We start from the raw sequence: 56,471 nt of genomic DNA on the forward strand, positions 1-56,471 counted from the left end.
CGTTGGGTTTCGGGAGTGAGTATCGCAGATCGGTAGCAGTGAAATAGTATTTAAATACCCGTGAGCGACGGCGACCTCGCGGGCTCGCTCGCGGCCGCCGGTGGCGGCCGCTCGCAGGCGCGCCACTGCCTGCCATTTATAACCGGTTGTCGCCGTCGCTCACGGTTATTTAAATACTATATCACTGCTACCGATCTGCGATACTCACTCCCGAAACCGATCGAGAAGCAACTCTCATCGACCGGCTGTTTCAGGCAAGAATATGTCTGAAGAATAGAGTTTCAACAGAGCCACGGGAATACATCTAAAGAGAGGGATTCCGACGGAGCCGCCCTACTCGAACGCCTTGACGCCCAGCGTGGAGGCCGACGCGCCGCCGATCACCATCGGGAGCCAGTAGACGGCGCCGCGGAAGACTAAGACCGCGGCGGTGATCGCGGGGGCGGCGACGCCGGTCGTCGGGACGAGCAGGCCGACGAGCGCGGCCTCGATACCGCCGAGTCCGCCGGGCAGCGGCGTCGCGCCCGCGACGTACGACAGCGGGACGACGAAGACGGGGACCAGCGGCGAGATCGGGTGCCCGACCGCGGCGAACGCGACGGTGAGCGCGGCGGCCTGGAAGAGCCAGCCGAGGAGCGAGAGCGCGACGATCCCGAGGAGCCGCGGGCGGTCGGTGCCGACCCGCTCGATGTCGGCGAAGAAGTTCCCCAGTCGGTCGGCGAGACCGGCCTCGACCGCCTCGGCGTCGAACCGGTCGAACCGACCGAGGAACGGGCCGACCGCGCCCGGCACGCGGTCGACGACCGCCACGCGGTAGCGCCAGACGAACGCGATCGCCGAGACGATCGCGGCGATCAGCGCGACCGCGCTCGCGACGGCGAACCCGACGCGGTCACCGACCGCGGTGGTGGCCGCGTACGACCCCACGCCGAGGAACACGAGCGACGCGGAGGGGACGACGTTGAGTACGTCGACGCTCGCGATGCCGACGAGGCCGGTCTCGTATCTGGCTTCGCCGACCTTCGAGATGAGCGCCGCGGCGACGGGCTCGCCGCCCGCCTGCCCGAACGGGGTGACGTTGTTCGCGAAGGCGGCGCCGCTGTAGACCAAAAAGGCGGTCCAGACCGACATCTCGACGTCGAGCGCGCCCAGCACGGCGCGGAGCATGAGGCTCCACGCCGCGAGCCAGCAGAGGCCGAGGCCCGCGGCCGCGGCGACGAGGGCCGGGTCGGCGGCCGCGAGCGCGTCGACCACGCGGTCGACCCCGACGACGACGAACAGCACCGCGAAGAGGAGGACGGCGCCGGCCGACCCGAGGATCAGCGCGCGCCGTTGTGGGCCTTCCATAGAACAGGTGACGCCGTAGCGAACTTGAAACGTCTGCTTCGCGTCCGCCGGGACGACGGGCCTTCCCGCGTCTCGGTTCCGCCGTCGGGACCCTGCTCCCGGGCCGGGAATGAGAATACATACGTACCGGCGGGCCGACGACCCACCCAATGGAAGATCAGCGGTTCCTCGAGTCGGACTGGGACTACTGCCTGGTGCTCGACGCGTGCCGGTACGACGTGTTCGCGGACGTGTACGACGAGTACCTCGACGGCACGCTCGAGAAGCGCCGGAGCATCGGTTCGTCGACGCCGGAGTGGGCCTACCGCACGTTCACCGGCGACCACGACATCGCGTACTTCTCCGGGAACCCGTTCATCAACGACCTGGGGATCCCGCTGAACGAGCTGAAGTGGGGCGCCAGCTGCGACTACGAGTGGACCGCCTCCGAACACATCAGCGACATCCACGACGTGTGGAAGACCGACTGGGACGACGACCTCGGGACCGTCCCGCCGGAGGGGCTCGCGGACGCGTTCCACCGCAATCGGGACGCCGTCGAGCGCGCCGACCGCACCGTCCTCCACTACATGCAGCCGCACGCGCCGTACCTCTCGCGGGGCAAGGGACAGAAGCTCAAACAGATCCAGAAGGGGATCAAACGCCAGGAGGAGGAAGAAGAGAGCGAGGGCAACGACGACGACGGCGGGCTGCTCTCCTCGCTCAGCGACTCCGTCCGCCCGAAGATAGAGAGCCGGCTCGACGACAGCGAGTTCGCACAGAAGGCCGGCCTGTGGCTCGAACTCGACCCGAAGGACCTCGTGACGGACGGCACGCGCGTGACGGCGCTGTCGATGTACGAGGAGAACCTCCGGATCGCCTTAGAGAGCGTCTCGGAGCTCGTCGAGGAGCTCGACGGCGACGTGGTCGTCACCGCCGACCACGGCGAGGCGTTCGGCGAGGAGGGCGTCTGGGAGCACCACATCGAGACGTACATCCCCGCGCTGATGGAGGTCCCGTGGCTGGAAGTCGAGTGACCGGCCGCGACGGGTCCCGAGACGCGAGCGCCGCGCGGCCGCGAGCGCCGCTCCACCGATGAAGGTCAGCCACTACTTCGAGTTCGAGGAGCACGTCACCGGCGGGATGGCGGCGTCCGTCGACCACCAGCGGAAGATGTTCGACCGAACTGGCATCGACTACACCACCGAGCCGACGCTGGACGCCGACGTGCTCCACCTGAACCTGATGGGGCCGCGCTCGGTCTGGTACGCGCGCCGCGCCCGGAAGGCCGGAATTCCCGTCGTCGCGCACACCCACGTCACCGCCGAGGACTTCGGCGACAGCTTCCGGTTCACGAACGCGCTCGCTCGCCCGCTGAAGCCGTACCTCCGGCGCGCGTACGGACTGGCGGACCGGCTCGTCTGCCCCTCCGAGTACAACCGCGACGTGATCCGCGGGTACGCGGACGTGCCGACGACGGTGATCTCGAACGGCGTCGACCGCGAGAAGCTCGACGGGTTCGAGTCGCTGGAGGCCGAGTACCGCGACCGCTACGACCTCGACCCGCCGACGGTGTTCATGGTCGGCCACGTTATCAAGCGGAAGGGGTTGGAGACGTTCGTCGAGACCGCCCACCGCATGCCGGACGTCGACTTCGTCTGGTTCGGCCACGTCGACCGCTCGCTGAAGGGGCGCGAGACGACGCGGCTCATCGACGAGTCGCCGTCGAACTGCACGTTCACGGGATTCGTCGACGATATCCGCGGCGCGTACGCCGCGGGCGACGTCTTCTGTTTCCCGACCCACGAGGAGAACGAGGGGATCGCGTTACTGGAGGCGATGGCGGCCGGGAAGCCCCTCGTCGTGCGCGACATCGAGACGTTCTCGTGGCTCGACGACGGCGAGGACTGCCTGAAGGTGGGCAGCGAGGGCGACGAGGGGAGCGCACCCGGCGGAGACGACGCCTCCCGCGGCGACAACGTCGAGGGGTTCGTCGACGCGATCGACGAGCTCCGCGACCCCGAGCGACGGGCGGAGCTCGGCGCGAACGCCGCCGCGCGCAGCGAGGCGTTCTCGATCGACGCGATCGCCGACCGCTACCGCTCGCTGTACGCGGAACTGGTGTAGCGGTCGCCGAGCGGCCGACTCACGACCGATCGCGGATTTTTGCGAAAACCGCAGTTGGTATGTCCGCCGACCGACTCCGTAGAGGCAAATGACCCGAGTGAGCGTTATCGGCTGCGGCAACATGGGGGGCGCCCTGCTTCGGGGGCTCGCCCGCGCGGAGGGGTACCACCTGACGGCGATCGACCTCGACCCCGAGGCGCTCGCCGCGATCGAAGACGCCGTCGACGAGACGACCGACGACGTGGCGGCGGCGCGCGACGCCGACGTCGTCGTCCTCGCGGTGAAGCCGGACGTGGCGCCGGCGGTCCTCGACGACCTCGACCTCCGCGCGGACCAGCAGATCGTGACGCTGGCCGCGGGGCTCCCCCGAGAGTTCGTCGCCGAGCGCACCGATGCGCCCGTCGTCCGGATCATGCCCAACCTCGCGGCGGAGACGGGCGACATGGCCGCGGCGGCGACGAACGAGGGCCTCACCGACGAGGTCCGCGCCATGCTCGACGCGGTCGGCGAGTTCGTCGAGGTCGACGAGTCGCTGATGCACGTCTCGACCGCGGTCAACGGCAGCGGGCCCGCCTTCGCCTTCTACCTGATCGACGCGATGAAGCAGGGCGGGATCGACGGCGGGCTCGACCCCGAGCAGGCGGAGACGCTGGCCGCCCAGACGTTCAAGGGCGCGGCCGAGACGGTGTTACGCGACGACCGGAGCGTCGACGAGCTGATCGAGGCGGTCTGCTCGCCCAACGGCACGACGATCGAGGGGATGGACGTGTTGTGGGACAGCGACGCCGACGCGGCGGTCGAGGACGCGGTCGCGGCCGCCGAGCGCCGGTCCCGCGAGCTCGCCGCGGAGTTCGACGATGGCTGAGGACTCGGGCGCCGAGCGCGTAGCCGCGGCCGACGCCGACCGCGTGGGCGCGACCGACGGCGAGCGGGTCGCGGCCGCTCGGCAGGAGGCGGCCGCGGCCGACCGCGTGATCGTCAAGGCCGGGACGAACTCGCTGACCGACGACGACTCGCGGCTCGACCGCGTGAAGCTCGACAAGCTCGTCGCGGACGTGATGGACCTCCGCGAGCGCGGCACGGAGGTCGTGCTGGTCTCGTCGGGCGCCGTCGGCGCCGGGACAGGTCGGCTCGACGAGGGGCCGGAATCGCGCGACGGCGTCGACTCGATCGCGGAGAGTCAGGCGCTCTCGACGGTCGGACAGGGACTCCTGATGCGCCACTACACGCAGAGCTTCGAGCGGTTCGACCAGGACGTCGCGCAGATCCTCGTGACGGGGACCGACCTCGACGCGCCCGAACGGTTCGACAACTTCACGAACACCGTCGAGACGCTGCTGTCGTGGGGAGTCGTCCCGGTCGTCAACGAGAACGACGCGGTGGCGACCGACGAGCTGCGGATCGGCGACAACGACATGCTGTCGGCGTCGATCGCGATCGGGCTCGACGCCGACCTCCTCGTGACGCTCACCGACGTCGACGGCGTCTACACCGGGAACCCGAAGCGCGACGACGACGCGGAGCTGATCGAGGCGGTCGACGACGGGTACGAGCGGCTGCGGGAGATCGTCGGCGACGGCACCGAGACCGACTTCGGCGGGATCCGCACGAAGGTGGAGGGGGCCCACGACGTGAGCCGGAACGGGATCCCCGCGATCATCGCGGGCTCCGCCGAGCGCGACGTATTAGCGCGGATCGCAGCGGGTAAGCCGACGGGCACGCTATTCGTGCCGAAGACGGGTGACGATTATGAGTGAGAGCCACACCGAACCGGACACCGACGTCGAGGCCGACACCGACGAACTGGCACGCCGAGCCGAGCGCGCCGCCCTGCGCCTCGCGAATGCGGACCAGGCCACCCGGAACGAGGCGCTCCGGTCGATCGCCGACGCGATCCGCGAGCGGGAGGCGGAGATACTGGCGGCCAACGCGGAGGACGTCGAGGCCGCGGAGGAACTCCTCGCGGACGGCGAGTACACGCAGGCGTTGGTCGACCGGCTGAAGCTCGACGCGACGAAGGTCGAAGAGATCGCGTCGATGGTCGAGTCGGTCGCCGAACAGGACGACCCGCTCGGCGAGACGCTCGCGGCGCGCGAGCTCGACGAGGACTTGGAGCTGTACCGGGTCGCCGTGCCGATCGGCGTCGTCGCGACCGTCTTCGAGTCGCGGCCCGACGCCCTGGTCCAGATCGCGGCGCTCGCGTTGAAGTCCGGCAACGCCGTCGTCCTCAAGGGCGGCAGCGAGGCCAGCGAGTCGAACCGCGTCCTCCACGAGGCGATCGTCGAGGCGACCGCGGACCTCCCCGACGGGTGGGCCGCGCTCATCGAGGCCCACGAGGAGGTCGACCGCCTGCTCGAACTCGACGACCGCGTCGACCTCGTGATGCCGCGCGGCTCCTCCGAGTTCGTCTCCTACATCCAGGAGAACACCCAGATCCCCGTGTTGGGCCACACCGAGGGGATCTGTCACGTGTACGTCGACGCCGACGCCGACCTGGAGATGGCGGCGGACGTGGCATTCGACGCGAAGGTCCAGTACCCGGCGGTGTGTAACGCGGTCGAAACCCTGCTGGTCCACGAGTCGGTCGCGGACGCGTTCCTCCCGGACCTCGTCGCGCGCTACGAGGAAAGCGGCGTCGAACTGCGCGGCGACGAGCGGACCCGCGAGGTCGTCGACGTCGACCCCGCGACCGAGGCGGACTGGGACACGGAGTACGGCGACCTCGAACTGTCGATCAAGGTCGTCGGCGACGCGTACGCCGCGATCGACCACGTCAACGACCACGGCTCGAAACACACCGAGTCGATCCTCACCGAGGACTCCGAGACGGCCGAGACGTTCATGACCGGCGTCGACGCCGCGAGCGTCTTCCACAACGCTTCGACGCGGTTCGCGGACGGCTACCGCTACGGCCTCGGCGCCGAGGTCGGCATCTCGACCGGGAAGATTCACGCCCGCGGCCCGGTCGGGCTGGAGGGGCTCACGACGTACAAGTACTACCTCGAGGGGGACGGCCACCTCGTCGCGAGCTACAGCGGCGAGGACGCGGTCCCGTTCACGCACCGCGAGCTCGACGGCGCCGAGTGGACGCCCGGCGGACGGTAGCCGAGGCGGACCCGTGGGAACGGTCGCCGCTCACCCCTGTAACAGGTTCATGACTTCGTCGGCGACCTCGGGCTCGACGGCGACGACGTAGCGCTCGCCCGGGGTCAGCGACGTGTCTGAGCGGGCGATCCGGTGGCCGTCGGCGTCGGAGACGACCACCGCGCCCGCCGGGAAGCGGACCTCGGTGAGCGACTTCCCGGCCGCCGGCGCCCCCTCCGCGACCCGGACGAGCATGATGTCGAGGTTGCCCGTCACGTCGGCCAGCGTCTGGACGTCGCTGCCGAGGACCTCGTTCGCCGCCACCCGGGCCCCGGCCCGCTCGGGGAACAGCACGGCGTCGACGAACCGCGTGTACGCCTCGCCGGCGGTGCGGTCGATCCGGGCGACCGTCCGGACCCCCGGGGAAAGCTCCGTGGCGGCCAGACAGACGGCGAGGTTCAGCCCAGTCTCGCCGGTGAGCGCGGCGATCGCGTCGGCGTCCTCGATGCCCGCCTGTTCGATGATGTCGGGGTCCGTCGCGTCGCCGCGGATCACCGTCGCGATCCACTCGTCGGCGATCTCGGAGACGACCGCCTCGTCGCGTTCGACGATCGTCACCTCGTGGCCGCGGTCCGCGAGGATCTCAGCCGTCTGGAAGCCGACGCGTCCGCCGCCCGCGATCACGATGTCGAGTGCGCTTGGCATGGGTTCAGTCCTCCGTCTCCGGGGCCATCTCTGCCTCGGCGGCCGCCGGCCCGGAGTCCGGCTCCGCGCGCAGCCTGTTGAGTGTGAGGTACGCGGCCCCGCCGAGCAGGATCCACCCGGCGCTGAGCCCCAGCGCCAGCGGGTCCGTCCGCAGCAGGTACTCCACGAGCACCCCCGTCAGGATCAGGTTGAGCGCGATTCCGATCAGCGGCGGGGCGGGGTAGAACGGCATCTCGTAGGGGCGGTGCATGTTCGGGCGCTCGCGGCGCAGCCTGATCGCGGCGACGTTGACGATGACGAACGACAGCAGGAAAAAGAGGCTCGACATGTTGCCGGCGCTCTGGGTCGGCAGGGCGACCGAGCCGAGCATCACCACCGCGCTGGCGAGGATCGCGACGAACGGCGTCCCGTAGCGGTGGTGGATCTGCCCGAAGGAGGGGAGCAGCTGTCCCTCGCGTCCCATCGAGAACGCGACCCGAGAGGAGGCGATCACGACCGCGTTCAGCGCCGTCAGCGTCGAGAACACCGCGCCGAAGACGACGAGCGCACCGCCGTTTTGAATGATCGGCAGGCCGGTCGGCATGAACGAGGTCGCCGCCTCGGCGATGCCCGCCTCTCCCGCCTCGGCGAGTCCGCTCGCGCCGAGCGTCCCGACGGCGACGGCGACGACCGCCAAGTAGACGACCACGGTGACCGCGAGGCTCGCGAAGATCGCCTTCGGGATGTTCTCGCGAGGGTTCTTCACCTCCTCGGTGACGGTGGTGATGAGGTCGTACCCCTCGAAGGCGATGAAGGTGAGCCCCATCGCCGGCAGCACGGCGGCCGCGCCGCTGCCCTCGGGGAACAGCGGCTGGAACTCGGCGCCGGAGAACATCGGCGACGCCAGTCCGAAGGCGACGAACACCAGCAGGATCGCCACCTTGATGATCGTGAACACTGTCTCGGCGCTTCCGCTGGCGGCGGTCGAGACGGCGTTGAGCGCGACGAGCCCGAACACCGCGGCGAACGCCAGCAGGAACCCCACCGGGACCGCCGCGTCGACGACCGGCAGGGCCAGGGCGCCGACCTCCTCCGGGGGCCGGACGACCCCGTACACGTGGAGCAGTTCGAGGAAGTTCGGGGCGAACCCGAGCGCGTACAACGCCCCCGCGATCATGTAGGCGAACCAGAGCATCCACCCCATGATGAACGACGAGAGGTCGTCGAAGATCTCGCGGACGAACGCGTACCCGCCGCCGCTCTTGGGGATCGAGCTGGCGAGTTCGGCGTACGAGAGCCCGGTGAAGGCGGTGACGACGCCGTTCAACGCGAAGACAGCGATCGCCGCCGGGCCAGCGATCTCGGCGGCCAATCCGGTCAACACGAAGATGCCGGCGCCGATCATCGCTCCCATACCGATCATCGTCGCGTCGAGCAGCCCCAGTTCGGCCTCGGGGGACCGGGTCTGTTCCCCGCTCATCGCTCGGGAACGTTCCGTCCGAATTCGTCCATCGTACGCTCGGATTCGAGCGGTCTCGACCACTTCATATCCGATGAGAGTTTCCCCGACCTGGGAATCGTGTCGTGGGCTGATAACGGTTTATCCGCGGCGCCCGTGCCCGGCGTTCCGAGCGTGTAGGAACGTCGGCCGGATTGAAGACGACGCGGGCCGAGACGCGGCACGATGACCCGAACGAAGCGGTTCGTCATCGCCGGCGGGGGTCGGGTCGGGCTACAGACCGCGAAGAACCTCACGGAACAGGGGCACGAGGTGCTGCTGATCGAGGTCGACGGGGACCGCGTTGAGGAACTGGCCGACGAGTACCTCGGACCGGTGATCCACGGCGACGCCACGGAGCAGTCGATCCTCAGGCAGGCGGACCTCGGCGACGCCGACGCGATCGCCGCGCTCACCGACGAGACGGAGACGAACACGGAGATCTGCCTGACGGCCCACTACCTCGAGCCGTCGATCCGGACGCTCGCCCGGTCGGAGACGGCCACGGAGCCGGACCACGACGAGGTCGTCGACGCGACGCTCCTCCCGCAGTCGCTCGGCGGCGACCACGCGGCCGACATGCTCACGGGCGAGGGGATTCGGACGCTCGTGTACCCCACCGCCGACCTCGACATCATCGAGGTGACGGTCGCCGAGTCGGCCCCAGTCGCCGGACGACGGCTCGACGAGGTCGCCCTCCCGGCGGGCAGCCTTCTCATCTCCACCGCGGACCGGGACGGTCTCGCCGGCCCCGAGACGAAGCTGGAGGCCTCCGAACGGTACATCCTCGCGGTGGAGTCCGACGTCGTCGACGAGGTCGTCAACCTCTTTCGAGGCTGATCTCGTCGTCCCCCACCGGACGCCGTGACCGGGTTTCGCTGGATCGCCGGTGACCGCCCGTCGCCCCAACGCCACACTATTCGATATAGCGAGATACGATTTATTTGTTCGGGTTCGAACTGATTTCCGTCGCTTCGAGAGCAACGAATAGGAGGTCTCGCCGCCGGTCCGGACGCACTTCGGAATAATTACCCCCGCCGCATCCGCATCGACGCCCATGGTCGACTCCGACTGGGGCGACTGGCTGCCGCGCGCGGTCGCGGACGCCGACCCCGACACGGTGGCGCTGTGGTACCTGGGCTGTAACGGCTTCGCGATCAAGGGGAGCGAGGGGACCGTCCTCTGGATCGACCCGTACGTCGGCACGGGCGACCCGCCGCGCACGATACGCATGATACCGATTCCGTTCGATCCCGAGGACGTGGAGGCCGCGGACGCCGTGCTCGCCACCCACGAGCACACGGACCACGTCCACGGCCCCTCGCAGGCGCCGATTCTGGAGAACACCGACGCCGACCTCGTCGCGCCCGACGACTCGCTCGCGGTCGCGCGCGAGGAGGAGGCGTGGACCGAGGAGTACGCGGTCGAGGAGGCCGCCTTCACCGAGGTTCGGGAGGGCGACGAGCTGCGGATCGGCGAGTTCACCGTCCACGTCGTCGAGACGCGCGACGCCGACGCCACCCATCCGGTCGGCTACGTGATCGAACACGACGCCGGCACGGTGTTCCACGCCGGCGACAGCAAGCCCTCGCCGTCCTTTACCGGGCTCGCGGAGCGGTTCGACATCGACATTGGCGTCCTCGCGTTCGGCTCCGAGGGAACGGTCCCCGACAAGGAGACGGGCGAGCCGGTCCGGACGAAGTGGTACAGCGACGAGAACGAGATCGCGACGGCCGCGAACAACCTCGGGCTCGACCGGCTGGTGCCGACCCACTGGGACATGTGGAAGGGACTGACCGCCGACCCGACCGCGCTCCACGACCACGTGCGGAGCTACGAGTCGCCGGAGCGGTTGGAGATAGTCGAGATCGGCGATCGGATCGACCTGTAGACGGCAGTCGAGCGGGCGTTTTCCCGGCGTTTCGGTTATCAACCACGAAACCCGGCCCGTGGAATTTAAGCCCCTGCTCCGGGACGTGCGGATATGAGCGAACGGACGGCGGAGGCGGCCACGACCGTCGACGAGGACGGCATCCGCGTCGAGAAATCCTTCACGGACGACGCGTTCCCCGTGCCCGCGGTGATGTACACCCTCTCTTCGCACCGCGAGGACCCCGTACGGGTGCGTATCGTCGACCGGATCCCGGAGTCGTTCCCGATGGACCGGGTGGGGTTCCACCCGGAGTACGAGAGCGAGAACTGGACGGCGTACAAGGACCACCGGGTGGAGTTCGAACGCGTCATCGACCCCGACGAGAGCGTCGAGACGGTGTTCGGGATCCGCGACGAGGACCCGGATCTCGACGGGTTCCTCGGGACGCCGGTGATCGAACACGTGCCCGTCGGCGAGGAGATAGAGGACGTCCTCGGCGCCGGCGACACGGACGCGGTGCGAGAGGTGCTCTCCGGCGACCGCGCGACCCTCCCCGGAATGGCGGAAGACGACGGGCTGTTGCCGGAGGATCCCGCGGAAGGGTCCGACGAGGCGTCCGAAACCAAGGAGTCCGACGCGGAGTCCGCCGAGGACGAGGCGGGGGAAGACCGTGCGGAACCGGACGCTGACACCGAGGAGCCGGAGTTCGACGCCGAAGCGCCGGAACTCGACGATAAGGAACCGAAACTCGACGACGAGGAACCCGACGCTCCCGAATCTCGCGCGGTCGACGAGGGCACGGCCGCCGTGACCGCACACGAGGGCGACCCGGTCGGTGCCGCGACGGAGACCGAGGTCGAACCCGAACCGGCGGACGACGAGGGTCCCGACAAAACGCCTGAAACCGACGAGACGGGCGCTGAGAAGTCCGATGATGACGAACGGCAGGTCGCCGAAGGCGACGAGACCGAAGCGGACGAACCCGCGAAGCTGCCCGGCGAGGGCGGCCTCGCGGCGGCGCTGGCGGCCGAGATCCGCACCGGGGCGGCCGCCGAGGAGGACATCGCCACGATCGAGGAGGCGTTCGAGGGCGGCGTGCCGCGCAGCGTCGACGTGCGGATCGCCCGCCTCCAGTCGAGCGTGGCCGACATCGAGGCGTACGCGGACGCGCTCGCGGAGTTCATCGACGGCGAGGGGACGGCGCGCGAGATCCTCGACGGGATCGACGAGCGCGTCGACGCCGTCGAGTCCGAGGTCGACGCCCTCGACGACCGCCTCGACGCGGCCGACGACGAGCGCGAGGAGATCGCGTCGGACGTCGACCGCGTCGACTCCGCGGTCGACTCCGCCTCCGAGGCGGTCGACGCGGTCGGCGAGCGGGTGGACACCGTCGAGGACGACGTTGAGGCGGTCGAGGGGGACGTCCGTGGCGTGGAAGCGGACGTGCGGGCGGTCGAAGACGAGGTCGCGTCCGTCGACGAGGCCGTCGAGTCGGTTCAAGACGCCGTCTCGACCGTCGAGAACGACGTCGACGACCTCGTCGCCGACGTCGAGCGGATGGAAGGGCGGGCCGACGCGGTCGAAAGTACCGTCGACGACTTGGGCGACGACGTCGAGACGCTGTACGAGAAGGTCGACAGAGCGGCCGGACGCGCGGAGAACGCCGAGGATCTGGCCGAAGATGCGGATGAGCGCGCCGCGGACGCCGCCGAGCGCGTCGACGACGTGGAGTCCACGCTCGACCGCTTCGACGAGGAGTTCGACGACCTGTGGAACGACCTCGCGGAGGTCGACGCCCGGCTGACCGAGGTCGAGGACCGGCTCGGCGAGGACCTCGACGACGTGTCGGCCGAGCTGGACGAGATCAACGACCACCTCGAAGAACTCGACGAGTTCCGTAGCCGGCTCAACGAGGCTTTCGGCCCCTAAACCGACTATTCCTGACGCTGCGGCGCCGCCGTGGAACGGCGCAATCGCGTCCCGCCGCACCGGTTCAAAAACGCAACCCGTTTTACGCGCCCGGCCGCAGATCGATCAATGACAGATCCGGTTCCGGTCGCCGTCCCCCGTAAGGGACGCCCGCTCGAAGCGGTGTTAGAGCGGATCGCGGCCGTCGCGGACGACGACCGCCTCGACCGGCTCGCGGACGGCGTGAGCAACACGCTCCGGTACGAGAAGGCCGTCACGAAGGGGTCGGTCGACGCCGACGCTGGCCCGTACGAGCGGCTCGCCGAGTACTCGGACCCGGAGACACCCGCCGAGCCGGAGTTCACGCTGCTGCGCGACGATCGGAACGGGAAGCCGCGTCGGATCGTCTTCGACGCCGCGACGGTCGATCTGGGCGACGTGACGGTCAAGCTCGTCGGTCGCGAGGAGCCGTTCCGCGCGCTTCGAACCCACGAGTTCGCGCTCGGATTCGACTCCGCGGACCTCGTCTTAGAGGAGGTGGTCGGGATTCGAGACGCCGGGCTCGGCAACATCTCCGACATCAACGACCGCATCGACCCGGTCGACACCGACGTGCGCGTCGTGACCGGGCTCGGCGACACGGTGTACCACACTCTGATGGGACGCGAGGACCGACGTGCCCCGAACACGACCTTCGACCGCGGGTACCTCGCCGACTACGACGGCCCGCTGTGTATCTCGCCGCGGTACGAGCGCCTCGTCACCGCCGTGTTGGGCACCGACGCGCTCGACGGCATCGAGTTCGTCTATCCCGACGCGGACGAGGAGGAAGAGGCCGCGATCGCCCGGGTCGGCCTCGGCGTGTACCTCACCGTCACCGGCTCCACGGCGCGCGAACACGGGCTCTCCGTGGGCGAACACCTCTTCCCGAGCGAGACGGTTCTGATGCGTAACGCGGCCGAGACAGGCGGTTCCGTCTCCAGCGTCCTCCGGGCGCTCGAACACGAGGCGGCCGACTCCGAGATCCGCGTCTGAGTCCACGTATCGTATAGCGGCATGGAATATACGTGTGCGGACTCAGATGGGCTTCGGCCCGACGCGCGCGATCGACTCGTCGCGAGTACCGCGGAGTAGCCAAACGATCTGCGATCCACGCGACCGTTTCGAACTACTGCCGACGACGCACCGTGGGCCGTGCCCGGATACTCGGGACCGTTGGCCGAGCCGGTTGGTAGGGATCCGAGGGCGGTGGACTTCGGGAGGCGTTTGGGTGAGTTTTGCGACTCCAAGAGATATTCGAATATCTGGACCCTGAAGTCCCGATTGAGGGTGCTAGAATTCGAGATATTACTTTCGCGGCGGCGGAGACAGAGTACCACTTGCCGAGATAAGGTCACTTATCCAGAAATCTGGGATAGATTGAAGGCGCGGCCGTGAGAACCGTCGTCCGAGAACGATGGGAGGCGATCGACAGTCGGTGAAGACGTACGTGCCGACGGAACAGAAGGAGGTGTGGCGCGACCACGCCGACGAGCTTGACATGTCGCTGAGCGAGTTCGTCAGGACGATGGTACAGGCCGGGCGCCGGGGATTCGCCCCGGCCGACTCGGGAGACCGCGAGGAACCCCCGTCCGAGGCCGCCAACCCCGGGGGTCACGACCTCGAAAGGGCCGTCCGGACGGCTCTCGAATCCGGACCCTGCTCGTGGGACGAACTCGTCGAGGCGGTGGTCGGCGACGTGGAGGACGAGCTGGAGTCGACCCTCGACGACCTCCAGGAACGAAACCGGATTCGGTACAGCGGACGGGATGGGGGGTACGTTTTGGCCGATGAGTAGCACCCGCGCGGCCCCCGATCCCGACGACCCGATCGGTTACTTCCTCGAAGATCTCACCTACCACGGCAAGACCGATCGGACCAGAGCGGCGTACGAGCGCGTCCTCAGGCGGTTCGAGGAGTTTCTCGACGGCACGGAACCGAGGGCGGCGACCCACCGGGACTGTATGTCGTTCGTCCACTCGCTGCGGGGCGACGTCACCGACAGCACGGTCGCGACGTACGCGGCGTACCTCCACCGGTTCTACGGGTACATGACGGAGGTGGGCGCCTTCGACGGCAATCCGATGACGCTGGTGATGGAGGAGATGGACGAGACCGTCGACAAGGACCCGGCGCGTCGCGACATCTCGATTCCGGCGATGCGGTCGTTCGTCGCCGAGATTCGCCACCCGCTCCACCGCGCACTCGTGGTAACGCTCCTGAAGACCGGGATGCGTGTCGGCGAGCTCTGTAACCTCGATCTACGCGATCTGGCCGTCGAGGACCCGGACCTCGAAGAGGCCTACTCGTTGGGGAACCGGCCGGCGCTGTCCGAGCGACCGAATTCGCTGTACGTGACCGCCGACGCGACCGTCGGCGAGGAGCTGAACGGCGAGGTCCGGACGGCGGCGAACAAGCGGAAGCGCGGGACGGTAATCCCGGTCGACGACGAGCTGCGCCGGACGATGAAGGCGTGGCTCGCGGTGCGGCCGGACTCGCCGTCGCCCGCTGAGCCGCTGTTCGTCGGTACCGCGGAGGGGTGGGGCGAGCGGCTGGCGCCGCAGGCCGTCAGACACGTCGTCGAGCGGTACGCCCGCGAGGAGGGGTGGTACCGGACCGGCGGCGGCGCCGACGAGAACGTGACGCCCCACTACTTCAGGCACTTCTTCACGACACATCTCCGGGACCGGACCGGTGACCGCGGCGTGGTCAAGTACCTGCGCGGTGACGTCGCCGACGACGTGATCGACACCTACACCCACAACTGGGGCGACCAGGTCCGGGAGACGTACGAGGCGAACGTCTATCGGCTCCTCGTCTGAGCGACCGAGCCGGTTTGGTCGTATTCAGTTGACTTCGGTCGGTCAGGAATCTGTTCGACGCGAGACTGATAAATCTTATATCGCGATATACAATTCGGGGTCGCGCGGCGCAGACCGGGAACCCCGCTCCGAGTGGTCGGACTGCGGGACGGACCGTGAGACGGGTCGACCCCGACTACACTTTCGAGGAGGCGGCGAGCAGGTCGGGGACCGACTGACCGGTGGCGTCGGGGATCTCGAGGGTGACCCGCTCGGCCTCGTACGTCTCCATGATTGCGCCCGGTCCGCCGACGGTGAACTCCTCGGTTCCGTCGTCGAGCACCAGCGCGTTCTCGATCGGGATCTCGTTCGTCGTCGGTTCGACGAGCCCCTGTCGCACCTCAGTTACCCGCCCGCGCCGCGTCTCGAACGGCTCAGAGGACCGGGAGGGACGCACGGACACCTCCGCGATCAGTTCGCGGTCGCGGCGGCGGTGGAGCGTCGCGTCCAACACCGCGTGCCTGAACCGGTCGTACGTCACCGGGGGGTCGCTCGGCCCGTCGACGTAGACCTCCGTCGCGAGCGGCCAGTAGTTCCCGAGGAACGAGCCGACCAGCGCCGGCGAGAGCCGGTCTTCGGTGAAGCCGATCGCCTGCTGGTCGGTGGGGGGCCCGACGACGACCTCGGGCGGGGAGAACAGGCCGTGGGTCCGGTCGACGCTGAGGATCATCGGCCCGGTGTGGTCCCAGACGCGTACCGCGCTGCCCAGCCCGTCGAAGCGGTCCCTGTCGACCCCGTCGGTTCCGTCGTCGTCGTTGACCAACACGAGGGTGAGCACGCCGCGGTCGACCACGGACCTGAGGTCGTCGGCGAGGTCGGAGACGATCGACGCGTGGACCGAGAGGCTCACCTCGTTTTCCGCCTCCCGGAGCAGCCGCGCAATGCGGTTTCTGACGGTCGAGTCCGACTTGAGGACCTCGTATCGCCGGTCGACCTTCGGGTCGGGCTCGTAGAGCGCGTCCAGGTTCCCTTCGAGCGCGGAGAGGGTATCGGAAAGCCGGTCGACGACGGTCGATGGATCCGTCGCCCGGACGGTCGTCGGCGTCTCATGGTCGTGTATCTCGACGAGCCCGCGGTCCTCGAACTCGCCCAACACGTTGTAGACGTATCGCTTTGATACGTCGGCCCCCTCGGCGATAGCGCTCGCCTTCGCCTCGCCGAGGGTCAGGATCGTGGTGTACGTGTCGATCTCCTTGTCGGAGAACCCGAACGACTTCAGTTGGTCCCGGAGGCCGGGATCGGCTCCGCTCATGACGCCGTCCTTTCACGGGACGGATAATGAAGTACCCGGACGGGCCGGGAGTTCGGTCCGCCGGTCAGTCTTCCTTCGCGTACGGCTCCCCGACGGCCGCCGGCACCCGCGTGTATCCGACCGCGACGAGCACGACGAGGACGGCGACGTACGGGAACAGCCCCGTGATGCTCCCGGGAAGCGAGATGCCGGCGGTCTGTAGCTGGATCTGGAGCATGTCCATCGCGCCGAACAACAGGGACGCCCCGTACGTCCCGAGCGGGTTGTAGTTGCCGAACAGGTACGCGACGATCGCGATCCAGCCGCGGCCGTCGACCATCGTCACTCCCGTCCCGGTGAAGCCGCTCCCGATGCCTATCGACAGCACCGCGCCGCCGAGGCCGGCCGCGAGTCCAGAGAAGACGAGGGTGGCGTAACGGACGCGGTTCACGTCGACGCCGGCCGTGTCGAGCGCCTCCGGGTTCTCTCCCGCGGCCTGAACCCAGTAGCCGTACCGGGTCCGGAACAGCACGACCCACGCGCCGACCGCGAGGAGGACCGTGAACAGGACCAGCGGCGACGCGTCGAAGAACAGCCGTCCCGCGATCGGAACCTCGGAGAGGACCGGCACGGCGACGTTGTCGATGTTCGGCAGCGACGGGCTCGAAACGCCGCCCCAGACGATCGTGGAGATGAACGGTCCGAAGCCCAGCCCGACGAACCACACCGCGAGCCCGGCGACGATCTGGTCGGCCTCGTAACGGATCAGGAGGACCGCGAACAGCGCCGCCAGCAGGCCGCAGACGAGCGTCGCGGCCAACACGCCGACCCAGAGATCCGCTTGGCCGACGGCGTCGCCGCCGGAGACCGTCCAGGCCGCGACCGCTCCGAACAGCGCGCCGAATATCATGAACCCCTCAAGCCCGATGTTGAACACGCCGCTCTTCTCGGCGTAGAGCCCGCCGATTCCGGCCAGCGCGATCGGCGTCGCGGCCTGAAGCGCCCGCTCCATCGCGCCGACCGTCACGAGGTCGCTACCGGGGATATCGGCGACGAGGAACGCGAGCAGGACGGCCGCGAGCAGCGCGAGACCGCCGACGAACGCCGCGCGGTCCGCCAGCGCGTCGCGGACGGCGCTCATCCGTCGTCACCCCCGAGGCCGGTGTACCGTCCGGCGGCGCGAAACAGCTCCGGCGCCGCGACGAACAGGACGATCAGCCCGATCACGCCGTCGACCAGCTCGCTGGGCACGTCGAGCGTGAAGCCGATGTACTGCCCGCCCGCGTCGAGCCCGCCGAAGAGGAGCCCGGCGGGGATCACTCCGAGCGGGTTGTTCGCGGCCAAGAGGCTCACGGCGATGGCGTCGAAGCCGAACGTCGGGAACGTGTTCGGGTCGCTGTAGTACCCCAGGATCATCACGGCGAACAGCGCACCGGCGAGCCCGGCGATCATCCCGGAGAGGGTCATCGTCCGGACGATCATCCGGTTCGGATCGACGCCGGAGTACTTCGCGGCGGGCTCCTGGTAGCCGCTGGTGACGAGGTCGTAGCCGGACCCCGTCTGCGTCATGTACACGTACACGACGGCGACGGTCAGCAGCGCGATCGCGAACCCGATGACCGAGAACGACGGGCTCCCGAATGCGAACCCCGGCAGGTCGACGTAGTCGGGGAACGCCTCCGTGTTCGGCGCCGCCGCCCCCGGCGGACGCAGGTACGCGTCCAACAGGAAGTAGACGACGCCGGAGGCGATGAAGTTCAACATGATCGTCGTGATGACCTCGTTCGCGTCGGCGTACGCCTTCATCAGCCCGGGCAGCGCGGCGTACGCCCCGCCGGCGGCGACGGCGGCCCCTCCGGCGACGATCATCAGGGCGACGCCGACGAGGGCGTTCCCTGGAAGCAGCGGCGCCAGGAACAGGATCGCGAGGGTGGCGGCGAACCCGCCGACGACGAACTGCCCCTGAACGCCGATGTTCAGCACGCCGGCGCGGAACGCGACCGCGACGGCGACGCCGGCCAGGATGAGCATCGTCGACTGGCGGAGCGTGAAGGCGACGTTCGAGAGTTCGCCGACAGCCCCGTACACGAGCGAGTAGACGAACTCGACGGCGTCGTATCCCGACAGGGCCACGATGCCGGCGCCGATGACGAGCGCGAGGGTCGTCGAGACGATCGCGATGGCGATCCGCTCCAGCACGGACGCCCGGAGCATGCGGTCGACGATCCGGTCGAGCGCGGCCCGGACGTGCGAGGGACCGATGTCGCTCACGCGTCTCCCCCCGCGTCGAGCGCGACGGTGTCGGGCCCGTCCAGCGACCGTCCGGCCATCATCAGTCCGAGCTCCTCCTCGGTCACGTCGCCGGGGTCGACCACGTCGACGAACTCCCCCTCGTACATGACGGCGGTCCGGTCGGAGAGCCGCTTGACCTCGTCGAGCTTCGAGGAGACCAGGATCACGGCGACCCCCTCGTCGCGCATCTCGCGGAGCCGCTCGTGGATGAACTCGATCGACCCGATGTCGACGCCCCGCGTCGGATGCGCGGCGACGAGCAGCGACGGGTCCCGCTCGAGCTCGCGACCCACGACGAACTTCTGTTGGTTCCCGCCGGACAGCGACTCGGCGGTCGCGTCCGCGTCCGGCGGACGGACGTCGTACTCCTCGACGATGTCGTTCGCGTGGTCGGTGATCGCCCGCCAGTCGAGGAACGCGCCCTCCGCGAACGGTTCGACGGTCTGGTTGCCGAGCAGCGCGTTCTTGACGAGGCTGTACTCCTGGACGAGCCCCTCTCGCGTCCGGTCACCGGGAACGTACGCGATCCCGGACTCGATGCGCTCCCGCCGGCTCAGCCCCGTGATGTCGTCGCCGGACAGCGCTACGGCGCCGCGTTCGGCGGTCCGCATGCCGGTTATCGTCTCGATCAGCTCCCGCTGTCCGTTGCCCTCGACGCCGGCGATGCCGAGGATCTCGCCCTCCCTGACGGCGAAGCTCACGCCGTCGACTTGGCGGATCCCCCGCTCGTCGTCCGCGCAGACGCCGTCGACGGAGAGGGCGACGCCCCCGGGAGACCGCTCCCGCGCTTCGGCGTCGAAGAGCACCTCGCGACCGACCATCATCCGGGCGAGCTCGTTCCGAGACGTCGCGTCGGCGTCGACCGTCCCGACCGCGCTGCCGTCCCTGAGAACCGTTATCTCGTCGGCCGCCGTCATCGCCTCGTCGAGCTTGTGCGTGATGAAGACGAGCGACCGCCCGTCGTCGGTGAGCGCGCCCATGACGTCGAACAGGCCCTCGACCTCCTGCGGGGTCAACACCGCCGTGGGCTCGTCGAAGATGAGCGTCTCCGCGCCGCGGTAGAGGCTCTTGACGATCTCGACGTGCTGCTGGACGCCGAGGCCGAGGTCCTCGACGTCCGTGTCGAGGTGTTCGTCGACGGAGAACCCGTAGGCGTCGCAGATCTCCCGGACGCGTTCGCGCGCCTCGCGGTCGTCGACGAGCCCGTTCCTCGACGGCTCGTGGCCTAAGACGATGTTCTGAAGGACCGTCATAGTGTCCACCAGCTGGAAGTGCTGATGGATCATCCCGACCCCGGCGTCGATCGCGTCGCGCGGCGACCCGAACGTCCGCGGCTCGCCGTCGACGGTCACCGTCCCCTCGTCGGGATCGTAGAGACCGTACAACACCTTCATCAGGGTCGTCTTCCCGGCGCCGTTCTCGCCGACCACGGCGTGGACCGACCCCTTCCGCAGGGTGAAGTCGACGCCGTCGTTCGCGACGACGTCGCCGAACCGTTTCGTGATGTCGGTGAGCTCGACGGCGGGCGCGTTGTCTGTGGGTTCTGGCATAGTGGAGAAATACTCGCGGGCACCGCCCGCTGTCAGCAACCGCCGGCGCTACAGGGGACCGTGACCTCCCCGTCGATGATCGCCTGCCTGCTCTCTTCGAGGTTCTCTGCGGCGACGTCCGGGAGGCTGTCGCCGACCGCCTGCCCGAACACGACCTCGACCGCCTCGGACTCGAGGCCGAGGACGTTGGCCCCCTGAACGCTGGACCAGTCGTCTTCGACGACCGCCTCGGCGACCTCGTAGGTCCCCTCGTTGATGTACTTCACCGCCGACGCCATGATGACGTCCTGGTAGTCCGGGAGGGTCACCGACTGGTCGGCGTCGACGCCGATCGCGAACCGATCGGCCTCCTGTGCGGCCTGGAACACGCCTTGCCCGGCCGCCGCGGCGGCGTGGTACACGATGTCGGCGCCCGCGTCGTACTGGGAGGTGGCGATGTTGTTCGCGGTCTGGGTGTCGGTGTAGTTTCCGATGTAGCCGACGTTGACCTCGATCCCCTCGTCGACCCACTCCACGCCGGCACGGTAGGCGCGCTCGAACGCGTTGATGAGCGAGCCGTCGACGCCGCCGACGAACCCGACGACGCTCTCGTCGGGGTCGAGGGAGTTACCCTCGTGAGAGAGCTCGCGCGTGGTCATCGTCCCGGCCAGCACGCCCGCTTGGAAGGACATCTGGTGGTTCGCCCACGTGTACCCCGCCACGTTGGGCTGGTCGACGGACGCGTTGATCAGCATCCAGTTCTGGTCCGGGTACTCCTCGGCGTTCGTCTGGAGCGCCTGCGTGTGGTTGTAACTGACCAGAACGATGAGGTCGTAGTCCGGGTCGCCGCTCTCGGCGAGCTGCGACTGGACCGTCTGGTAGTTCGACTGGTTGGTCTCTTCGACCTGCTGAATCTCGATGTCGTACTCCTCGGCCGCGTTCTGGAGCCCGTCGAGCGCCAAGTCGTTGAACGCTTGGTCGCCGAACCCCGCCGGGCTAGAGACGATGGCGACGTTCGTCGTCTCGTCTCCCCCGTCCGAACCATCTGAGCCGTCCGAACCGTCTGAGCCGTCCGAACCATCTGAGCCGTCCGACCCGTCCGAACCGTCATCGGTGAGACACCCTGCGAGCCCGGCGATTCCCACCGCCCCGACTCCCGCCTTCAGAACGTCGCGGCGCTGCGATCCGCGATCCGACTCGGTTGTCTCTGGGCTGTGCGTCGACCCGTTCCCGTTGTTATCGCTGTCAGTCATAACTTCCGCCTCAAATTAACCGGCCCCTGAATAACATAAATAATTGTCTACTATACTCACCGGCGCTACCAATGATAAAAAAGCGTGAGAAATCCCTTTATCGCGATTCGGGCTGGGAGGCCGATCGAGGCGGCGCGCGCGAGCGCGACGAGACTCCCGCGCGGCGAACGACCTCGGCGACCGCGGTGACGTCGAACACGAACGTCTTCCCCTCGCTCCACGTCTCGCTCTCGATAGCCGCGTTCGCCGTCGCGTGGCGCTCGCAGCGAGCCTCCCCCGGTGGACCGCGGTCTCTGGTGCGCTCGCGGCCGGCGTCGTCTACTCGACGATGTACCTCGGGATCCACTGGGCGACCGACGTCGTCGCGGGCGCCCCCCTTGACGTCGGGTCGGCGGCGGTCGGAGCGCGGATCGTGACTCGCGTCGAGGGGCGGTCGCCCGGCGAAGCGCCCGACCCGCTCGACGGCCCGACGGCGGATCCCAAGCCGGGCGACGACTGATGGAGTCGACGAGCCGGGTTCCCGTCGACGGGTCGAAGCGACGCGAGCGTCCGGGAGCCGCCGCTCGCGGCGCGGCGAGAGAGGAAGCCCGTAGAGTCCGGTTCGAGCGTCCGCTACTCCTCGTCGAGCAGGCTCTCGACGAGGGCCTCGGGGTCGAACCGAGTGATGTCGTCGTACCCCTGTCCGGTGCCGAGGAAGAGGATCGGCTTCCCGGTGACGTACGCGACCGAGATGGCGGCGCCGCCCGAGGAGTCCGCGTCGGCCTTCGTCAGTATCGCGCCGTCGATCGCGGCGGCGTCGTCGAACTCCTTCGCGCGGTTGACCGCGTCCTGGCCCGCGACCGCCTCGTCGACGAACAGCGTCATGTCCGGGTCGACGACGCGGTCGATCTTCTCCAACTGGGCCATCAGGTCGTCGCTCGTGTGAAGCCGACCCGCCGTGTCGCCGAGGACGACGTCGATGTCGTTCGCCTCGGCGTACTCGACGCCGTCGTAGATGACGGCCGCCGGGTCGCCGCCCTGGTCGTGGCTGATCAGGTCGCGGCCGAGCCGGTCCGCGTGCTCGCGGATCTGCTCGTTGGCGCCCGCCCGGTAGGTGTCGCCGTTCGCGAGGACCGACGAGTAGCCGCGGTCGGCGAGCCACTCGGAGAGCTTCGCGATGCTCGTCGTCTTCCCGACGCCGTTGACGCCCGTGAAGACGATGGTGACCGGCTTGTCGGCCTCGGCGATCCGCTCCTCGAAGTCGAACTGCCCGACCGCGATCACGTCGAGCAGGGCGTCGTGAAGCGCTGACTCGACGAGCTCGCCGGTCGTCTCGACCTGCTTGCGGGACTCGCCGAGCATGCTCTCGCGGACGCTGTCGAGGATCTGCTCGGCGACGCTCATCTCCACGTCGCTTTCGAGCAGCGCCATCTCGAGGTTCCACAGCGGCTCCTCTAAGTCCTCTTCCTCGATGATGATCCGACCGGTCGCGAACGCCTTCGCGCGCTGGAAGGTGCTCGGCTCGTCGTCGTCAGACGCCGAGTCGTCGTCCGCGGTCGGTTCGTCGGAGGCGGTCTCGGCCGCGGCGGCGTCGTCACCGACGGCTTCGGCGGCGGAGTCGCTCGCACCGCTCTCGGCGGTCGCCTCGTCGGGCGACTCGCCCGCTTCTTCCTCGACCTCGGCCGACTCCTCAACGTCCTCGCGGAAGCCGGAGAGCTTGTCTTTCAGTCCGTCGAACACGGTCGGGGTCCTCCGTTACTCCCCGTCGCCTTCCTCGCCCTGCTGCATCTGCTGCATCTGCTGCTGTTGCATCTGCTGTTGCATCTGCTGGGCCTGCTGTTCGAGTTCGTCGCTCTCGGACTCCAGCTCTTCGACCTCTTCCTCGGTCTCTTCGATGCGGTCGTCGAGCGCCTCCTGCTTGCGCCGGAGGACGTCGATGGCGTCGTCCTGCTCCTGCTCCGCGGAGTAGTTGCCGCCGAGCGAGACGATGACCTCGTCGATGTCCTGGACCTCCGCGCGGAGGTAGGCGCCGCCGCCGAGCGGGACCTGAACGGTCGCGCCCGTGTCGAGCGTTTCGATGGCCTCGACCGCGTCGTCGATGTCGGCCTTCTCCTCGCGGTAGTCCGCGATCTCGGCTTCGAGCGCCTCGATCTCCTCGTCGAGTTCCTGCAGTTCCTGCGAGAGCTGCTGGAGCTGCTGTTGTCCGCCACCCATCATGCCTCGGACACCTCCTCGATGTCGATCTGGGTACGCTTGCGGTTGTGCTGGCTCCCGACCGTGGTGTAGATTCGCTCGCGGGCGAGGTCCTCGTTTTCCGCCTCAACGTCCTTCGTGAACGGCTGGTCGCCGTCTCGGCTCTGGAACCGTCCACTCACCGTGTAGGTACTCATGTTCCCCGATCCGGCAGGGACAGGGAAGTATCTTCCTAAAAAGGGACAGGCGGCGAGGCGGCCGGGATCGGAACGGATCGGCCTCGAACGACGGCGGAGCGGTCCCGAAACGCGGGTTTCACCCCGAGAGGTCCGCGCGGCGGAACCGGACGACGGCGAGGGCGACGAGGACGGTCGCCGCCGCGAGCAGGACCGCCGCGCCCGTGAGGTCGTACTCGCCCAACACGAGGATCGCGGAGGGGTCGTAATGCGCCGTCGGGCTGAGGTCTCCCGCCTCGGCGTAGTCGGTGCTCGCGGCGACGGACTCGAACATGAACAGCGCGAACAGCGCGCCGAGCGCGACCCGCTGGGCGATCCCCGGGCGCGAGACGAGCGTCGACACGGCGATCCCGACCGCGACGCAGGTCAGGTGGTACGGCACCGCGAGCGCGTGGACCGCGACGAGCCGCTCGACCGCGATCGTCTCCCCCACCGCGACGACGCCGACGTACGCGACGACCGGTAGGACGAGGTTCAACAGGGCGACGAGCGGGACCAGCCCGAGGAACCGCCCGATCACGACGTCGCGACGGGCGACCGGTGCCGACAGTGTGAGGTCCATTCTGCCGGAGGCGACGTCGCCCGCGATCGTTCCCCCGGCGAGGTACGCGAGGTAGAGCCCGACGAGGAGCAGCCACGCGAACTGGTAGAACTCCACCGCGAGGAACCCCTCGATGGAGGAGATGGCGATGATCCCGAACGCCTCCTGAAACGCCGGCGGGAACGCCTCGACGTACGCGTCGAGGTCGATCCCGGCGGTCGACAGCGACGGGAAGAAGGCTAAGAAGAGCAGGAGGAACGCGGATAGGAGCCCGGTCGCCGCGAGCGAGCCGCGAACGCGGCCGGCGGCGTCGTACCGCGCGATCGCGAGCCACGGAGCGGGGCGGTCGCTCACCGACCGTCACCCCCCGACTCCGCGGGCGCGTCTCGCTCCGCGTCGCTGCCGGGTGCTCCACCGGCTCCGCGGCGTGCCGCGCCGCCACCTCCGGTCGGCCCCGGTACGTCGCCGTCGTAGAAGGTCATGAACGCCTCTTCGAGCGGCGCGTCGACGACGTCGAGGTCCAGCACGGTGTATCCCGAGAGCAGGTCGATCAGCGCGTCGTACTCGCCCGTCCACGTGAACGAGACGGTCTCGCCGACGCGGAGGTTCAAGATTCCGCGGACCTCGAAGTCGGCGCGCTCGACCTCCTCAGCGACGCGGACGCGGACCTGCTTCCCGCCCCGGGACCGCAGTTCGGAGACGGACTCGACCGCGACGAGGTGGCCCTCTCGGAGGACGCCCACGCGGTCGCAGAGCGCTGCTACCTCGCCGAGGACGTGCGACGAGAGGAGGACGCTGGCCCCGTCGTCGACGCGCTCGCGCACGAGGGCGGCGAACTCCTCCTGAAGGAGCGGGTCGAGCCCGGAGGTCGGCTCGTCGAGCAGCAGCAGGTCGGGGTCGTGCATGAACGCGGCCACCAGCGCAACCTTCTGCCGGTTCCCACGCGAGAGGTCGGCGATGCGGCGGGACTCGTCGAGATCGAATCGGTCCACGAGGTCGTCGCGGCTCGACGCGCCCCGGAGCGCCGCCTGGTGGTCGAGGAAGGCCTTCGCGGTCCGGTCGCGGTCGAGTCCGGGGTCGCCGGGGAGGTACCCGATCCGCTCGCGGGCGCGCCGCGACTCGATCGGGTCGGTCGCGTCGTGACCGAGCAGCGCCGCGCCGCCGCTCGTCGGCGACAGGAACCCGAGCAGGGTGCGGATCGCGGTCGTCTTCCCCGCGCCGTTCGGGCCGAGGAAGCCGAACACCTCGCCGTCCTCGACGGCGAAGGAGACGTCTTCGATCCCCCGGACGTCGCCGTAGTACTTGGAGAGCTTCCGACACTCGATGGCGGGCATACCGTCCCTAACTCCGCTTCGACTCTTAAATGTGGGAGTGTCGGCGAGCGGGAGGCGGAAGCGGCGGCGAGCGGCTCAGTCGATGAAGCCGAGCGTCTCCTCGATCCGGCCCAGCTCCGGGCCGGTCGTGTCCTCGCCGACGACGTACCCCTCGTCGGTGGCGACGAGGCCGGAGCCGACGAGCGGCGCGCCGTAGTTGACGGTGCCGAGGTCGGCGCGGACGTCGAGCGCCTCCTCGACCGCCTGAAGCTCCGACTCCGTCGACTGGGGGTGACAGAGCACGCCCGTGTCGTTGGCGACCGCGGCGGTGCCGACGGTGCGGACGTCGCCGAGGTCGCCGCGGGTCACGGGGACGTCGAGCGCGTCCTTGACCGTCTGAATCGCCTCGCGCGAGAGGTCCGGGTGGACGTACGCGCCGTAGTCGTTCGCGAGGACGACGTTGCCGGCGGCGTTGATCTCGCCCGGGAGCTCGTGGACCGGGGCGCCGGCGGCGTCCGCGATCCGGTCCTTCTCGCGCTCGGTCGCGCGCGAGGAGACGAGCACGCCGTGCTCGTTGCCCGTCGCGAGCGCGCCGACCGTGTTGGACCGACCGACCGTCGTCGGCAGCGGCTCCGCGCCGAGCTCCGCGCCGAGGTCCTCGGCGAGTTCCTCGTCGACGTCCGGCCGGACTAACAGGAGGTCGTCGACGGCGCGGGCGAACACGCCCACGTACGACGAGCCGGTGAAGGTCGCCCGTAACACGTTACTCGGCGTGTTCGGCCTCGACGACCGGCTCGCCGTCCTCGACGAACCGAGCCGCGCGGACCCGCACCGTGCTGGGCGGGTTCTGTCGCCCGTTCTCCCAGACGGCCTCGTTGACGGAGCCGTCGATGATCACGTCGTCCTCGTCGACGGAGAAGTGCTTGGCGAGGTGCTGACGGGTGATCTTCATGGCGTAGTCGGCGCGCTGCTGGACGGGCTTCTCCTTGGCGTCGCGGAGCGGGACGGTGACGACGCGCTCCTCGAAGTCGTTCGTCGACATTTACTCGTCCAGGTCGTTCCGGCGCCAGTTGCGCCGCTTGGGGTTTCGCGTCACGTTCATGTCCGTCTTCATCATGACCCACGCGGGGACGCGGGTGTTCTGGCGCTCCGCCTTCGCCAGACGCTTCTTTTGAGCCTTCGACTTGTCTCCCATAGTGGCGCACACTTTCCGCGGAGCGCATAAAACCCCTTCCATACGGGGTCGGGCGAGGCGGCCGCCAACCGTCGCTTGACCGCCGCGCTGCGCGCGCAGGAACCCAACTTCCGTCTGCTACCGTTCCCGCTCAGCGATCCCAGTATAAATCCGGTAACAGCGGTCGAGGACATCGAGGCTCGCGCTCTCGGTGTCGGTGTGCGCCTCGCCGGGCTCGGAGGCGCCGCAGACCAGGCACTCGGTGCCCGCCTGCGCCAGCCACCCCGCGTCGGTCGCGTGCGGCTTCGTGACGTGTTCGGGCGCGTCGAGGCCGCGCTCGTCGTGGACCGCGCGAGCGGCGTCGAGCGCGGCGTCGGCGAACGCCGCGTCGCCGCAGGCCATCGGCGGGAGGTCCTGGTCGACGACGAGCTCGACGCCCGGCGTCGCGTCGGCGACGCCCGCGAGGTCGGCGCGGCCGCCGGGAACCGTGCGCTCGTCGACCGTCGCCTCGCAGCGCTCCGGGATGACGTTCCACGTCTCGCCCCCGTCGACGATCGTGACCGCGAGCGACCCCGACACCTCGTTCCCGAGGACCGTCGCGTCCGGGACGTCGAGGTCGCGGACCGCGTCGATCGCGTCGCAGGCGCGGTAGATCGCGTTCTCGCCCGCCTCCGGCTCCGACGCGTGCGCGGCCTCCCCACGGGCCACGAGCCGCGACCCGCGGCGCCCGCGGTGCGCGACGACGACGTCCGTGACGCCCGGCTTCGAGTAGTTCGTCGAGCCCTCCGCGACGACCGCTCGGTCCGGCGCGAACCCGGCGTCGATCGCGTGTCGCGCCCCCTCGCCGCCGACCTCCTCGCCGACGAACGACGCGAAGATCAGCTCCCGGCCCGCGGGCGGCGTCGCGTCGCGGAAGGCGCACATTGCGGCCGCGACCGAGCCCTTCATGTCGGCGGTCCCGCGGCCGTAGATCCGGCCGTCGCGCCGCTCGACGACGTACTCGCCGTCGAGGCCCTCGCCGGTCGTCTGCTCGGGCGCCGGGGGCACCACGTCGTGGTGGCCGACGAGGGCGAGCGAGTCGGCGTCCGGGTCGTCGGTCGCGCCCGCGAACGCGAGGACGTTGCCGGCGTCGTCGCGCTCGACCGTCGCGTCCGTCTCCGCGCGCAGCCACTCCTCGATCGCGTCGCCCGCGGCCGTCTCGTCCTCGTGGGAGGGGATGGAGACGAGCCGCTCGGTCAGGTCCGCGAGTTCGTCCATGACGCCAGTGGCGGCCGTCACCGCTTAAGCGCGTCCCTCGGAGGTCGATAGGAACGACCGCGGCGGCGGGCGACCCGCCTCACGTGGTGAACAGTTCGGTGTCGTCGGGCACCGCGAACAGCCCGAGCCTGACGCCGGCGTCGAGCCAGCCGTAGCCGTACGAGTACGAGGCGAGCGCGTTCACCGGGTCGCCGTCGTCGCGGAAGTGCCGGCCGTCGTCGAGGTACGACTCGGCCATCTCGGTCACGTCGGCGGCGGCCTCGCCGAGCGGCGTGTCGGCCGGGGGACGCGGCTCCGCGACGGCGAGCGCGTCCGCGAGCATCCGCTCGTAGCGGTCCGTCTTCTCCGCAAGGTCGGCGGGCATGCGACGTGGTTCCCGCGAGCGAACAAAAAGGTCGTCGGGTAGCGAGGTTTATGTTCGACGCGGCCGGGAGACGAGACGATGCCCTCCGATGGACCGCCCGAGGTCGGTCGCGGCCCGTCGCACCCGCTGGACCCCACCGGTCGCGGGGCGCTCGCGCTCGTGCTCGCGACGAACCTCCTCCCGCTCGCCGGCGTCGTCGCGTTCGACTGGCGGGTCGGCGAACTGCTCGCGGTGTACTGGATCGAGGTGGTCGCGATGGTGTTGGCGTACAGCGCCGCCGCGCTGTTCGCCGAGCGACCGATCGACCTGGACGACCGCGCGTTCTACGTCATCGGCTACTCCGAGGACACCGAACTCGACGAGGAGCGGTGGGAAACGACGCCCGAGCCGATCCACCTCGCCTCGTGGCTCCCGCCCGTGTACCGTCGGAACGCGAGCGTCGTCGTCCGGTCGCTCGGCGTCTTCTACTTCGTCGCGTTCCCCCTCGCGTGGGTCGGCGGCGACATTCTCTCGTACGCGACTCCGAGCGTCGGGGTCGCGGCCCTCGGCGTCTGTCTCGCACAGATCGCGGAGGTGCGCCGCGAGTTCTTCGCGGAGCGGGCCTACGAGGAGCAGTCGCCGTACATGGTCGTCGAAGCCGCTCAGCGGGTCGTCCTCTTCTACCTCGTCATCGGACTGTTCTCCGTGCCCGCCGTCGCGGTGGCGCTGCTCGTGGTTCAGGGACTCGTCGGCGCCGGGACGCTCGACGCGGTCGCGGCGGCCGTCGGACCGCAGGCCGTCCTGCTTCCGTTCCTCGTGCCGATCACGCTCGCGAAGACGCTCGTCGAGTGGAGTCGACGGCGGGCCTTCCGCGAAGACGATCCGGACGGAATCGCGACGTGGTTCACGGGCGAGGACCCGCGCCGGGAGTGGAAGCAGACGGAGGAAACCGCGGGGGAAGACTGATCCGGGCGAGGCGCGGTCGGCGGCGAAAGCGCAACGCCGATACGCCCGGCCGCGAAACGAGCGGCCATGTACGAGGCCGTTCACGCCTACCCCGACGGGGAGGCGACCGCCGCGCGCCACGCCGCGACCGCGGCGCGGCACGGCTACGACGGGATCGTGGTGCGGTCGCGCGACGCGCTGGATCCGGTCGATGGCGGCGGTGGACCCGGCGACGGCGGCTCGGCCGCGGCGGACCGCGACGAGAGCCCCGTCCGCGACCCGGACGCGCTCCGCCAGGAGTACGGGATCGACGTCGTCGACGCGGTCGAGATCGACGCCGACGACCCGACGAGCGCGTCGGGCGCGGTCGGGAACTACCGGTCCGACCGGACCGTGGTCTGCGTCGTCGGGGGCGACGACGCCCTGAACCGGTTCGCGGTCGAGCAGGCGCGCGTCGACGCCCTCGTCCGCCCGATGGCGGGCGGCGGCGACGTCAACCACGTCCTCGCGAAGGCGGCGCGCGACAACGGGGTCCACGTCGAGTTCGACTTCGGGCCGGCGCTGCGCGAGACGGGCGGGAAGCGCGTCCGGGCGCTCGCGGACCTCCGGAAGCTCCGCGAGATCGTCGACCACTACGACGCGCCGTACGTCGTGAGCGCGAACGCGCGCTCGCACCTCGAACTCCGGGCGCCGCGCGAGCTCGTCGCGGTCGGCGAGGCGATCGGGTTCGACCCGGAAGCCGTCCGCGAGGGGCTTCGGGCGTGGGGCGACCTCGTCGAGCGCAACCGGGAGCGCCGCTCCGAGGGCTTCATAGAGCCGGGGGTCCGACGTGGTAGGCATGAAGAAGACGGTTGCTGAACACGCCGAGCGGTTCTCCGAGAAGGCGGCCGCGTACGACGACTCGAAGAGCGACGAGTACCACGCCTGCGCGAGCCTCGTGATCGAGCACGCCGCGCCCGAGGCGGACGACGTCGTCCTCGACCTGGGCGCCGGGACCGGCGCCATCGCGCTGGAGGTCGCCGCGGACGCCGAGCGCGTCCTCGCGCGAGACGTTAGCGAGGGGATGATGGAGGAGGGGCGCGAGAAGGCGGCCGAGCGCGGGCTCGACGACGTCGAGTTCGCGTACGGCGAGTTCCGCGATCCCGGCCTCGACGCGGACCAGCGGGTCGATATCGTCACCTCGAACTTCGCGCTCCACCACCTCGCGGACGACGAGAAGCGCGAGGCGATCAGTGTGATGGCCGAGACGGGCGCGCGGCGGATCGTCCTCGGCGACGTGGCGTTCTTCGAGGAGCCCGACCCCGAGGAGCCGTTCTACAGCCCCGAGGTGGACGACCCGGCGACCGTCGGCACGCTGGTCGAGGCGTTCACCGACGAGGGGTTCGCGGTGACCGCCGTCGAGCGCGTCCACGATCAGGTGGCGGTGATCGTCGCGGAGCGGGTCCGGGAGCTCCCGGCGTGAGGAGTTCGCAGTGAAGCACCTCCCCAAACACCTCCGGCCGCGGTGGCGCTACCTCGCGGTCGGGATCGAGTCGTGGGCGGACGCCGAGATTGGCCGGCGGGCGTTCCAGCGCGCGCTGTGGTACAGCGCCGGCAACCTCCTCGGCGACGCCGGCAGCGCCGACGCCGACCTCACGCTGCTGTCGTTCGCGCACGCGGACGGGACCGGCGAGGCCGTCGTCCGCGTCAGACACGGTCACGTCGCCGAGGCGCGCGCCGCGGTCGCCTGCGTGAGCGAGGTCGACGGCGAGCCGGTCGGAATCCTCGTTAGGGGGATTTCGGGGACGGTACGTGCCTGTGAGGAAAGATATATGGGTCGCGCGACCGCCAGTTCGACACAGCGAGACGTCGCGTTCGAGGGCGCCGAGCGGGCCGCGACCGTGCGCGGAGACGCGCGCGACGTGCGGACCGAGTCGGGTCGCGTCGGCGCGACGGCGTTCGACACCGAGTGATATCATGCAGGGACAATCCCAACAGCAGGCGTACGACCGCGGCATCACAATCTTCTCTCCGGACGGCCGACTCTACCAGGTCGAGTACGCCCGGGAGGCGGTGAAACGAGGGACGGCGAGCGTCGGGATCCGCGCCGAGGACGGGGTCGTCCTCGCGGCCGACAAGCGCGCCCGCTCCCCCCTCATGGAGCCGGAGAGCATCGAGAAGCTCCACAAGGCCGACGACCACGTCGGCGTCGCGAGCGCGGGCCACGTCGCCGACGCCCGCCAGCTCATCGACTTCGCGCGCCGGCAGGCGCAGGTGAACCAGCTCCGGTACGGCGAGCCCGTCGGCATCGAGACGCTGACGAAGAACATCACCGACCACATCCAGCAGTACACGCAGGTCGGCGGCGCGCGCCCGTTCGGCGTCGCGCTCATCGTCGGCGGCATCGAGAACGGCGAGCCGCGCCTGTTCGAGACCGACCCCTCGGGGACCCCCTACGAGTGGCAGGCGCTCTCCATCGGCTCGGACCGCAGCGACCTCCGCGACTACCTCGAGACGGAGTACGAGGAGGGGATCTCGACCGAGGAGGCGATCGGGCTCGCGCTCGACACCCTCGCGCAGTCGAACGACGGCGAGCTGACCCCCGACGGCGTCGGCGTCGCCACGATCACCGTCGACGACCCCGAGTACGCGGAGCGGTCGACCGACGAGATCGAGGCGATCCTCGCCGAGCGCGACCTGCTCGCGAGCGACGAGGACGCGGCGGACGGCGAGGACGCGGCTGACGGCGAGGACGCGGCGGACGGCGACACCGACGAGGAGTAAGTCGTCGTCGCCGCAGCGTGCCGTGCTGCGAACGCCACGTCGACGCGGACGCGGCCGCGACGGCCGGGTCGTCCCCTTTTCGACGCTTCGGTCGGGAGAGTTATGCCCTCGGAGAGCGACCGGAGAGGCGTGCAGAAGACGGCACTCATCACCGGCTGTTCCTCGGGCATCGGTCGCGCCGCGGCGCACGCGTTCCTCGACGAGGGATGGACCGTGTACGCCACCGCGCGGAACCCCGCGGACGTCGAGGCGCTCGGCGAGGCGGGCTGCGAGCTCGCCACGCTCGACGTCACCGATCAGGACGACGTCGACCGCGTCGTCGAGCGGGTCCTAGACGAGGAGGGCGCGATCGACGCGCTGATCAACAACGCCGGCTACGGGCAGTTCGGGCCGATCGAGGACGTCACCACGGACCGCGTCCACGACCAGTTCGACGTGAACGTGTACGGGCCCCACCGACTCATTCGGGCGGTCCTGCCCGCGATGCGCCGCGAGCGCGACGGGACCATCGTGAACGTCTCCTCGGTCGCGGGGCGGGTGTCGATGCCCGGCGGCGGCGTGTACAGCGGGTCGAAGTTCGCGCTGGAGGCGATGTCGGACGCGCTCCGCAACGAGGTCGCGGACCTCGGAATCGACGTGGTCGTCGTCGAACCCGGCCCCGTGAAGACGAACTTCTCGAAGCGCGCGGAGCGGGAGGCCGACCCCGACGAGCGCGAGGGGATCGATCGGACCGACGCCTACGACGAGTTCTACGCGACCTTCGAGGACGCGAAGCTGATCGGCGGCGACGGCCCCGGCGCGGTCGAGCCGGAGCTCGTCGCGAACGCCATCTACGACGCCGCGAGCGCGACCCAGCCCCCGGCGCGGGTCCAGCCGGGCCCCGTCGCGCGGGTCGGCGTCCTCGCGCGGTTCCTCCCCGACGCGCTGCTAGACAAGGCGTACGGGCTCGTTCGGAACTTCACCTCGTAGGCGGCCGACGCCCGTTCACTCGGTCTCGCCCCGGTCCACCGCGTCGACCGCGAACGGACTCTCTCCCTCTCGCCAGTCCCATCCGGGCAGCCGCGTCTGGAACCCCGCCGCGAGCGCGGCGTCGAGGTCGTCCGCGCCGGCGGTGCCGGCGCCGGCCCGGTCCGCGTCGGCCGCCGCGTCCCGGTCGGCCTCGGCCGTGGCATCCCGGTCCACGTAGAGGTCGGCGACGTGGAACGTCGCCTGCGCGAGCAGCGAGAGCGGACGCCCGCCGGCTATCGTCGCGGCCAGCTCCCGGCCGAGGACCTCGTCGACGACGAACCCGGGGTAGTCGCCCGCCACGTCGAGGTCGCGCAGGAGCGCGACGCAGGCCGCGACGTTGACCGCGACCTCGCCGTCGGCGAAGACGGCGTCGACCTCGCGGCGGTACGCGTCGGGCGCCACCGAGTCGACGTCCGTCTCGAAGAGCCGGCCGAGGCGGTCGCGGGTGTCGTTGAGTATCGGCACGACGACGTCGGCGCGGTCGCGGACCCAGGCGTGTTCGTCGCGGACCGTCTGCGGCGTGACGCGCATGGACCGGATTGTGTCGCCTGCGGCTTGCCCTTTGCGAAGGCTTTTATAACGGCGGGGCAGTAGTCCGATCCAAGCGGGTTTTCGCTGGCTGTTCCCGCGTACGGAACCAGTACGGACAGTACTTCCACTATGCCTACCCCGTCACGGTCGATCGATCGGCGGCGAGTCGCCGCGCGACGCGCGACGCGATTCGACGACGACGACGGCCCCGACGACCCGCAGTGAGATATGAGTCAAGTCGACAAGCAACTCGATACGTTGAAATCCGAGATCGAACAGGAGATTCCGAACGACATCACGGTCACCGACGTGAAATACGAGGGGCCGGAGCTGGTCGTGTACACGCGCGACCCGAAGCGGTTCGCGGGCGACGGCGACCTGATCCGCCGGCTCGCCTCGAAGCTCCGCAAGCGGATCACGGTCCGCCCGGACCCGAGCGCCCTCTCGCCGCCGGCGCGGGCCGAGGACCAGGTCCGCGAGGTGATCCCGGAGGAGGCCGGCGTGACCGACCTCGACTTCCACGAGGACACCGGTGAGGTGGTCATCGAGGCCGAGAAGCCCGGGATGGTGATCGGCCGCCGCGGCTCGACGCTCCGCGAGATCACCCAAGAGGTCGGCTGGACGCCCGAGGTCGTCCGGACGCCGCCGATAGAGTCCTCGACCGTCTCGAACGTCCGCGGCTTCCTGAAGAACGAGCGCGAGGAGCGCCGCGACATCCTCGAACGCGTCGGCCGACAGATCCACCGCGAGGAGATGTCCGACGACGAGTGGGTCCGGATCACGACGCTCGGCTGCTGCCGCGAGGTCGGCCGCGCGGCCTTCATCCTCTCGACGCCCGAGACGCGGATCCTCATCGACTGCGGCGACAAGCCCGGCGCGGAGGGCGAGGTGCCGTACCTCCAGGTCCCCGAGGCGCTCGGCGCGGGCGCGGCGACCCTCGACGCGGTCGTGTTGACCCACGCCCACCTCGACCACTCGGCGCTGGTCCCGCTGCTGTACAAGTACGGCTACGACGGCCCGATTTACACGACGGAGCCGACCCGCGACCTGATGGGCCTGCTCACGCTCGACTACCTCGACGTCGCCGCGAAGGACGGGCGGACGCCGCCTTACGAGTCCGCGCAGGTCCGCGACGCGATCAAACACACCATCCCGCTGGAGTACGGCGACGTGACCGACGTCGCGCCGGACGTGAAGCTCACGTTCCACAACGCGGGCCACATCCTCGGCAGCGCGGTCACCCACTTCCACATCGGCGACGGCCTCTACAACGTCGCGTTCTCGGGCGACATCCACTACGAGGACACCCGCCTGTTCAACGGCGCGGTCAACGACTTCCCGCGCGTCGAGACGCTCGTGTTGGAGTCCACCTACGGCGGCCGCAACGACTACCAGACCGACCAGGAGGACTCCGAGGAGGCGCTCAAGGAAGTCATCAACGAGACGTACGAGCAGGGCGGGAAGGTCGTCATCCCTGCCTTCGCCGTCGGGCGGTCACAGGAGATCATGCTCGTGCTGGAGGAGGCGATGCGCGAGGGCGAGATCCCCGAGATGCCCGTCCACCTCGACGGGATGATCTGGGAGGCGACCGCGATCCACACCACCTACCCCGAGTACCTCCGCGACGACCTCCGCGACCGGATCTTCCACGAGGACGAGAACCCGTTCCTCGCCGACCAGTTCAACCACATCGACGCCGGCGAGGACGAGCGGCAGGAGGTCGCCGACGGCGACCAATGTATCATCGTCTCCACCTCCGGGATGATCGAGGGCGGGCCGATCATGTCGTGGCTCCGCCACATCGGCCCCGACCCGGACTCGAACCTCGTGTTCGTCGGCTACCAGGCGCAGGGGACGCTCGGCCGCCGCATCCAGAACGGCTGGGACGAGATCCCGGTCGACGGCTGGGGCGGCGGGAGCCGCGGCGACACGCTCACCCTGGAGATGGGCACGGAGGTCGTCGACGGCTTCTCCGGCCACGCCGACCGACAGGGGTTAGAGAACTTCGTGAAGACGATGAACCCGCGCCCGGAGAAGGTGCTTTGCGTCCACGGCGACGAGGGCTCCGTTCAGGACCTCTCGTCCGCGCTGTACCACGACTACAACATGCGGACGTTCGCGCCGAAGAATCTAGAGACGTTCCGGTTTAAATAGGACGCTGACTCTGACGGGGCGTTCGGGTATCCGTCGTTGTCTGCGCGGTGTCTGACGCTCTGGGTTCGGCTGTTTATTTATAAATGGTTGCTGGCGCGGTGACGGCTTCCAAAGCCCAGCTGCTCACTTATAAATAGACGATAGCGGAGCGGCGGAAATCGCTTCCAAATCTCCGGTCGGTCGCTTATAAATCGTTGATCGCGCGGTGACGGCTACCAAAGTCCCAGCCGCTCATTTATAAATGGTCGAAAACGAATCCGCGGAGAACAGCTCCGAAGCCCCAGCCGGGAGGCGGGCGCACGCTCGTTGTCGCCCGAAAATCTCCGATTTTCGGGATGACGAGAGAGCTTCGCTCTCTCGAACCACGCTCCTCGCTCACTTCGCTCGCTCGCTGCGGTGCTTCCGTCGTCATCAGAACGCGAAGCGTTCTGATTGGCTCACGAGAGCAAAGCTCTCGTGAACGCCTGCGTCCGCCTCCCGGCAGCGTGGGGCGTAGCGCCACGGGCAACCGGCGGCGGAGCCGCCGGTGACTGCCCCTTTGAGTCCCGCCCCGCACAGCACCGCACCTCACGCCTCCCCAGCCTCGGCGGCCGGCCCGGCGCGGGCAGAGCCGCGCCGGACCGCCGCCTCCCTCGCGGACTCCTCGCGGCCGCCGGGGGCGGCCGCTCGGAGGCGCGCCACCGCCAACTCTATTTATAAACGATCGTCGGTCGACTCGTCCTCTCGGTCGTCGACTTTCCCGTCGCGTCGGTCGCGCTCCCGTGCTTTTTCGTCGCGCTCGGCGGGGTCGCCGTGCCCGCCGCCGCCCGGGGTGCGGATCGAGACGGTCGACCCGGCCGCGACGTCGACGGACGCCTTCGCCGGGACCGGCTCGCCGTCGATCAGGTTCTCGCCGAGCGCGCCGTCCTCGCCGCCCGCGAGCCCGCGCGGCGCGGTCCGCCGACGCTCGGTCAGAAGCGAGACGGTCGCGTCCCGCTCGACGGTGAGCGTCCGCTCGACGCCGAGCCCGCCGCGATACCGGCCGTCGCCGCCGCTCGACGGACGGAGCGCGTAGCGCTCGACCCGCAGCGGGTACGCCGTCTCCAGCGCCTCGACCGGCGTGTTGAGCGTGTTCGTCATCCCGACCTGAACGCCGTCCATCCCGTCCTTGGTCGGCCGGGCGCCGAACCCGCCGGCGATCGTCTCGTAGTAGGTGAACTCGCCGCCGCGGTCGCCGACGATCAGGTTGTTCATCGTCCCCTGGCCGCCGGCGGGGACGGCGTCCGGCACCGCCTCCGCGAGCGCTTCCAGCGTCACGTCGGTGACGCGCTGGCTCGTCTCGACGTTGCCGCCGACGACCGCGGCCGGCGGCCGCGGGTCGAGCAGCGACCCCTCGGGCGCGGATATCGAGACCGGCTCGTAGCAGCCGTGGTTCGGCGGGATCTCCGGGTCGGTGACCGCGCGGACGACGAAGTACACCGCGCTCTTCGCGACCGAGAACGGGGCGTTCAGGTTGCCGTCCACCTGGTCGGCGGTGCCCGCGAAGTCGACGTCGATCCGGGCGCCGTCGACGGTGACGGCGACCTCGACGGGGACGTCCGCGTCCGTCACCCCGTCGCCTTCGAGGACGTCGGCCGCGCGGTAGGTGCCGTCCGGGAGCTCCCGTATCTCGCTCTCGACGCGCTCGCGCGAGTAGTCGATGACGGCGTCGAACGCGTCGAGCAGCGTCTCGCCGTGTTCGTCGAGCAGTTCGCCGATCCGCTCCTCGGCGCGCGCGTTCGCCGCGCGCTGCGCGCGGAGGTCCGCCTCGCGCTCGTCCGGCGTGCGGACGTTGGCGAGGATCAGGTCGCGGACGGCCTCGTTCGGCTCGCCGCCGTCGACGAGCCGGACCGCCGGGAGCCGGAGCCCCTCCTCGTAGATCTCCCGCGCCCCCGGCGGCATGCTCCCCGGCGCGCTCCCGCCCACGTCGGCGTGGTGCGCGCGCGACACCGCGTAGCCCACGATCTCGCCGTCGGGCGCGATCGGCGAGACGAGCGTCACGTCCGGGAGGTGGGTCCCCCCGGCGAACGGGTCGTTGACGACGAACACGTCCCCCGGCTTCGGGTCCTTCTCCAGGACGACGTCGACCGCGTCGGGCATCGCGCCGAGGTGGACCGGGATGTGTTCGGCCTGCGCGACCATCCGGCCGTCGGCGTCGAACAGCGCCGTCGAGCAGTCCTGCCGCTCCTTGATGTTCGGCGAGTACGCGCCGCGGATCAGCACGTGGCCCATCTCGCTCGCGACGCTCTCCAGCTGGTTCCGGAGGATCTCCAGCGTGACCGGGTCGAGGCCCGCTCCCGGCTCCGCGTCGGTCACGAGTCGCTCACCTCCGCGACCAGCGCCCCGTCGTCGCGCAGTCGGACGCTCCACGCCGGCGGGACGACGACCGTGCTCTCGGGGCCCTCGACGACGGCCGGGCCCGCCACGCGCTCGTCGGCCGGGAAGCGATCCCGGTCGTAGACGGGGGTCTCGCGGGCCCCGTCGGGAAACACCGCCTCGCGGGTGGTCCGCGGCCCCGCGTCGGGGGCGCCGACGGACTCGATCGCCGGCGCGCTCCGGGGGACGGTCGCCGTCGCGCGGCAGTTCACCAGCTCGACGGGCTCGTCCGCCCGGTAGCCGTACGTCGACTCGTGGGCCGCGGCGAACCGCTCGCCGACGGCGGCCGGGTCGAACGGGCGCGCCACGCCGACGGTGAGCTCGAAGCTCTGCCCCGCGTACCGCAGGTCCGCGGCGTACTCGACGCGCGCCGCGTCCCGGTCGCTGACCTCGTCGAGCAGGTCGTCGGCGATCTCACCGTAGAGCGCGTCGACCGCGTCGGAGTCGACCTCGGCGAGCGGCCCCTGACGGGTCCGCACGGCGTCCCGCGTCTCGTCGGCAGCGAGCAGCCCGTAGGCCGAGAGGACACCGGAGGCGTGCGGAATGATAACGCGCTCGACGTCGAGGCCGTCCGCGATGGAGACCGCGTGCATCGGGCCGGCGCCGCCGAAGGCGACGAGCCCGAACCCGCGCGGGTCGTGGCCGCGCTCGACGGTGACGGAGCGGATCGCGCGCGTCATGTCGGCGTTCGCGACGCGGTGGACGCCCAGCGCGGTCTCGACCGGCCCCTCCATCCCCGCCTCGTCGGCGAGGTCGGCGAGCGCGTCGCGGGCCGCGTCCGGGTCCAGCGACAGGTCGCCGCCGAGGTCGGTGTCCGCGCCGACGTACCCCAACACGAGGTCCGCGTCCGTGACGGTCGGCTCCGTGCCGCCCTTGCCGTAGCAGGCCGGACCGGGGTCGGCGCCGGCCGAGCGGGGGCCGATCCGGAGCGCGCCGCCGGCGTCGACCCACGCGATCGACCCGCCGCCCGCGCCGACCGTCTCGACGTCGACCATCGGCGTGCCGATCGGTCGGTCCGCGACGGTCGCCTCCGTCGTCCGCTCGACCTCGCCGTCGCGGACGAGGCTCACGTCGCTGGAGGTCCCGCCCATGTCGAAGGTGATCAGCCCCTCTCGGTCGGCGTCGGTCCCGGCCGTCGCGCTCGCGCCCACGACGCCCGCCGCTGGCCCCGAGAGAACCGTCGTCACTGCGTTCCGCCGGACCGTGTCGGCGTCGGTGACGCCGCCGTTGGCCTGCATGATCCGCGGTTGCGGCAGGCCGAGGTCCCGCGCCCGCTCTGTGAGTCGCCCGACGTAGCCGTCGATCGCCGGGCGGACGTACGCGTCGACGACGGTCGTCGAGGTGCGCTCGTACTCGCGGAACTCCGGGAGCACCTCGTGGGAGGCCGACACCGGGGCGTCGAGCGCGTCGCGCAGCGCGTCCGCCAGTCGCCGTTCGTTCTCGGGGTGCCCGTACGCGTGGAGCAGGCAGACCGCGACGGACTCGACGTCCGCGTCGCGGAGGTCGGCGCCGAGCGACTCGATCGCCTCGTCGTCGACCGGTCGCTCTATCCCGTCGGCCGTCGCGCGCTCGGGGACCTCGAACCGGCGGCGCCTGGGGACGAGCGGCGCCGGTTTCTCGGCGTCGAGGTCGTACAGCGACGGCCGGGTCTGGCGGCCGATCTCCAGCACGTCGCGGAACCCCTCGGTCGTCACGAGCGCGGTCTTCGCCCCGTCGCCCTCCAGCAGCGCGTTGACGGAGACCGTCATCGCGTGGGAGAACTCGGTCACGGTCTTGGGGTCGATCTCGGCCGCCTCGCAGGCCTTCTCGATCCCGGCCGCGACGCCCTCGCTCTGGTCGTCGGTGCTCGGCACCTTCGCGGTGACGAGGTCGCCGTCGAGCGAGAGCGCCACGTCGGTGAACGTGCCCCCCACGTCGACGCCGATCGCTCGGCCGCCTGCCCGTCGGTCGTCCGTCGAATCGCCGTCCGCCGAATCGCCGTCCGCCGAATCGCCGTCCGCCGAATCGCCGTCCGCCGAATTCCCGCCCATCTACGACACCCCCGCGGCGTCGCGGTGGCTCCGGACGCCGAGCGGCGCGGTGTCTCGGTCGCGTGGCATGGAGCCCCCTCGTTACCGGACGGACTTAAGACCGCCCCGTTCGGGGATGCGGCCGCCTCGCGCGCCCCGGCGCCCGCCGGCCGGGAGCCGCGTCCCCGCGACCCGACGATCCCGCGAACATCTTCGGGAACAGTCGGAGGGGGGCGGCGGTCGGTGATCCGAATATGGGAGCAGTTCCGGGCGGAATCGACACGGCGCAGGGGCCGCCGATGACGGTCCCGCTTCGGCACTTCCTCGTCGGGCTGACCCTCCTCGGCGGCGCCCTGCTCGCCGGGATCGGGCTGATCGTCGACGCGGTGCCGGGGCTCGGCGGCCTCGTCCACGTCCACCTGTTCCTGATCGGGTGGGTGTGCGTGACGATCATGGGCGCGATGACGCAGTTCGTCCCGGTGTGGTCGGGGACGACGCTCCACTCGCGTCGACTCGCGAGCGCGCAGCTCGCGCTGGTCGTCGGCGGGCTGGTCGGGTTCGCGGCCGCGCTCGCGCTGGGCCGGCTCGCCTTGCTCGCGGTGTTCGGCGCCGTCATGCTTGTAGGGTTCTGGACGTTCGTCTACAACGTCGGACGGACCCTCGGAACGGTCGAGGAGCTCGACGTGACCGAGCGCCACTTCGCCGTCGCGCTCGCGTTCTTCGTCGTCCTGACCGCGCTCGGCGTCCTGCTCGCGGCGGACCTCGGCTCCGGGTTCCTCGCGGGCTTCGGCGTCTCGCACGGAGGCGTCCGCGGCGCCCACGTCACCCTCGCCGTCTTCGGCGCGGTGCTCACCACGATCTACGGCGCCCTGTACCAGCTCGGAACGATGTTCACGCAGACGGAGCTCCACGGGGTCGACCATCGCCTCCGCGCGGTCGAGGAGGTCGGCCACCCGGTGGGCGTCGTCGCACTTGCGGCGGGGCGACTGATCGGATCGACCGCCCTCGCCCGCCTCGGCGCCGCCCTGATCCCGCTCGCTGCCCTCGCGTTCGCGGTCGTCCTCGCTCGCCGGCTCTTCGAGATGCGCGTCGAGCGCACGCCGATGCACACGCGGTACGCGGTCGTCGCGCTCGCGCTGGCCGCGTGGGCCGCGACCGCCGCGCCGGCGTGGCTGCGGTCGCCGACCGCCCGGGAACACGTCCTCGGCGGGCCCGGGGGCGCACCGCTGCTGCTGCTCGGCGTGGTCGGGTTCGTGATCCTCGGGACGCTGTATCACGTCGTCCCGTTCGTCGTCTGGGTCGAGCGGTACAGCGACCGCCTCGGCTTCGAGGCGGTGCCGATGGTCGACGACCTCTACGACGACCGCCTCGCGGCCGCGGACGGGACGCTGCTGTTCGTCGGGACCGCGCTCGTCGTCGCCGCCGACCTCCTCGCGGGCGCGTCCGGGACGACGCTCGGGGGCGGCGCCCGGGGACCGGCGCTCGCCGGGATGTCCCTGGTGACGCTCGGCGTCGCCGTCTTCGCGGTCAACGCGGTTCGGGTGATCCGCCGACACAGCCCCGGGACGCTGGCACGCGTCGCGCTCGGCCGGTTCGGGGCGCGCTCGGCGTCCAGAGGAACCGACGGCGGCGACGGGGACGCCCCGGGCGACGGCGACGGTCCGGGCGACGGGGACGCCCCGAGCGACGGACCCGCAGCGGTGGAGTGAACACCGCGGCGAGGCGAGCGCTTAAGCGACGCCGGAGCGACCGCCACGTATGCGCATCGCGCTCATCGCTCACGACGAATTGAAAGACGAGATGGTCGCGTTCGTCGAGTCGCACACGGCCGTCCTCGACGAGTGCGAACTGGTCACCACCGGGACGACGGGCAAGCGCATCGTGGACGCGACCGGACTCGCCGTGAACCGACAGGCCTCGGGGCCGTACGGCGGCGACCTCCAGATCGGGGGGATGATCGCGAGCGACCGGATCGACGGCGTCGTCTTCCTCCGTGATCCCCTGACCGCGCAGGCGCACGAGCCCGACATCTCGGCGCTACTGCGGGTCTGTGACGTGAAGGACGTGCCGCTGGCGACGAACGTCGCGTCCGCGGAGCTGCTCGTCGAGGGGCTTCTCGGCGGCGATTCTCTCGACTGATACCGTCGACCGCGGTGATTTAAACCGGGCCGACGAACGGACGGTCGATGACGCGCCCGCAACGGACACGCGTCCGCGCCCTCGCGCTCGCGCTGCTGCTCCTCGCGGCGAGCCTCGGCGCCGGCGCGGTCGCGGGCCAGGCCGCGGCGTCGGGAGCGGCGCCCCACGCGTCGGGAGCGGTGGCCCACGCGTCGGGAACGTCGGTCCACTCGTCCGTCGACGGGCCCGCGGAGAGTCCCGCGACCGCCGGGCCCGACGTCGACGCGGACCGGGGCGAGGCCCCCCCGATCACGCGGTGTTTCACTGGAACGGGGTACCCGATATCGATCGGTGACGGCGAGGGGGGCGCGACGATGGAGGCGGTGGTCCACCTCTCCGTGCTGACCGACCCCGGCGCGGGCAACGAGTTCGGCGTCGAGACCGCCGGGCGACTCGACGGCGAACCGATCGTGGTCCTCGCTGCGGGCGTCAGGCTGACCGCCCGGCAGGCGATCGCCGACGGGATCGACCCGTTCGCGGCGTTCGACGTGCTGTACACCTACGAACTCCAGCTCCCGATGTTCGCCGGCGCGGTCGGCGACGCCGACTACGAAGACGACGGGTCGCCGATCGAGTCGAGCGCCGGCGCGGTCGACTGCTGATCGGCTATTCCGAGCGCTCGACGGCACCGCCCTCGGCGTCCGGCGGCCGAACGCCGCGCACCAGCGACAGCACGTCCCCTCTCGTCGCCTCGAAGCCGTCGCCGATCGGATAGGCGCCGCCCGCGAGCAGGTACTCGCCGGCCTCCCACACCGCCAGCAGGGCTTCGACGGGAACCCGTTCGCCGTCGACCGCGCAGCGGCCGTGGAACACGGTGAGCGTCGCGCGCGACGCGGCCGGGTCGTCGACGTCGAGGCGCCGCTCGTCGCGCCGCGCGAGGTCGGAGATGTCCCGGTCGGCGAGGCGGTCGCGGAACCCCTCGCGGGCCCGCGACTCGACGAGTCGGGTCAGGGCGGGGTTCGGCCCGGCGTCCGGGGAGACCCGGAGTCGGCTCGCGAAGAAGAACGGTCGCGGCGGGGCGGTCTCGCGCTCGTATCGGGCCGTCCCCGCCGTGATCGAGACCGGGCCGGCCTCGAACGGGCGTTCCGTCGCCGCCTCGACGAGCGTCCAGCCGTCGAGGCGGTCGCGGGGGACGACCGGTGGCTCCATGGTCCCGCCTCGCCCCGGACGGGAATAAAACGGACGGGCGCTCGGGTGGCGTCAGCCGGACGCCCGGGCGGCAACGGAGAAGATCCGAGAAGGGTGTCGGTCGCGCGCTGACCCGGTCAGTGGTCGTCTTCGCGCCACTTGTGTTCGCACTCGGTACAGACGAAAAAGCGGGTCTCGGACTCGTCGGCCGCGCGGATCTGCTGCATGTACCAGTACGCCCGGTCGTTGTCGCAGTTGGGACACTGAGCCGTCGTCGTCGGGAGCCCCTTGTCCTCGGCGTCGCTCACGTCGACGATCTCCGACTCGACCTGCGACTCGGTCGTCCACTCGTCGTCGCCGTCCTCGCGACCGATCTCGTAGCCGCAGGAGTCGCACACCCAGTGGTCTTCGCCCTCGCCGGATTTCATCATGGATCCGCACTCGTCGCAGAACTTCATGCCCGAACCTACCGCGGATCGTATTTAAACGGCGGGATCGCGCGCGAGGGTCGGACGCGCGTTCGGAGCGCCGACGCGCCCGTCAGTCCGCGTCGACGTGCTCGGCGAGCGCGAACCGGACGCGCTCCTCGTCTGGCCCCTTCGTCTCTCGGCCGGTGACGACGACCTCGCCGACGTCGGCGGTGTTCGCGACGTGGGTCCCGGCGCAGGCGGTGCGGTCGTACGGCTCGTCCTCGGCGTCCTGCCCCGCTATCTCGACGATCCGGAGCTCCTCGATCGAGTCGGGGAGGAGGTCGATCCGCGTCCGGTCGGTGTCCAGCGTCGCCTCCGCGGTCTCGCGGTCCATCGTGTAGCTCGACACCGGTCGCCCGTCGGCGACGAGCTCGTTGAGCCGGGCCTCGATCCGGTCGAGGTCGTCGTCCGTGAACCGGCCGTACTCGGCGTCGAGGCGCGCGCGATCGGCGTACAGCTGGTTGCCCGTCGTCCGCGCGTCGAACTCGTCGAGCAGGAGCGCCGACAGTAGGTGCTGCGCGGTGTGATAGCGCGAGTGCGCCTCGCGGCGGTCAGCGTCGATCTCACAGACGACGTCGGTGCCCGGCTCCGGGAGCGGAGGCGGCTCGGCCGCGTCGGCCGCCCCGTCGCTCTCGCCGTTCTCGCCGTTCTCCCCGCCGAGCGGTTCGATCTCGTGGTACACCGTGTCCCGCATCTGGACGTCGACGACGCGCCAGCGAGCGGTTCCGCCGCCGTCGGATCGGTCCGTCGCCGCGTCGCCTCCGTCGGCGACCCGGATCGTTCCGGTGTCGTGCGGCTGGCCGCCGCCGGTCGGGTAGAAGTGGGTCCGGTCGAGGACGAGGCGATCGGGGTCCGAGAGGACGCGTTCGACGGTCGCCTCGAACGCCGTCACCGTGTCGTCCGCGAGGTAGAGTCGCTCGGTCACGGGCGCTGAGAGGGGCGCCGTCGAGATATATCCCCTGCTCTTCGGAGCCGCAGCGGTGCCGAACCGCCGCGGTGAGCGGTCTTCCCGGCCTCGGGGGTATCGCGACTGATAGCCGGGTGTCCACGTTTATCAGCGGGGTCGACCTACTGGCCCGTATGAACGGAGCAGGGCGCGGAGCGACCGCCGAGCGCGCGCAGAGCGAGGTGCTCGGCACGGTGCTTTTGCTGGGCCTGACGGTCGCCGTCGTCGGCACCACGGTCGCGCTCGGCGGCGCCGCGCTCGACGACGCCCAGCGGACCGCCGACCTCCAGCGCGTCGAGGGGGCGATGACGCAGGTGGACTCCAAGGCGAGCCTCGTCGCGCACGGCGGGTCGCCCTCGCAGCGCGTTGCCGTCGACGTCGGCCGGGGGGCCGGCTTGCGGGTCGACGAGGACGCCGGCTGGCTGCGGATCGAAGTGCGCGGCGGCGACAACGGCACGTTCACGAACCAGACAGCGCTCGGCGCGGTCGTCTACGAGCGCGGCGGCGAGAGCGTCGCCTACCAGGGGGGCGGCGTCTGGCGTTCGAGCGGTGGCCGCTCGCAGATGGTGTCGCCACCGGAGTTTCACTACCGCGGGACCGACGGGCCCGAGACGCTCACGCTCCCGCTCGTGACCATCGAGAACGGGACGGGACAGCTCGGCGACGCGGTTCGGATCGGCGAGAGCCCGACCGACGCCGAGTCGGTGTTCCCCAACGACGACTACCGGAATCCGCTCTCGGACAGCAACGTCACAGTCGAGATCACGGTCCAGAGCGAGTACGCCGACGCCTGGGGTCGGTTCTTCGAGTCCCGGACGAGCGCCGACGTGACGGAGCTCGACGACGACCGCGTCCGGGTCCGGCTCCGGACCGCGACCGACCACCCGACCCTCAGCGCGAGCGTCTCGGCGACGGGCCGCTCGGAGCTCCAGATGGGCGACGTGGACTGGCTGTACGCCGACAGCTACAACTCGACGAACGGGACCTACGACTCACAACCGCCCGGCGACGGCGCCAGCATCCAGACCCGGGGCGACTTCGCGCTCACTAAGGGGGGCGGCGGGAACACCGAGACGGTCCAGATCCGGGGGGACCTCACGGCGGAGTCGTACAACATCCCCCCGGGGCAGTCCGACAAGCTGAACGTCAGCGGCGAGCGCCGCACCGAGACCGCGTTCGACGAACTCGCCCCGGTCGCCGGCGGGATCAGGGAGCGCATCGACGGCGTACGCGAGCAGGACCTCGTGACGGACGCGCCCGATCAGCCGACCGAAATCACTCTGTCTGGTAACGACTCGGAGACGATAACGGAGGATACGTACGTCAGCGGCGACGTCTCCGTCTCGGAGCGCGCCACGCTCCGAGTGACGGACGGGGCGACGCTCCACGTGGCGGGGAACTTGGAGGCAGAGGGGACGGAGAGCCGGATCGAGCTCGACACCGGCGGCGGGAACGTCACGGTCCTGGTCGACGACGGCGTCGACCTCAGCGGCAACGCGACGGTGCGGGCCCTCGGGGGCGGGCGAGCGGAGCTGTACGTAGACGACTCGATTAGCGTCCAAGGGACCGCCTCGGTGACGACCGCCGAGGACACGCGCCTCGACGTGTACAACACCGGCGAGATCGACCTCGACGGGCCGGTAGTGATCGCCGCCGACGGCGACGTGGCGGGCAACCTCTGGCTGTACTCCAGCGGCGACGAGATAGAGATGGAGGGCGGGGAGACCGACGACGACCGGATCCGGTTCACCGGCGTCTTCTACGCCCCACAGAGCGAGGTCGAACTGGAGGACCACATGGAGATCAAAGGGTCGTTCACCTTCCGGTCCTTCTCGTTCGACGACGGCGACATCCGGATCCACTACGACGAGGCGTTACGCACGCGCCAGCCGTTCGACGGCGAGACGGTCCCCGTCGTGAGCTACCTCCACGTCTCTACGCACGGCGTCGTCGTCGAGTCAGACTGAGGCCGGGACGCGTCGTCGTTCGCCGGCGCCCGCTCAGTCCGAGAACTCGACGCGGGCGACGGTCCGGTGGAGGACGAACCGCTCGTACTCGTCGGCCACGAACGTCACGGTGAGGTCGGCGGAGCCGTCCGTCGACACGGCTATCCGATCGCTGTCCTCCGCGAGGCCGCGGTAGTACCGCTCCCAGACGACCGCCTGCGTGGAGTTGATCGCGAGCGTGACGTTCTCGTCGGCGGCGCGGTCGTCGACGGGTACGTTTCGATCCGCGCGCTCGCCGACGACGAGAACCGTCCGCTCGCCGCTCGCGGTCTGCGACGGCCCGACGAGCCCGTACAGCGAGTAGACGACCGTGTCGCCGAGGAGGAGGTCGGGCTCTCTGATCATGACGCCGTTGTCGCCGTCCATCCGGAACACCGCGCCGTTCTCGTAGACGATGCGGGTGTCGCCGGCCCCGTGATACGTGAGCGACCCCCGTTCGACGAACAGCTCTCCCGTCCCGGTCCGGTTGACGCGGAACGCGGCGTCGCGGTCGAACGAGAGCTCGCCGCCGCCGAGCCGCAGCTCCGTCGCCCGGCTGGGCACGCCGTCGCGGCTGAGGTCGTTGAAGTTGTCGTGGAGGACGTCGAACGCGCGCTCGACGTTGTTGTCGCGCTCCGCGAGCTGAGCGTCCTCCAGCCCCCCGAGCCCGACGGTGAACGTCACGGCGATGGTGGAGGTGATCAGCGCGAACACCAGTACGAACCCGACGGTCTCGCTGACGCCGCGGTCGGCGGACAAGAACCCGCCGTCGCTGTCGGCGCACGGGGGACTGTCGTTGCGATCGGCCCCCTTCACGGCTCGCTCACCACCAGTTGGCCGTCTCCGCCGGGGCCGGCGTCCGAGTCCCACCGGATCTCGAGGTTCCCGCCGTCGACGGTCGCGTTTCGGACCGCGACGCCCTCGCTCGTGCGGAACGGGACCTCGACTTTCGCGTCGGTTCCGTCGCTCTCCAAGGCGATCGTTCCCCGAGTGCCGTTCGCGGCGATCCGTATCCGGTAGCCGGTCCCCGACACCCTGTCCGGGAGCGTCAGCGGTCGGTCGACCGTGAGGTTCTCTCGGGACTCCGCGGTCGCGACGAGCCTGTCGACGGTGCCGAGGTCGGCCGCGATCCGCTCGCCGACGACGGTGAGCTCTCCCTGCGCCGCGCGCTCGCGTTGCGTGTCGACGAACGACCCGCCCGCGACGAACAGCCCGGAGAGCAGCAGCGTCGAGATCGCGAGCGTCATCACGTAGCCGACGGTGACGGACACCGCCCGGTCGGTCCCGCCCGGGCCGTCACGCATCGCGCTCACCCGGCGCGAGCCGGACCGTGTCGCGGTAGGTCAGCTCCGGCGTCCGATGGAGGAGCTCGACTTCCACGCTGTATATCGCCTCGTCGACGTACGGTCGCAAGGGGCGGCCCGGGTTCGCGCCGTCGTCGCGGTCGTCGACGACGAGGTGGTACGTCCCCCGCGCCTGGTCGCCGTTCTCGTAGCGGACGTCGTACGGCTCGTACGGGTCGCCGTCGGTCTGGACCCATTCGGCCCAGACGAGCGCGTCGAACGGCTCGCCGTTGACGGTGCCGGCGGTGAAGTCGACGGTGTGGTTCTCGTCCGGGGGCGACGCGAACGTCTCGGCCGTCGTCCCGTTCGCGGTCTCCACCGTCACGGTGAGGTCGCCGTCCGTCTCCCGGGTCAGCGTCGCCGACCACGTCTCGTTGGTCCCGTCCGTCCTCCCGTCGGCCACGACGGTGAACGCGCCGCTCGTCGAGTCCGACAGCGAATCGGGGTCGACCGTCAGCCGGTAGTTCCGCGTCCGGGTCGCGTTGCCGGCCACGGTCCAGTCCGCGTCGTTCGAGCCGGGCGCAGTCATGTTCCGGAGGCCGTCGTCGGTCTCGTTCTGCGCGATGAAGTACCCCTCCTCGACGGTCGAGAGGTTCGGCCGCACCGCCGCGATCACCCCGTCGCGCGCGCGAAGGTCGCCGACCGTCCGACCGTACGTCTCCGCGCTCGCGCCGAAGGACTCGGTGACGTTCGCGGAGCCGTTCCGGTGTTCGCGGTGTAGGATTCCGGCGAGATCGTCGACGGCGCCGTCGCGGAATTCGATCGCCTCCGCGCCGCCCGCGTCGGCGCCCCGGGTCGCGAGGTTCTCCGTGTAGATGACGGTGTTCAACAGGAGCACGACGGCGACGAAGAGGACCGCGAGCGTCAGCCCCGTGATGAGGATGATCTGCGCCCGGTCCTCGTCGCGGTCGGCGCCGTCGCGCTCACGTCCGCGATCGCCCCGATCGTCGCGGTCGCGCTCGCGGCCGCCGAGGCGAGGGAGGCTCACATCTGCCATGCGGTGATGCGCACCTCCACGACCGTGTACAGGACCTCACCGTCGCCGTCGGCCGGATCGGCGAAGTACCCCCTGCCGGGGCCGTCCGTCGAGAGGACGTGCTGGTCGTCGTCGCCGAACCGGTCGTCGCCGTACAGCGCCACGCGGACGCTCGCCGTCGCCGCGTTGTCCGTCGGCGAGCCCATGTCGACCATCGAGACGTCGCCGGTCTCGTTGCCCCCGTCCTCGGGGTAGTAGACGTCGATGTCGAACGCGATCTGGCGGTCGCCGAACGCCTCCGTCAGCGGGTCATGAAGCGGGTGCGACTCCGGCGGCATCCCCGCGTACCCCTCCCCGTTGGCGGCGCCGACGAAGCTGCCGTTGTCGTAGTACAGCAGCGCCGCCTCGAGGTCGCCGCTCGCGTCGGTCGTCGACAGCAGGTCCTGCGCGGCGATCCCAGCCTGGTTCTCGACGTGCTGGTTCGACGTGCTCGCCGAGAGCGGCGTGACGGCCGTCGCCTGCGTGGCGAAGATGAGCCCGGTCACGAGGAGCAGCGCCGCCGTGAACGCCTCCAGCGTGTGCGCCTGCCCCCGGTCGTCGGGGAGATGTTCGACGAACATCTCACCACACCCGCAGCGTGAGTCGGTACGTCTCGGGACCCCGCGGGTCCTCGGGGTCGTCGATGGTGACGATGCGACTCGCCGACGAGACGCTCGTTCCGCCGGGCGGCGCGGGCCCGGCGCGCATCGCGACGGGGCCGTCCGTCGAGTTCAGCGTCTCTATCGCCCCGTGCTGCGTGACCGTGAGATTGAGCCCGCGGAGGTCGTCGACGCCGAGCTCGGCGTGGAGGTCATCGGCGTTCGCCGTCCAGGCGCAGTCCGACTCGTCCGCCGCCGCGTCGGGGTCCGTCCCGTCGAAGAACGCGAGGGTACACGCGTGCGACAGCGTCGCGGTCGTGCCGCCGGCGACCGACGGCTCCGCGAGCGACGACTCCGCGAGCCGCGCCGCGCCGCGCTCGGCGACGATGACGGTCGCCCCCTCGCCGACGGCGTACGGCTCCAACAGGGACGGGACGAACGCGAAGGTGAAGCCGACCGCGACGAGGAACACGGACATCCCGACGACGAAGTCGAGGACCGTCTGCGCGCGGTCACCCGACATAGATCCACACCCCCAGCGCCAGCGTCATCAGGATCACGGCGAACTTCACGCCGGAGATCAGTTCCGCGTCGCGGATGTAGCCGCTGATGAATCCCGAGAGGATCGCCTGGATCGTCACCGCGTGGAAGAACAGCATGGAGAGCACGTCGGGGTCGACGCCGCCCCCGCCGCCGAAGCCCGCCCCGCCGCCGCCGTCGCTCTGGCTCACGAGGTCGCCCATCACGTCGATGAACTGCGTCTGGAGGATGGCCATCACGCCGAGCAGCGTGACGTACGTCATCACGATGATCGCGACCTGCATCCGGGTCCGCGACTTCCGCTCGCGCTCGATGTCGTCCTGGTTCTCCGAGGCCTGCGCGGCCGTCGTCAGCACGTCCGTGATCTGCGAGGAGGCCTCCTGCGCCTCGGTGATAAGCTTCACCGTCCGCGCGAGCCGGGGCACCGCGTACGAGTTGTTGAACTCCACGAGGGCGTCCCGCAGGCTCATCCCGTAGTTCACCTTCGCGTGGATAACCTCGAACTCCTCGGCGAGCTTCCCGGTCGACGTCTCCGAGACGGTCTGGACGGACTCCAACAGCGTCTGTCCGGTGTCGTTCGCGGAGGAGAGCTTCCGGAGCGTCTCCGAGAGCTTCCCGGTCACCGCCCGGCGCGAGCGCTGGTGCCACTCGTAAAAGAACCCGAGGGGGATCAGGACGACGTAGACGGGGACGTAGAGCCAGACGAACGCCGACCACACCGGGCGGGCGACCCAGCCGTCGAACGTCGTCGGCGCCGAGCCGGCCGCGGCCGCGACGACGACGAGCGCGACCGCCGCGGGCACGGTCAACGCGAGGGTGTACAGCGGGTTCTCGCGGAGGAAGAGATGCGGCGCGGAGAGGATCTCCATCGTCTTGTGGGTCCCCTCGCGGTCGCGGATACGGTCGAAGACGGAGAAAGTCCCCACGAACGCCTCCACGAGCCCGAAGTGGAAGAGCCCCCTCCTGGCTCGTCTGTCGGAGCCGTTCGCTGCCGCCGTCCGGCTGGAGGTAGCCGTCGCCGGGCTCGTCCTGTTTCACCGTCGAGACCAGCACGAGGAACCCGGCGCCGACCAGGGGGATGAGGACGTACACGGTCGCGTACAGCAGCCGGTCGTCGGCCTCGCCCATCATCCCCATGATGACGAGGATGATGATGAGAAGCAGGGGAAACAGCGAGAGCGTCATGTACATCTCGCCGAACAGCTCTAAGGTCTCCAGCGTCATCTCGCGCTCCTGTTTCGACGTGCGGAGGTGTTTCTCCTTCTTGTCCTTCAGGAAGCTCTCCATGTCGCCGCCGGAGTTGACGATGGAGAGCATGTCGGCGAGGAACTGCGAGAGCTCGTCGGAGGGAGTCTCCATCGACTGCTGGCGGATCGCGTTCCGGTAGTCGGTGCCGAAGTACTCCGTCTCGTTGACGATGCTCTGGAACTCGCGGGACACCTCGCCGTAGGTGTCCTCGGCGGTCGCCATCGCGCGCAGGATCTCGAGCTGGTTGAGCCCGCCGACGGAGAGCGCGTACATGAACGACACCGAGTCGGCCAGCAGGAGGTTGATCTCCCGCTTCCGGGAGGAGGCCCGCGAGTACGGGACCGCGACGAGGCCGCCGAACCCGATCGCGAACCCGATCGATCCGAAGATCAGGCCGCTGAGAAGCACCGCCGTCGGCACGACGAGCGACCGGAGCAGCTCCTTGATCGCCGGCGTCGGCGCCGGCATACCGAGCGAGAGCGACGACGGGTCGATCAGCCCGAGCGAGAACACCCCGTAGCCGACCAGCGTGCCGAGCGCCCACAGCGCCCCGCCGACCAGCAGGCCGACCGCCAGCGCCAGCGAGACGTACATCTCGACCTGGTCGGGCATCCGCGCCTCCGAGAGCTTGCGCTCGACGTCCGCGACGAAATCGCCCTCGGGGTCGAACAGCAGCTCGAAGGCCGGGTAACACAGCTCCGCGAGGACGTTCGCGTCGACGCCGCCGTCGCCCGCGTCCACGTCGAGGCTCACGGCGCTGCCCTCGCGACGGGCATAGTCACCCGTCCTCCGCGGGCTCGACGGCGTCGAACCCCCAGTCGTCGATGTCGTCGGCCGATCCCTCGTCGAAACCGTCGCCGCTCTCGCCTTCGTCCTCAGAGTTGTCGATCTCACCTTCGTCCTCGGTGCCGTCGCTCTCGTCAGCTCCCTCCACAAACTCTCCGCCGTCCTGATCCGGATCTCCGTCGTCGGTTTCGGCCGAGGGCTCGCCCGCGACAGAGTCCGCGGCGCCGAACCCCTCGCTCACGTCGAGGTCCGCGTCCGGGCCGGGGTCCGCGCCCCGCTCGGGCGGGCCCCCGGGCGACGATAGCACGTCGACCCCCTCGTCGAAGGGCTCTCCGAAGTCGATCCGGTTCGGGCCGCCGGAGCCGTCGCCGGCCGCCTCGGAGACGCCCTCGAAGTCGCCGTGCGCGGGGTCCGGAGACGGGGTTCCCGAGGGGGCCGACCCCTCGGCGTCCGGTGGCGTCGCGCTCGCGTCGTCCGCGTCCGTCGCGTTCGTCGCCGGCTCCGGCCCGGCCGGATCGTCGTCGGCCGCCTCGGCCTCCCGGGCCGTCTCGGCGAGCGCCTCGCGGTCGCTCGGGGTCGCTTCGACGTCGCCCGCGTGGTTCATCTCCAGGAGCGCGTCGGCGACCGAGTCGGGCACCTCGCCGCGGTACGTCTCGAACAGGTCCTCGGCGGACTCGAGTATCTCCGCGGCCTCGGCCTCGCCGTCCGCGTCCGGCTTCGGCCGGGGGACGAGCGCCTCCTTCTCGCGGTCGACGTTGATCAGCACCGACTCCATCTCGCGGAGGTCCTCCAGCGAACGCTCCAGCTCCTCGTTGGCCATCAGCGCGAGGACCGTCTCCGGGTCGTTGATGAACGCCTGGAACGTCGCCGCCACCTGTGCGTAGCTGTTGAGCCCGCGATCGATGAGGTACGCCAACACGACCCGCCGCTTGCGCAGCTCCTCGTCGAGGGTCGCCCGGCTCCAGCCGCGGTCGAACATGATGTCTTCGAGGGTGTTCGAGTCGCCCATCTGGAGGAACTCGTCCGTCTCCGCCTGCCACTGGAACACGTCCTGAACGTTGATCTCGTCGTTCTCGGCGTCGTAGTGGTTGATCTCGGTGATCGACTTGTTCCGCCGGACCTTCTTCCCCTGAACCCGAGTGGAGGTCTGGATCGAGACGAGGTCCAGCGCCGTGAACATCGTCTTCGAGACGTTGATCGGATCGGTGGTGAACCGCTTGAGCACCTCGCCGACGGAGTCCGCGTGGAACGTGGTGTAGGTGGTGTGTCCGGTGGACATCACCTGGAAGGCGGTCCGACCCTCCTCGCCGCGGATCTCGCCCATCACGATGTAGTCGGGGCGCTGACGGAGCGCGGCCTCCAGTAAGTCGAACTCGTCGATGTCGCCCTTGTCGTCGTCGGAGAAGGAGGGGCGCGTGACGGAGGCGATCCAGTTGCGCTGGGGGAGCTCCACCTCGCGGGTGTCCTCGATGGAGACGATCTTCGCGTTCGAGGGGATGAAGAGGGAGACGGCGTTCAGGCTCGTCGTCTTCCCGGACGCGGTGCCGCCCGCGAAGATCAGGCTCTTGTGGTTCTCGATCGAGAGCCACAAAAAGGCCATCTCGTCGAGCGAGAACGTCTTCCAGTTGATGAGGTCGATCGGGGTGAAGGGGACGTCGTTGAACTGCCGGATCGTGTAGTTGGTCCCGTGGTCGGACACCTCACGGCCGAGCGTGAGCTGGGCCCGCGAGCCGTCCGGGAGGGTGGCGTCCACCTGCGGCCGGCGCTTCGAAATGCCCTTCCCCGAGCGCTGCGCGAGCTTCACGACGAAGTCGTCGAGCTCGTCGGTGCCGTGGTAGACGTTGGTGATGATCTGCTCGTACTCGGAGTGGTAGACGAAGACCGGGGAGTCGTACCCGTCACAGGAGATGTCCTCGACGTTGATGTCGTACTTGATCGGGTCGATCCGCTCGTAGCCGACGAAGTCCCGCTTCAGGTAGTACAGCAGCTTTTCGACCTGATGGGCGGAGAGCGTCCGGGAGTCCTCGGCAAGAAGCGCGGGCTCGGGCCGAGCGCTGATCTTCGGCGGGTCGGCCGGCTCCTCGGTCGGGGGCTCGTAGCCCAGCGACTCCGCGATCCGCCCGGCGATTCCCTCGGTCGGGTCGATGCCGAACCGGTCGACCAGCGTGTCCGCGATGCCGCGTTCCTCGCCCTCGTCCTCGTAGAGTCCGTAGCGGTCGAGCAGCGTGCGCGTCTCCTCGACTATCACCTCCTCGCGGAACGACTCGTCGCCGCCCGCGATCGACTCGTCGGCGTACTTGATCGAGGTCCGGAGCTTGCCGGTGAGGAACTCCGTGAGGTCCGTCTCGATCTCCGTCCGGTACGGCTGGACGGCGTAGTACTTCGCCTCGTTCTCCTTCCGCGACCGGAAGACGATCACGAACGCGTACGGCTTGTTCACCCAGTAGCGCTCCTCCTCTTGGAAGTGCGTCTTCTTCGGCATCGGCACCGCCTTCTCCAGGTCGTACCGGTTCGTCAGCGTGGTGTGGCCCTCGTCGGTCGAGAAGAACGCGTCCTCGTCGACCTCGGGGTTGACGTCCACGGTCCGCTCCTCGACGAGGTCGACGAGGTCGGCCGCGGCGCCCCCGCCCACCCCGAGCAGCTCCTCGGTCCGGTCCGGATCGAAGCCGAGCGCCTCGGTCTTGTCCTCGTGGGTGAACTCGAGCGGCACCGCCTCCTCCTCCTCGTTCTCCTCGGTCGGCGGGTTCCCCTCCTCGTCGAGGAAGAACTCCTCGCGGTAGTCGTCCCACGTGTAGTACCCCTTCAACACGGGGACCGAGTAGGGGTCGTACCGGGCCGCACACAGGTCCCAGAGGACGTCCCCGACCGCGGCGGCCGCGCGGAACCGGTAGTCGGTCTCGCTCGGGTCGAATCCGAGGAGCGTCGCCGGATCGAAGTCGACTCGGTCCCACTCCTCCGGTGTCGGCACGCGCGACGGGACCGACTCGACGCTACCGCCGGGCGCGACGACGACGCCGGCGACGCCGCCGCGGCCGACCGGGACGTCGAAGACGGTCTCGGGGGCGCTGTCGAGGCGTTCGGCCTCGTCGTGGTCGCTCCGCTCGTCGTCTCCCTCGTCGCCACGCGCGTCTAGCTCGGTCGCGTCCGTCTCCTCGTTCGCAGCCGTTTCGTCGCTCGTATCGACCGCTTCCCGTACTTCTGTTTCCGTTTCGTCCGCGTCTCCGGCGGACTCCGCGGCCGATCCCAGCTCGGCGTCGGCCTCGGGAGCAGCGTCGTCACCAACATCGTCGTTCTCGACGCGGTCGGGCGCCGCCGGCGCCGCTACCCGTTCGCCGGTCGGCACGACGGCGGCCCCGTCGAGGACGACGGCGTCGGTGCCGACCACGAGCGTCCCCCGATCGGGGGTGCCGTGGCCGGGCACCTCGGTCTCGCCGTCCGCTTCGAAGGGCTCGTCGACGCCCGGGGCGCGAACGATCTCGCCCGCGCCGTTCGGAAGGTGGAGCGCGACGGCGTCCGCCGGGACGGCCGGCGCGTCCGGCACGTCGGCGTACACGCGCTCCGCGGCGTCCTCGTGGCCGTGCTCCGCGAGCAGCGACCGCCAGGAGTACCGATCGGTGACGACCGGCGTGCCGTCGCTCGTTCCGTCCCGCTCGGCGGCCTCCGAGAGGTCGGATGCCCCGTCGGCCGG

53 protein-coding genes and 1 pseudogene (1 of these 54 running past the window's edge) are annotated in these 56,471 nt (G+C 70.0%); 23 read left to right on the forward strand and 31 right to left on the reverse strand.

The window, feature by feature from the left end; translation table 11 throughout:
• Positions 1-333 precede the first annotated feature (333 nt).
• Entirely contained in the window at positions 334-1,347 is a 1,014-nt protein-coding gene (locus AC4NMM_RS06985; protein WP_491923913.1) for a lysylphosphatidylglycerol synthase transmembrane domain-containing protein, read from the reverse strand.
• Between the two features lie 149 nt (positions 1,348-1,496).
• On the opposite strand from AC4NMM_RS06985, the gene AC4NMM_RS06990 reads away from it, so the two are divergent.
• The 5 genes from AC4NMM_RS06990 to AC4NMM_RS07010 all read left to right on the forward strand — a co-directional run bounded on the left by AC4NMM_RS06990 (position 1,497) and on the right by AC4NMM_RS07010 (position 6,558).
• The gene (locus tag AC4NMM_RS06990) at positions 1,497-2,363 is read left to right on the forward strand and encodes a hypothetical protein (RefSeq protein WP_096393036.1); all 867 of its coding nucleotides are present in this window, start codon (positions 1,497-1,499) and stop codon (positions 2,361-2,363) included.
• 58 nt (positions 2,364-2,421) lie between these two features.
• Positions 2,422-3,453, forward strand: coding sequence for a glycosyltransferase family 4 protein (locus AC4NMM_RS06995; protein ID WP_491923914.1), 1,032 nt, complete (start codon positions 2,422-2,424; stop codon positions 3,451-3,453).
• Positions 3,454-3,541: 88 nt separating this feature from the next.
• A complete protein-coding gene (proC, locus tag AC4NMM_RS07000) occupies positions 3,542-4,318 on the forward strand; it encodes a pyrroline-5-carboxylate reductase (protein ID WP_491923915.1) in 777 nt (258 codons plus the stop codon).
• Positions 4,311-5,210 (forward strand): glutamate 5-kinase, encoded by a 900-nt coding sequence (gene proB / locus AC4NMM_RS07005; protein WP_096393033.1) that lies wholly within the window; start codon positions 4,311-4,313, stop codon positions 5,208-5,210. Before proC ends, proB begins: the two co-directional genes overlap by 8 nt.
• Positions 5,194-6,558 (forward strand): glutamate-5-semialdehyde dehydrogenase, encoded by a 1,365-nt coding sequence (locus AC4NMM_RS07010; RefSeq protein WP_491923916.1) that lies wholly within the window; start codon positions 5,194-5,196, stop codon positions 6,556-6,558. Before proB ends, AC4NMM_RS07010 begins: the two co-directional genes overlap by 17 nt.
• A 30-nt stretch (positions 6,559-6,588) precedes the next feature.
• On the opposite strand, the gene AC4NMM_RS07015 is transcribed toward AC4NMM_RS07010, so the two are convergent.
• The gene (locus tag AC4NMM_RS07015; RefSeq protein ID WP_491923917.1) at positions 6,589-7,242 is read right to left on the reverse strand and encodes a potassium channel family protein; all 654 of its coding nucleotides are present in this window, start codon (positions 7,240-7,242) and stop codon (positions 6,589-6,591) included.
• Positions 7,243-7,246: 4 nt separating this feature from the next.
• Complete coding sequence (locus tag AC4NMM_RS07020) at positions 7,247-8,701, reverse strand: APC family permease (protein ID WP_096393030.1); 1,455 nt, start codon at positions 8,699-8,701, stop codon at positions 7,247-7,249.
• Between the two features lie 204 nt (positions 8,702-8,905).
• On the opposite strand from AC4NMM_RS07020, the gene AC4NMM_RS07025 reads away from it, so the two are divergent.
• The 6 genes from AC4NMM_RS07025 to AC4NMM_RS07050 all read left to right on the forward strand — a co-directional run bounded on the left by AC4NMM_RS07025 (position 8,906) and on the right by AC4NMM_RS07050 (position 15,361).
• Positions 8,906-9,559 carry a potassium channel family protein gene (locus AC4NMM_RS07025; protein ID WP_096393029.1) on the forward strand — a complete coding sequence of 218 codons (654 nt, stop codon included), beginning with the start codon at positions 8,906-8,908 and terminating at the stop codon, positions 9,557-9,559.
• 217 nt (positions 9,560-9,776) lie between these two features.
• A complete protein-coding gene (locus AC4NMM_RS07030) occupies positions 9,777-10,610 on the forward strand; it encodes an MBL fold metallo-hydrolase (RefSeq protein WP_491923918.1) in 834 nt (277 codons plus the stop codon).
• Positions 10,611-10,703: 93 nt separating this feature from the next.
• Positions 10,704-12,521 (forward strand): alanine-zipper protein, encoded by a 1,818-nt coding sequence (locus tag AC4NMM_RS07035; RefSeq protein ID WP_491923919.1) that lies wholly within the window; start codon positions 10,704-10,706, stop codon positions 12,519-12,521.
• 108 nt (positions 12,522-12,629) lie between these two features.
• Complete coding sequence (locus AC4NMM_RS07040) at positions 12,630-13,535, forward strand: phosphoribosyltransferase HisG-related protein (protein WP_491923920.1); 906 nt, start codon at positions 12,630-12,632, stop codon at positions 13,533-13,535.
• Between the two features lie 421 nt (positions 13,536-13,956).
• Positions 13,957-14,337 (forward strand): DUF5805 domain-containing protein, encoded by a 381-nt coding sequence (locus AC4NMM_RS07045; RefSeq protein ID WP_096393025.1) that lies wholly within the window; start codon positions 13,957-13,959, stop codon positions 14,335-14,337.
• The gene (locus tag AC4NMM_RS07050; protein ID WP_096393024.1) at positions 14,330-15,361 is read left to right on the forward strand and encodes a tyrosine-type recombinase/integrase; all 1,032 of its coding nucleotides are present in this window, start codon (positions 14,330-14,332) and stop codon (positions 15,359-15,361) included. Before AC4NMM_RS07045 ends, AC4NMM_RS07050 begins: the two co-directional genes overlap by 8 nt.
• A gap of 175 nt (positions 15,362-15,536) precedes the next feature.
• Here the strand turns inward: AC4NMM_RS07050 and AC4NMM_RS07055 are convergent, their stop codons facing one another.
• The 5 genes from AC4NMM_RS07055 to AC4NMM_RS07075 all read right to left on the reverse strand — a co-directional run bounded on the left by AC4NMM_RS07055 (position 15,537) and on the right by AC4NMM_RS07075 (position 21,597).
• Positions 15,537-16,652 carry a TrmB family transcriptional regulator gene (locus tag AC4NMM_RS07055; RefSeq protein ID WP_491923921.1) on the reverse strand — a complete coding sequence of 372 codons (1,116 nt, stop codon included), beginning with the start codon at positions 16,650-16,652 and terminating at the stop codon, positions 15,537-15,539.
• A gap of 64 nt (positions 16,653-16,716) precedes the next feature.
• The gene (locus AC4NMM_RS07060; RefSeq protein ID WP_096393022.1) at positions 16,717-17,772 is read right to left on the reverse strand and encodes an ABC transporter permease; all 1,056 of its coding nucleotides are present in this window, start codon (positions 17,770-17,772) and stop codon (positions 16,717-16,719) included.
• The gene (locus AC4NMM_RS07065) at positions 17,769-18,845 is read right to left on the reverse strand and encodes an ABC transporter permease (protein WP_394338334.1); all 1,077 of its coding nucleotides are present in this window, start codon (positions 18,843-18,845) and stop codon (positions 17,769-17,771) included. The genes AC4NMM_RS07060 and AC4NMM_RS07065 overlap by 4 nt, the downstream gene beginning before the upstream one ends.
• 53 nt (positions 18,846-18,898) lie before the next feature.
• Positions 18,899-20,473, reverse strand: a complete 1,575-nt coding sequence (locus tag AC4NMM_RS07070; RefSeq protein WP_491923922.1) for an ABC transporter ATP-binding protein — start codon at positions 20,471-20,473, stop codon at positions 18,899-18,901.
• 32 nt (positions 20,474-20,505) lie between these two features.
• On the reverse strand, positions 20,506-21,597 hold the full coding sequence (locus tag AC4NMM_RS07075; protein ID WP_231899196.1) for a BMP family lipoprotein: 1,092 nt from the start codon (positions 21,595-21,597) through the stop codon (positions 20,506-20,508).
• 361 nt (positions 21,598-21,958) lie between these two features.
• Between AC4NMM_RS07075 and AC4NMM_RS07080 the strand changes: the two genes are divergently transcribed.
• Entirely contained in the window at positions 21,959-22,204 is a 246-nt protein-coding gene (locus AC4NMM_RS07080) for a phosphatase PAP2 family protein (protein WP_394338332.1), read from the forward strand.
• Between the two features lie 113 nt (positions 22,205-22,317).
• Here the strand turns inward: AC4NMM_RS07080 and ftsY are convergent, their stop codons facing one another.
• The 10 genes from ftsY to AC4NMM_RS07130 all read right to left on the reverse strand — a co-directional run bounded on the left by ftsY (position 22,318) and on the right by AC4NMM_RS07130 (position 28,762).
• Positions 22,318-23,424 carry a signal recognition particle-docking protein FtsY gene (ftsY, locus tag AC4NMM_RS07085; protein ID WP_491923923.1) on the reverse strand — a complete coding sequence of 369 codons (1,107 nt, stop codon included), beginning with the start codon at positions 23,422-23,424 and terminating at the stop codon, positions 22,318-22,320.
• Positions 23,425-23,439: 15 nt separating this feature from the next.
• Positions 23,440-23,898, reverse strand: a complete 459-nt coding sequence (gene pfdA, locus AC4NMM_RS07090) for a prefoldin subunit alpha (RefSeq protein WP_096393018.1) — start codon at positions 23,896-23,898, stop codon at positions 23,440-23,442.
• On the reverse strand, positions 23,898-24,074 hold the full coding sequence (gene rpl18a, locus AC4NMM_RS07095; protein WP_004595730.1) for a 50S ribosomal protein L18Ae: 177 nt from the start codon (positions 24,072-24,074) through the stop codon (positions 23,898-23,900). The genes pfdA and rpl18a overlap by 1 nt, the downstream gene beginning before the upstream one ends.
• A 118-nt stretch (positions 24,075-24,192) precedes the next feature.
• A complete protein-coding gene (locus AC4NMM_RS07100) occupies positions 24,193-25,008 on the reverse strand; it encodes an ABC transporter permease (protein WP_491923924.1) in 816 nt (271 codons plus the stop codon).
• On the reverse strand, positions 25,005-25,988 hold the full coding sequence (locus tag AC4NMM_RS07105; RefSeq protein ID WP_096393016.1) for an ABC transporter ATP-binding protein: 984 nt from the start codon (positions 25,986-25,988) through the stop codon (positions 25,005-25,007). The genes AC4NMM_RS07100 and AC4NMM_RS07105 overlap by 4 nt, the downstream gene beginning before the upstream one ends.
• Positions 25,989-26,063: 75 nt before the next feature.
• A complete protein-coding gene (locus tag AC4NMM_RS07110) occupies positions 26,064-26,729 on the reverse strand; it encodes a translation initiation factor IF-6 (protein WP_096393015.1) in 666 nt (221 codons plus the stop codon).
• Between the two features lies 1 nt (position 26,730).
• Positions 26,731-27,009 (reverse strand): 50S ribosomal protein L31e, encoded by a 279-nt coding sequence (locus AC4NMM_RS07115; RefSeq protein ID WP_096393014.1) that lies wholly within the window; start codon positions 27,007-27,009, stop codon positions 26,731-26,733.
• Positions 27,010-27,162, reverse strand: coding sequence for a 50S ribosomal protein L39e (locus AC4NMM_RS07120; RefSeq protein WP_004050128.1), 153 nt, complete (start codon positions 27,160-27,162; stop codon positions 27,010-27,012).
• A gap of 117 nt (positions 27,163-27,279) precedes the next feature.
• Entirely contained in the window at positions 27,280-28,398 is a 1,119-nt protein-coding gene (locus AC4NMM_RS07125) for a M20 family metallopeptidase (protein WP_096393013.1), read from the reverse strand.
• 79 nt (positions 28,399-28,477) lie between these two features.
• Positions 28,478-28,762, reverse strand: a complete 285-nt coding sequence (locus AC4NMM_RS07130; RefSeq protein ID WP_096393012.1) for a DUF357 domain-containing protein — start codon at positions 28,760-28,762, stop codon at positions 28,478-28,480.
• 78 nt (positions 28,763-28,840) lie between these two features.
• On the opposite strand from AC4NMM_RS07130, the gene AC4NMM_RS07135 reads away from it, so the two are divergent.
• From AC4NMM_RS07135 to AC4NMM_RS07160, 6 genes are all read left to right on the forward strand, one after another.
• Complete coding sequence (locus AC4NMM_RS07135) at positions 28,841-29,707, forward strand: DUF6498-containing protein (protein ID WP_096393011.1); 867 nt, start codon at positions 28,841-28,843, stop codon at positions 29,705-29,707.
• A 66-nt stretch (positions 29,708-29,773) separates the two neighbouring features.
• Positions 29,774-30,544 carry an RNase P subunit p30 family protein gene (locus tag AC4NMM_RS07140; protein ID WP_491923925.1) on the forward strand — a complete coding sequence of 257 codons (771 nt, stop codon included), beginning with the start codon at positions 29,774-29,776 and terminating at the stop codon, positions 30,542-30,544.
• Positions 30,525-31,148 (forward strand): class I SAM-dependent methyltransferase, encoded by a 624-nt coding sequence (locus AC4NMM_RS07145; RefSeq protein WP_491923926.1) that lies wholly within the window; start codon positions 30,525-30,527, stop codon positions 31,146-31,148. The genes AC4NMM_RS07140 and AC4NMM_RS07145 overlap by 20 nt, the downstream gene beginning before the upstream one ends.
• 10 nt (positions 31,149-31,158) lie before the next feature.
• Positions 31,159-31,638, forward strand: coding sequence for an Rpp14/Pop5 family protein (locus AC4NMM_RS07150; protein ID WP_491923927.1), 480 nt, complete (start codon positions 31,159-31,161; stop codon positions 31,636-31,638).
• Between the two features lie 4 nt (positions 31,639-31,642).
• Positions 31,643-32,449: an archaeal proteasome endopeptidase complex subunit alpha gene (gene psmA / locus AC4NMM_RS07155; protein WP_096393007.1), complete on the forward strand. Its 807-nt coding sequence runs from the start codon at positions 31,643-31,645 to the stop codon at positions 32,447-32,449.
• Between the two features lie 102 nt (positions 32,450-32,551).
• On the forward strand, positions 32,552-33,418 hold the full coding sequence (locus AC4NMM_RS07160; protein ID WP_096393006.1) for an SDR family oxidoreductase: 867 nt from the start codon (positions 32,552-32,554) through the stop codon (positions 33,416-33,418).
• A 15-nt stretch (positions 33,419-33,433) separates the two neighbouring features.
• Here the strand turns inward: AC4NMM_RS07160 and AC4NMM_RS07165 are convergent, their stop codons facing one another.
• Positions 33,434-33,988, reverse strand: a complete 555-nt coding sequence (locus AC4NMM_RS07165) for a DUF7984 family protein (RefSeq protein ID WP_096393005.1) — start codon at positions 33,986-33,988, stop codon at positions 33,434-33,436.
• Between the two features lie 228 nt (positions 33,989-34,216).
• Between AC4NMM_RS07165 and AC4NMM_RS07170 the strand changes: the two genes are divergently transcribed.
• Positions 34,217-36,142 carry a beta-CASP ribonuclease aCPSF1 gene (locus AC4NMM_RS07170; RefSeq protein ID WP_096393004.1) on the forward strand — a complete coding sequence of 642 codons (1,926 nt, stop codon included), beginning with the start codon at positions 34,217-34,219 and terminating at the stop codon, positions 36,140-36,142.
• A gap of 693 nt (positions 36,143-36,835) precedes the next feature.
• On the opposite strand, the gene AC4NMM_RS07175 is transcribed toward AC4NMM_RS07170, so the two are convergent.
• Both AC4NMM_RS07175 and AC4NMM_RS07180 read right to left on the reverse strand, forming a co-directional pair.
• Positions 36,836-38,476 (reverse strand): hydantoinase B/oxoprolinase family protein, encoded by a 1,641-nt coding sequence (locus AC4NMM_RS07175; protein WP_096393003.1) that lies wholly within the window; start codon positions 38,474-38,476, stop codon positions 36,836-36,838.
• Positions 38,473-40,566, reverse strand: coding sequence for a hydantoinase/oxoprolinase family protein (locus AC4NMM_RS07180; protein ID WP_491923928.1), 2,094 nt, complete (start codon positions 40,564-40,566; stop codon positions 38,473-38,475). The genes AC4NMM_RS07175 and AC4NMM_RS07180 overlap by 4 nt, the downstream gene beginning before the upstream one ends.
• A gap of 278 nt (positions 40,567-40,844) precedes the next feature.
• Here AC4NMM_RS07180 and AC4NMM_RS07185 point away from each other — a divergent pair, with 278 nt between their 5' ends.
• Genes AC4NMM_RS07185 through AC4NMM_RS07195 form a run of 3 tightly spaced genes read left to right on the forward strand, consistent with a single transcriptional unit; the run spans position 40,845 to position 43,325 of the window.
• Positions 40,845-42,254, forward strand: a complete 1,410-nt coding sequence (locus AC4NMM_RS07185; protein WP_491923956.1) for a hypothetical protein — start codon at positions 40,845-40,847, stop codon at positions 42,252-42,254.
• 49 nt (positions 42,255-42,303) lie between these two features.
• A complete protein-coding gene (locus AC4NMM_RS07190) occupies positions 42,304-42,684 on the forward strand; it encodes a methylglyoxal synthase (protein ID WP_096393001.1) in 381 nt (126 codons plus the stop codon).
• A gap of 47 nt (positions 42,685-42,731) precedes the next feature.
• A complete protein-coding gene (locus AC4NMM_RS07195; protein WP_491923929.1) occupies positions 42,732-43,325 on the forward strand; it encodes a DUF7332 family protein in 594 nt (197 codons plus the stop codon).
• A 4-nt stretch (positions 43,326-43,329) separates the two neighbouring features.
• Here the strand turns inward: AC4NMM_RS07195 and AC4NMM_RS07200 are convergent, their stop codons facing one another.
• The 3 genes from AC4NMM_RS07200 to AC4NMM_RS07210 form a co-directional block, all read right to left on the reverse strand.
• Complete coding sequence (locus AC4NMM_RS07200; RefSeq protein ID WP_096392999.1) at positions 43,330-43,872, reverse strand: DUF6517 family protein; 543 nt, start codon at positions 43,870-43,872, stop codon at positions 43,330-43,332.
• A gap of 116 nt (positions 43,873-43,988) precedes the next feature.
• Positions 43,989-44,309 (reverse strand): transcription factor S, encoded by a 321-nt coding sequence (locus AC4NMM_RS07205; RefSeq protein WP_491923930.1) that lies wholly within the window; start codon positions 44,307-44,309, stop codon positions 43,989-43,991.
• Between the two features lie 82 nt (positions 44,310-44,391).
• On the reverse strand, positions 44,392-45,246 hold the full coding sequence (locus AC4NMM_RS07210) for an alanyl-tRNA editing protein (RefSeq protein ID WP_096392997.1): 855 nt from the start codon (positions 45,244-45,246) through the stop codon (positions 44,392-44,394).
• Between the two features lie 155 nt (positions 45,247-45,401).
• Here AC4NMM_RS07210 and AC4NMM_RS07215 point away from each other — a divergent pair, with 155 nt between their 5' ends.
• Positions 45,402-47,234 carry a DUF7289 family protein gene (locus AC4NMM_RS07215; protein WP_491923931.1) on the forward strand — a complete coding sequence of 611 codons (1,833 nt, stop codon included), beginning with the start codon at positions 45,402-45,404 and terminating at the stop codon, positions 47,232-47,234.
• A 33-nt stretch (positions 47,235-47,267) separates the two neighbouring features.
• Here AC4NMM_RS07215 and AC4NMM_RS07220 read toward each other — a convergent pair whose 3' ends face one another.
• The 7 genes and pseudogenes from AC4NMM_RS07220 to AC4NMM_RS07250 all read right to left on the reverse strand — a co-directional run.
• The gene (locus AC4NMM_RS07220) at positions 47,268-48,068 is read right to left on the reverse strand and encodes a DUF7289 family protein (protein ID WP_491923932.1); all 801 of its coding nucleotides are present in this window, start codon (positions 48,066-48,068) and stop codon (positions 47,268-47,270) included.
• Positions 48,065-48,556 carry a DUF7266 family protein gene (locus tag AC4NMM_RS07225; protein WP_096392995.1) on the reverse strand — a complete coding sequence of 164 codons (492 nt, stop codon included), beginning with the start codon at positions 48,554-48,556 and terminating at the stop codon, positions 48,065-48,067. The genes AC4NMM_RS07220 and AC4NMM_RS07225 overlap by 4 nt, the downstream gene beginning before the upstream one ends.
• A complete protein-coding gene (locus AC4NMM_RS07230; RefSeq protein WP_491923933.1) occupies positions 48,549-49,592 on the reverse strand; it encodes a DUF7261 family protein in 1,044 nt (347 codons plus the stop codon). The genes AC4NMM_RS07225 and AC4NMM_RS07230 overlap by 8 nt, the downstream gene beginning before the upstream one ends.
• A complete protein-coding gene (locus AC4NMM_RS07235; RefSeq protein WP_491923934.1) occupies positions 49,580-50,191 on the reverse strand; it encodes a DUF7288 family protein in 612 nt (203 codons plus the stop codon). The genes AC4NMM_RS07230 and AC4NMM_RS07235 overlap by 13 nt, the downstream gene beginning before the upstream one ends.
• Position 50,192: 1 nt before the next feature.
• Positions 50,193-50,732 (reverse strand): DUF7287 family protein, encoded by a 540-nt coding sequence (locus tag AC4NMM_RS07240; RefSeq protein ID WP_096392993.1) that lies wholly within the window; start codon positions 50,730-50,732, stop codon positions 50,193-50,195.
• Positions 50,722-52,750 (reverse strand): annotated as a pseudogene (locus tag AC4NMM_RS07245) (type II secretion system F family protein). Before AC4NMM_RS07245 ends, AC4NMM_RS07240 begins: the two are co-directional and overlap by 11 nt.
• Positions 52,751-52,775: 25 nt before the next feature.
• Positions 52,776-56,471 carry the 3' portion of an ATPase, T2SS/T4P/T4SS family gene (locus tag AC4NMM_RS07250; RefSeq protein ID WP_491923935.1) on the reverse strand. It continues 201 nt past the right edge of the window, so 3,696 of the gene's 3,897 nt are visible here — the last part of the coding sequence; its start codon lies beyond the right edge, outside the window; the stop codon is at positions 52,776-52,778.

The sequence above is a fragment of the Halorubrum sp. SD41 genome, assembly GCF_058630335.1.

Bases quoted from the DNA above. Each gene is read 5' to 3' on its own strand.
- AC4NMM_RS07140 (WP_491923925.1), top strand. From the start codon at position 29,774: ATGTACGAGGCCGTTCACGCCTACCCCGACGGGGAGGCGACCGCCGCG.
- AC4NMM_RS07015 (WP_491923917.1), bottom strand. From the start codon at position 7,242: ATGCCAAGCGCACTCGACATCGTGATCGCGGGCGGCGGACGCGTCGGC.
- AC4NMM_RS07030 (WP_491923918.1), top strand. From the start codon at position 9,777: ATGGTCGACTCCGACTGGGGCGACTGGCTGCCGCGCGCGGTCGCGGAC.
- rpl18a (WP_004595730.1), bottom strand. From the start codon at position 24,074: ATGAGTACCTACACGGTGAGTGGACGGTTCCAGAGCCGAGACGGCGAC.
- AC4NMM_RS07040 (WP_491923920.1), top strand. From the start codon at position 12,630: ATGACAGATCCGGTTCCGGTCGCCGTCCCCCGTAAGGGACGCCCGCTC.
- AC4NMM_RS07020 (WP_096393030.1), bottom strand. From the start codon at position 8,701: ATGAGCGGGGAACAGACCCGGTCCCCCGAGGCCGAACTGGGGCTGCTC.
- proC (WP_491923915.1), top strand. From the start codon at position 3,542: ATGACCCGAGTGAGCGTTATCGGCTGCGGCAACATGGGGGGCGCCCTG.
- AC4NMM_RS07145 (WP_491923926.1), top strand. From the start codon at position 30,525: ATGAAGAAGACGGTTGCTGAACACGCCGAGCGGTTCTCCGAGAAGGCG.
- AC4NMM_RS07160 (WP_096393006.1), top strand. From the start codon at position 32,552: ATGCCCTCGGAGAGCGACCGGAGAGGCGTGCAGAAGACGGCACTCATC.
- AC4NMM_RS07190 (WP_096393001.1), top strand. From the start codon at position 42,304: ATGCGCATCGCGCTCATCGCTCACGACGAATTGAAAGACGAGATGGTC.
- AC4NMM_RS07165 (WP_096393005.1), bottom strand. From the start codon at position 33,988: ATGCGCGTCACGCCGCAGACGGTCCGCGACGAACACGCCTGGGTCCGC.
- AC4NMM_RS07120 (WP_004050128.1), bottom strand. From the start codon at position 27,162: ATGGGAGACAAGTCGAAGGCTCAAAAGAAGCGTCTGGCGAAGGCGGAG.
- AC4NMM_RS07070 (WP_491923922.1), bottom strand. From the start codon at position 20,473: ATGCCAGAACCCACAGACAACGCGCCCGCCGTCGAGCTCACCGACATC.
- proB (WP_096393033.1), top strand. From the start codon at position 4,311: ATGGCTGAGGACTCGGGCGCCGAGCGCGTAGCCGCGGCCGACGCCGAC.
- AC4NMM_RS06995 (WP_491923914.1), top strand. From the start codon at position 2,422: ATGAAGGTCAGCCACTACTTCGAGTTCGAGGAGCACGTCACCGGCGGG.
- AC4NMM_RS07065 (WP_394338334.1), bottom strand. From the start codon at position 18,845: ATGCTCCGGGCGTCCGTGCTGGAGCGGATCGCCATCGCGATCGTCTCG.
- pfdA (WP_096393018.1), bottom strand. From the start codon at position 23,898: ATGGGTGGCGGACAACAGCAGCTCCAGCAGCTCTCGCAGGAACTGCAG.
- AC4NMM_RS07225 (WP_096392995.1), bottom strand. From the start codon at position 48,556: ATGCGTGACGGCCCGGGCGGGACCGACCGGGCGGTGTCCGTCACCGTC.
- AC4NMM_RS07185 (WP_491923956.1), top strand. From the start codon at position 40,845: ATGACGGTCCCGCTTCGGCACTTCCTCGTCGGGCTGACCCTCCTCGGC.
- AC4NMM_RS07215 (WP_491923931.1), top strand. From the start codon at position 45,402: ATGAACGGAGCAGGGCGCGGAGCGACCGCCGAGCGCGCGCAGAGCGAG.
- AC4NMM_RS07195 (WP_491923929.1), top strand. From the start codon at position 42,732: ATGACGCGCCCGCAACGGACACGCGTCCGCGCCCTCGCGCTCGCGCTG.
- AC4NMM_RS07135 (WP_096393011.1), top strand. From the start codon at position 28,841: ATGCCCTCCGATGGACCGCCCGAGGTCGGTCGCGGCCCGTCGCACCCG.
- AC4NMM_RS07115 (WP_096393014.1), bottom strand. From the start codon at position 27,009: ATGTCGACGAACGACTTCGAGGAGCGCGTCGTCACCGTCCCGCTCCGC.
- AC4NMM_RS07060 (WP_096393022.1), bottom strand. From the start codon at position 17,772: ATGAGCGCCGTCCGCGACGCGCTGGCGGACCGCGCGGCGTTCGTCGGC.
- AC4NMM_RS06985 (WP_491923913.1), bottom strand. From the start codon at position 1,347: ATGGAAGGCCCACAACGGCGCGCGCTGATCCTCGGGTCGGCCGGCGCC.
- AC4NMM_RS07200 (WP_096392999.1), bottom strand. From the start codon at position 43,872: ATGGAGCCACCGGTCGTCCCCCGCGACCGCCTCGACGGCTGGACGCTC.
- AC4NMM_RS07035 (WP_491923919.1), top strand. From the start codon at position 10,704: ATGAGCGAACGGACGGCGGAGGCGGCCACGACCGTCGACGAGGACGGC.
- AC4NMM_RS07230 (WP_491923933.1), bottom strand. From the start codon at position 49,592: ATGGCAGATGTGAGCCTCCCTCGCCTCGGCGGCCGCGAGCGCGACCGC.
- AC4NMM_RS07050 (WP_096393024.1), top strand. From the start codon at position 14,330: ATGAGTAGCACCCGCGCGGCCCCCGATCCCGACGACCCGATCGGTTAC.
- AC4NMM_RS07130 (WP_096393012.1), bottom strand. From the start codon at position 28,762: ATGCCCGCCGACCTTGCGGAGAAGACGGACCGCTACGAGCGGATGCTC.
- AC4NMM_RS06990 (WP_096393036.1), top strand. From the start codon at position 1,497: ATGGAAGATCAGCGGTTCCTCGAGTCGGACTGGGACTACTGCCTGGTG.
- AC4NMM_RS07045 (WP_096393025.1), top strand. From the start codon at position 13,957: ATGGGAGGCGATCGACAGTCGGTGAAGACGTACGTGCCGACGGAACAG.
- AC4NMM_RS07105 (WP_096393016.1), bottom strand. From the start codon at position 25,988: ATGCCCGCCATCGAGTGTCGGAAGCTCTCCAAGTACTACGGCGACGTC.
- AC4NMM_RS07125 (WP_096393013.1), bottom strand. From the start codon at position 28,398: ATGGACGAACTCGCGGACCTGACCGAGCGGCTCGTCTCCATCCCCTCC.
- AC4NMM_RS07170 (WP_096393004.1), top strand. From the start codon at position 34,217: ATGAGTCAAGTCGACAAGCAACTCGATACGTTGAAATCCGAGATCGAA.
- AC4NMM_RS07180 (WP_491923928.1), bottom strand. From the start codon at position 40,566: ATGGGCGGGAATTCGGCGGACGGCGATTCGGCGGACGGCGATTCGGCG.
- AC4NMM_RS07025 (WP_096393029.1), top strand. From the start codon at position 8,906: ATGACCCGAACGAAGCGGTTCGTCATCGCCGGCGGGGGTCGGGTCGGG.
- AC4NMM_RS07205 (WP_491923930.1), bottom strand. From the start codon at position 44,309: ATGAAGTTCTGCGACGAGTGCGGATCCATGATGAAATCCGGCGAGGGC.
- AC4NMM_RS07055 (WP_491923921.1), bottom strand. From the start codon at position 16,652: ATGAGCGGAGCCGATCCCGGCCTCCGGGACCAACTGAAGTCGTTCGGG.
- AC4NMM_RS07240 (WP_096392993.1), bottom strand. From the start codon at position 50,732: ATGTCGGGTGACCGCGCGCAGACGGTCCTCGACTTCGTCGTCGGGATG.
- AC4NMM_RS07235 (WP_491923934.1), bottom strand. From the start codon at position 50,191: ATGTTCGTCGAACATCTCCCCGACGACCGGGGGCAGGCGCACACGCTG.
- psmA (WP_096393007.1), top strand. From the start codon at position 31,643: ATGCAGGGACAATCCCAACAGCAGGCGTACGACCGCGGCATCACAATC.